The organism is Conexibacter sp. CPCC 206217 (assembly GCF_030646165.1).
Taxonomy (GTDB): Bacteria; Actinomycetota; Thermoleophilia; order Solirubrobacterales; family Solirubrobacteraceae; genus Conexibacter.
Window position 1 is genome coordinate 1 of record NZ_JAUTDO010000005.1, and the last position, 56,469, is coordinate 56,469.

The following is a 56,469-nucleotide window of genomic DNA, read 5'->3' on the forward strand; positions in this document are numbered from 1 at the left end:
CCGCTCGCAGCCGACCGCGCGGGCGCGCGCCGCGCGGCACGCGGCTGCGGCGCCGCCGCGCGCAGCGCCGCCGCCCGCGAGCAGCTCGCGGATCAGCCCGCGATCACCGCCACGCTGACACGCCCGCCGTCGACGTCGACGACGGTGCCGTGCACGAACGCGGCCTCGTCGCTGGCGAGGTAGACGGCGGCGTGCGCGACCGCGTCGGGCGTGCCGCTGCCGTCGGCGGGCGTGCCGCGCATCATCACCTCGGCCGGGTGCACGCCGGGGCCGGCGGGCGTGTCGTACTCGGGCGCGCGGATGACGCCCGGGGAGACCGCGTTGACGCGCACGCCGGACGGTCCGTACTCGGCGGCCCACGCGCGCGTCAGCGTCTCGACGGCGCCCTTGGTGGAGGCGTAGAGCGCACCGACTCCGACCGACAGGCGCGCGACCCACGAGCCGAGGTTGACGATCGCGCCGTCGCCGCGCGCGGCCATCGCGGGCGCGATCGCGGCGGTCAGGAAGAACGGCGCCTTGACGTTGACGGCATAGACCTCGTCGAAGGTCGCCTCGTCGGTCGCGGCGGTGACGTCGCCGGGGAAGATGCCCGCGTTGTTGACGAGCACGTCGATGCGGCCGCCGAGCACCTCGGTCGCCTCGGCGGCGAGCTTGCGCGAGCGCTCGGCGCTGCCGTCGAGGTCGGCGGCGACGAAGTCCGCGCGGCCGCCGGCCGCGCGGATCTGCTCGACGACGGCGCCGCCGCGCTGCGCGTTGCGGCCGCTGACGACGACGTGCGCGCCCTCCTGCGCGAACGCGAGCGCGATCGCGCGGCCGATGTTGCTGGTCGAGCCCGTGATGAGGGCGGTCTTGCCTTCGAGTCGCATGGGGTTCCTGAGGAGAGGATTGGACCGTAAGGTCCAATAGTACTCGTCGGTCGGTCTGCCGCCCGCGGCGGTGGGCCGCGTTAGCATCGCGCCGCATGGTCACGATCGAGCAGCTGACGATCGCCGACGCGCCCGCGACATGGGCCGCGCTCGGCTTCGCGGTCGAGGACGACGCGTGCCGGATCGGTGACGTGCGACTGCGCTTCGCCGGGCGCGACGCCGGTCGGGGATTGGTCGGCTGGACGCTGCGGGGGACCGCTTCGACGGGGCTGGACGGGCTGCCGACGGCGCGGGCGCAGCGCGACGGGAGCGGGAGGGCGGACACGCCGGGGGAGCCGGTCACGGGGACCGCCGCAGGCGTGGCCGCGCCCCACCCCAACGGCGTCACCCGGATCGACCACGTCGTCGCCGTCTCGCCGCAGCTCGACCGCACGGTCGCCGCGCTGCAGGCGGCGGGCCTGGACCTGCGCCGGATCCGCGAGGAGCCGACGCCGGCGGGTGCGCCGCGGCAGGCGTTCTTCCGCCTCGGCGCGGAGCTGCTGGAGGTCATACAGGAGCCGGACGAGGTGGCGGTCAGAGCGGGCGGCCCCGATCGCGACGCGTTCTTCTGGGGCCTCGCGCTGCGCTGCGACGACCTCGACGCGACCGTCGCCGCGCTCGGCGAGCGCGCGAGCGAGGTCCGCGACGCGGTCCAGCCGGGCCGTCGGATCGCGTCCGTGCGTCGCGTTGCAGGGCTTGCGTTGCCGGTGGCCTTGATGACAGGCTGACGTCAACACACCCCTTCCCCAAGGAGTCCCCATGCATCACCGCACCCGCCTGCTGACGGCTGCCGTCGTCACGCTGATGGCGATCGTGCCGGCGTCGGCGAACGCTGCCGCCAGAAGAACCTCGACGTCCGAGTGCCCGATCTTCACCGTCGTGCAGAACGATCCGCAGTCGGGCTTCAGCGCGGGCAAGTACCACCGCCTCAACTTCGCCCCGGCCGGTGTCAGCCTCACCTGCGACGACACCTACCACATCTTCCGCAGCTACCTGTACGAGCCCAGATCGATGGCCGGCTGGACGACGCAGAAGCTCGGCGGCTCGCTCAGAACCGCGACCGGCAAGCGCTTCGTCAAGAGAGGCACCAACGGCAGAGTCGGCTTCGACGTCTGGCGCTTCCCGAAGGGCGTCACGCCGCCGGCAGGCGCGTAGGCACTGCGCTCCGCGGCGGCGAGCGGACCGCGTCCGCTCCCGCCGCGCGCACTCAGCCGCCCCGCGACGCTACGCCGCGGCGGCCGGCCAGCCGGCGATCGTCGGCATTCTCCCCTCGTGTTCAGCAGGACTGAACTCGTCCAACTCTTACGCACGCGGTGGCCGGCGCGCGTCTGCAAGACTGCGTCGCGATGCGCGCAGCGACGATCCGCGACGGCGAGCTGGTGATCGAGCAGCACCCGGACCCCGTGCCGGGTGCCGGCGAGGTGCTCGTGCGGGTGCGCGCGGCCGGCCTCAACGGCGCCGACATGCTGCAGCTGCGCGGCCGCTACCCGGCGCCGCCCGACGCGCCGCAGGACATCCCGGGGATGGAGCTGGCCGGCGAGGTCGCCGCGCTCGGCCCCGGCGCGAGCCGCTTCGCGCTCGGCGACCGCGTGATGGCGATCGTCGGCGGCGGCGCGCAGGCGGAGCTTGCGCTTGTGCACGAGCGCGTCCTGATGCCGGTCCCGGACGTGCTCGACTGGCCCGCGGCCGGCGGCTTTCCAGAGGTCTTCGTCGTCGCGCACGACGCGCTCTTCACGCAGGCCGGGCTGGCTCCCGGCGAGCGCCTGCTGGTGCACGGCGCCGCCGGCGGCGTCGGGACCGCCGCGGTCCAGCTCGGCCGCGCGGCCGGCGCGCGCGTGACCGCGACGGTGCGCAACGAGCAGCTGCGCGAGCAGGTCGCCGCGCTCGGTGCCGAGGTGATCGCGCCGGAGGGCTTCGAGCAGGCGGGGCCGTTCGACGTCGTGCTGGAGCTGGTCGGCGCACCGAACCTGCCGGGCAACCTCGCGGCGCTGGAGATCGGCGGCCGGATCGTCGTGATCGGGATCGGCGCCGGCGCCAACGTCGAGTTCAACTTCGGGCTGATGATGGTCAAGCGCGCGCGGATCGGCGGCACGACGATGCGCGCGCGGTCGCTGGAGCAGAAGGCGCTCGCCGCGCGCGCGACCGAGCGCCACGTGCTGCCGCTCGTCGCCTCCGGCGCGGTCCGCGTCCCGGTCGCGGCGACGTATCCGCTGGAGCAGGCGGCCACCGCCTACGAGCGCTTCGCCGCCGGCGGCAAGCTCGGCAAGATCGTCCTGCTGCCGTAGCCGCGCTCGGGCGCGCGCTCCGCGGCAGGCCGCCCGGCGCCCGGCCCGCAGCCCGCGCCTGAGCGGCCCGAGGTGGGGCCAGCCCCAACACCCATCCGGGAGCAGGTCCCATTCCACCCGCGGGTCCGCCGGCATAGGCTGCTCGGCGTGCCCGCTACGAGCCGCAACGGCCTCTCCCGTCCCTTCCTCGTCTTCGGCGTCGTCGTCGGGCTCCTGGTCGCCCTCTGGGGCGCGCTGTGGCTGACCTCGCTGACCGTCCACCGCAGCGCTGACAGCGTCAAGACGTACGGCGGCGTCGAGCAGCTCAAGATCGCCGGCGGCAGCGGTGACATCGAGGTGGTCGCCGAGGACCGCGACGACGTCCAGGTCACGGCCCACCGCGAGTGGAGCCTGGCCGAGCCGCGCGTCGAGCAGAGCTTCGACGGCGGCACGCTGAAGCTGTCGGGCAGCTGCGGCTTCTGGGGCGCGTTCGGCCCCGACGGCTGCGAGACGGACTTCGTGCTGCACGTGCCGCGCGACCTGCCGCTGGAGGTGCACGGCTCCTCCGGCGACGTGACGGGTCGCGGCCTGGCCGGCGACACCGTCCTCAGCACCAGCTCCGGCGACGTCGAGGCGATCGACGTCTCGGGCCCGCTGCGGATGTCGGCCTCCTCCGGCGACGTCGACGTCGAGGGCTACAGCGGCAGCGACGTCCGCGCGAACGCCAGCAGCGGCGACGTGACGGTCCGCACGCGCGTCGTGCCGGACAACGTCGCGGTCGACGTCTCCTCCGGCGACGTCACGATCGCGGTGCCCGGCAACGTCGCCTACCGCGTCCAGTCCGACACCGACTCCGGCGACTCCGAGGTCGAGGTCGACCAGTCGCTCGACTCGCCTCACACGATCGACGCGCGCGCCTCGTCGGGCGACGTGCGGGTCGCCCGTCTCGCAGACGCCCGCTGAGGCGCAAAGAGCCGCGAGTTCCCGGCGCACGCCGCATTGCGCGGCGATGCCGTGCAACTCGCGATGCGAAGCACTAGTACGGCGGCAGGTCCGCGTACCAGTCGCCGAGCACCTTGAAGGCGTGCCAGAAGGCCCGCTTGGCGCTCTCCTCGTCGAGCGCCTCGTCGATGTTCGGGACGTACAGCGCGTCGATCGACGGGGTCAGCTGCTGGATCGTGCCGGGCAGCTGCTCGACGACGCGCGCGAGCGGCACGTCGAGGTCGTTGAGCACCTCCAGCGCCTCCTCGCCCATCACGACGACGATCTTCGGCTGCACGATCGCCAGCTCCTCGAGGATTCGCTCCACGCAGGCCGGATCGGCGAGCGTCGGATCGGACACCGGGCACTTGACGCAGAGCGTGCCGTAGACGGCCAGCGGATCGATCTGCAGCCGCTTGAGCGACTTCATCAGCGCTCCGCCGGCACGGCCGTAGAACGCCACGCCCTCCTCCACCTCCGACGGGCGCGGCTGGTACTTCAGCATGAACACGTCCGCCTGCGGGTGGCCCGACCCCAGCACTGGCATCAGGTTCCCCCGCGGGCAGTGCGGACAGCTCTGGAGGTCGCGCGTGAGCTGATTCAGCTCACGGATGGCGCGCTCGAGGTACTTCTCGCGGATCTCGTCATCTGTGGTCACGGGCATGCTCTGGGGAAGATTGGACGCGTCCACGCCTTCTCCCTGCCCGTGCATCAGGACTTGCGAACCGCCCGCCGCACGCGCCGCTCCCGAACGCCTCTGCGCGCGGGGGCCGGAGTCGCCTTCGTCTGCAGGAATTTGAGCGCCTGGACGTAGAGCAGACTGGCCGGCGTGCGGATCACGTCGGCCTCTCGCAGCGACTCCATGAACTCCTCCGGACCGTCGAAGTCCGGCATCCGGATGCGGACCGATCCGAGCCCTTGCGCGACGTGCGCGTCGGAGCCGGCGCCGCCCGGCACGCGGTACTTGGCCGCGAACCGCACGGCCTCCTCGTTGAACTCGTGGATCGCGATGCGGGGGTTGAAGACCTCGATCGCGTCGACGTCGTCGAGCACGGCCAGCAGGTGCTCGTAGTCGGGCACGGAGTGCATCCGGTCGAACGGGTGGGGGACGTAGACGAGGCCGCCCTGGCGCTTGATCTCCGCGATCGTCTGCTCGAGGCTCAGCCCGCGCGGGATCAGCTCTCTGATGAAGAGCCCGATCACCTCGCCCTGGTCCTTCGTCTTGACCTCCTCGCCGACGATCACCTTGATCCCGTTGGCCTTCGCGAGCGCGTCGAGCGCGCCGGAGATCTCGTTGTGGTCGGTGACCGCGATCGCGCCGAGGCCTCTCGCCTTCGCGGTCGCCAGCAGCACCTCGACGGGCGTCGCGCAGTCGCCCGAGTGGTCGGTGTGCATGTGCAGGTCGACGTCGATCAGCGGCCGTCTGGCGACCTGAGCGCGCAGCGCGGGGTCGCCGCGCCCGTCGTGGCGGCGTTTCGTCAGCGCGCCGTAGACCTGCTCCAGCTCGTCGACCACGCGCGACCACGTCAGCTGCTCGCGCAGCGGTCTGGCGCCCTCGCGCAGACGGAAGCGCAGGCCCGGGTCGCGCACGAGCCGGTCGAGCTGGGCCGCGAGCGTCTGGATGTCGCCGGGCTCGAACAGCAGCCCGTCGCCGCGCTCGATCAGCTCCTCGTAGACCGGCAGCCGCGAGACGACCGGGACGGCGCCGGCCGCGACCGCGTCGAGCACGCCGCTGGGGATCGGGACGGCGCCGGAGGAGGCGCGCACCGCGACGTCGGCGCGCGCCAGCAGCGTCGCCTCGTCGGCCTCGTCGGGGCCGACGAACGCGACCCGTTCGCGCAGCTCGCCGCGCAGCGCTCCGGGCGGCTGGATCCCGCTCGGCGACCAGATCGTCGCGTGCCACGGCACGTCGAGCGGCAGTCTGCGCAGCGCGCGCAGGAAGGTCCGCACGGCCGGGCGCTCCTCGTCGGAGATCAGCACCAGCTCCGGGACCTCGTAGCCGGCCGCGAGGCCCGCGTCGAGGCCGCCGGCGCGCGCGGCGGCGGCGCGCGCGTTGGCGCCGCCCTCGCGCGGCGGGTCGGCGCCGGGGAGGATCACGCTGTAGTCGGCCGGGAACCAGCGGTGGAGCTGCTCGCGGGTCGCCTCGTAGCTGGCGACGCGCGCGTCGAGGCGGCCGAGGAACAGCTCGACGACGCGGCGCGCGACCTGTGTCGAGAGGACCCGCTCGGTCGTCGAGTGAAACGACCCGACGTTGAGCGCGCGCGAGTGACGCAGCGCCGCGCTGGCGGCGCTCGGCGCGAACGGCTCGTGGATGTGCGCGAGGTCCAATGGCGCGATCGAGAAGAACTGCTCGATCGTGCGCGCGACGTCGATCGGGAGCGAGACGGCGCGCTTGCGCGACGGCTGGAACGGCAGCACCTCGCCGACCCCGAGCAGCCGCGGCATCCCGTCGCCCGTCCCGTCCAGCAGCGCGGCGGGGTTCTCGCGCGCGGCGCGGATCGCTCTGCGCGAATCGCGCACGAGCGCGCCCGACTGCGACGGCGCGACGATCAGCACCCTGTGCCCGCGCGCCGCCAGCTCGTCCGCGACCCGTGCGACCGCACGGTTCACATCATGATCCGCTTCCCAGGCGTACGGCGTGACCTGGGCGATGGCAAAACGCTCCTGCACGGGGGGAGAGCATAGCCCTCAGCCGTGCGCGGCACGGCCCCGTGCAGGAGCGTTTCGCTCGGCGAGTTCCACTCCGGCGCCCCGCGCTGCGGAGCGCCGGTGGGAACTCGCGGTGCTGCTGCGGCTCTTGCTAGGCCTCGGTCGTCGTCGGCGCGGTCGCGCCGGTCGGGGCCGTGCCGACCTTCTTGCCGTACTGCTCGATGAACGAGTCCGTGTCGTTGCGCGCGATGTCGTCGGGCCGCTGGTTGTGCGGCGACTTCATCAGGTACGAGCTGGGGCCGTCCAGCTGGCCGCCGAGGCCGTGGTTCAGCGCCAGCTTGCAGCAGCGCACGGCGTCGGTGACGATGCCGGCGGAGTTCGGCGAGTCCCACACCTCGAGCTTCAGCTCGGCGATCAGCGGCACGTCGCCGAACGCTCTGCCTTCGAGGCGGATGTGCGCCCACTTGCGGTCCGTCAGCCACGGCACGTAGTCCGACGGGCCGACGTGGACGTCTCTGGCGGGCAGCTCGATGCCGGCGACCGAGGTCACGGCGTTCGTCTTGGAGATCTTCTTCGACTCCAGGCGCTCGCGCTCGAGCATGTTGAAGAAGTCCATGTTGCCGCCGACGTTCAGCTGCGAGGTGTGCTCGAGCTCGACGCCGCGCTCGTGGAACAGGCGCGCGAGGTTGCGGTGCGTGATCGTGGCGCCGACCTGCGACTTGATGTCGTCGCCGATGATCGGGAGGTTCGCTCTCTTGAAGCGGTCGTCCCAGTAGTCCTCGCTGGCGATGAAGACCGGGATGCAGTTGACGAAGCCGCAGCCGGCCTCGATGACCTGCTCGACGTACCACTTCGTCGCGTTCTCGGACCCGACCGGCAGGTAGGAGACGACGACGTCGGTCTTCGTGTCCTTGAGGATCTGGACGATGTCGGCCGTCGGGCCGGGCGCCTTTCTGATCTTCTGCGACAGGTACTTGCCGAGGCCGTCGTGCGTCATGCCGCGCTGCACCGTGACGCCGAGCTGCGGCACTTCGGCGAACTTGATCGTGTCGTTCTGACCCGACCAGATCGCCTCGCCGAGGTCCTTGCCGACCTTCTCCACATCGATGTCGAACGCGGCCGTGAACTCGATGTCTCTGACGTGGTAGCCGCCGAGATCGACGTGCATCAGGCCGGGGACACGCTCGTTCGGATCAGCGTCTCTGTAGTACTGGACGCCCTGGATGAACGAGTTGGCGCAGTTGCCGACGCCGATGATCGCGACGCGGACCTTGTCCGCTTGGTACCGGCTCGCGCCGTTGGTGGAAGCGTTGCTCACTTGGTGTGTTTCCTCCTGAAGGATGCTGTCGGGAAAGACCCCGACGGATGCAGCTGGTTACACGGACGGCGCGGATCTGGCTATCGCGATCATCTGTCTGCGCACGTGGAAGATGCGCTGGAAGGTCGTGAAGACGGTCAGCACGGCGAGCACGTAGACGGCCGGTGCGAGCAGTTCGAAGTCGCCGATTCCGGCGCCTTTGGCGAACAGCAGGCCGATCGAGAGGATCACGACGCGGATCGCGCGGCTGGCGATCCCGACCTTGCACTCGATCCCGAGCGCCTCTGCGCGAGCGCGGGTGTAGGAGACCATCAGCGAGAACAGCACCGCTACGACGACCGCCGCGACGGCGACGTCGTCGCCCTGCGTAGAGAAATACCAGGCGACCGCGGTCAGCACGATCCCCTCCTCGACGCGGTCGAGCGTCGAGTCGAGGAAGGCGCCGAACGGCGTGCCCTTGCCCGACATGCGCGAATAGCGCCCGTCGAGCGTGTCCATCACGGAGCCGAGGATGAAGGCGATGCCGGCGAGAAAGAAGTACTCCTGCCAGACCAGGACGGCCGCGATCAGGTTGCCGACGAGGCCGGTCAGCGAGATCGCGTTCGGCGTCAGGCGCGAGTCGATCAGCTTGTTGCGGACCGTCTCCGACAGCTCGCCGCGGGCGCGCGCGTCGCCGCCGCGGCGGCGGCCGTCTCCGGGCGGGGCTGTCGACATCAGGCCGTCGCCTCGGCGCGGGCCTGGCTGAACGACCAGGCCTGCGGGCGCGCACGCGCGAGCAGCTGCCACGACAGCAGCGCGGAGACGCCGGCCGTCGCCGCGCCGAGCGCAGCGTCGAAGACGTAGTGGTTGCCGGTCGCGATGACGACGAACATGACGAGGAAGGGATACAGGAACCAGATGACCTTCAGCGGCTTCGGCTTCACGAGCCGGGCCATCGGCCAGCCGATCATCAACGCGAAGCAGCAGTGCATCGACGGGACCGCGGCGTACATGTTCAGCAGCGCGGAGACGGGCTCGTTCTCGACGCGCACGCCGGTGAAGGCGGCGACGGTGTCGGTGAAGCCCCACTCGGGCATCAGCCGCGGTGGCGCCGTCGGGTATATGGCGTAGCCGATCAGTGCGATGCCCATCGCGATCATGAACATGTTGCGCACGAAGTAGAACGCCTCGTTGCGGAACAGGTAGATGAAGGCGAGCGAGCCGACCGAGACGACGAAGTGGCTGTTGAGATACATCCAGGCGGCGAAATCGGACAGCCAGCCGGTCGAGGCCGCCCACGACTGGACGTTCGGCTCGATGAACACATGCAGGTTGTGCTCGAGGTTGATGATCTTCGTGGCGTTCCAAGCGGCGACGGCGGCCTTGCCGTCGGCCACGCCGCGGACGATCTGGTAGCCGTAGTACGCGACTGCGAAGAGCAGCAGTTGCCGGACCAGATCTCCCACGCCGTGAGGGAGCACCCGCTGCTCGAAGTTGCGAATCGATCGAATCATGCGGAAACGCGCATCCTATCTCGGATCGCCCCCGCACTGACGGATTCGGGGGGAAGACCCGTTCACTCGGTTCGGTTGACCGTACCCGCCGCAGGCGCGAATCAGCCGCTGCAGCGGGGGCTGCGGGCGCCGACGCGGCCGGGCGCGAAGCTCGTCACGAGCGTGACGGTTCCGGCACGGCGGACGCGCAGCTCGGTCTGGTCGTCGCCGCCGGGCGAGCTGGCGGGCGCGACGCAGGCATCGCCCTGGGCGACCTTCCAGTACGGCGTCCAGTGCATCCGCAGCCGTACCGTGCCGGGCCGCGCGACGGCCAACTCGACGCTGTCGGGGCTCGTGTGGAGGACCCGCGCCGGGCCGCTCGCCAGCCCCGTCGCGCCTTCGACCTCGTAGATCCGCCAGTGGGCCGTGCGCTCCACTTCGCGCAGGTACGGCTGGCCGGCCGCGACGATTCTCGCCTCGGTGCGTGCGGAGTAGTCCGGCGTGGCGTCCGGCAGCGCGACCCAGCGCACGCCGCTGCGCAGCAGCCAGCCGCGATAGCGCGCGGGCGTCAGCGTGCCCTCGTAGAAGACGGGGTTGACCTTGTGGTCCAACTGGCGCTCCCAGCCGCGCGCGATCGTGTGGTGCGGCGCGACCCAGCGCGACTCCCAGTGCAGCTTCGTGAAGGGGATCTCGACGCGGCCGCTGGAGCCGTCCGGGTCAGCGCCGTCGAGGAACGCCAGCAGCGGCGCGTAGTAGGCCTGCTGGACGCTCGGGTCGCCGTGCGTTATCCGCACGTCGTGGACGGCCGAGGTCCACTGCCAGTAGAGCAGCGGCAGCACCAGCAGCGCGAGCGCCAGCGGGCGCTTGCGCCACAGCACGAGCGCGAACAGCGGGCCGGCGCAGAGCGCGCCCAGGCGCGCCGCGTTGCCGCCGACCGGCGTGTCGATCAGGTAGGCGGCGGTGCAGCCGAGCGCGTACAGCACGACCGCGATCCGCAGCGTGCGCTGCTCGCGCGGGAACAGCACCAGCGCCGCGGCGGCGACGGCGAGCGTCGGCCAGAAGGCGGACAGCACGAACGGCTCCGTCCCGCCCTCGGGGAAGGCGATCGCGAAGGCGGCGACGGGGAGGAGCGCCGCGGCGGCGAGCGAGCAGCCGGCGAGGCGGCGGGGGGTGGAGAGCGTGCGCAGGCGCGGCCGCGCGGCTGCGCGGCGTTCGGCGTGTGCGTCCGGCGCGGCGGCGGTCGGCCGGTCGCTCACGCGACGTGCGAGCGGCTCCCCAAGCGCGTACGCCGCACCCGCCAGCGCGAGGAAGACCGCGGCGACGGGGCTCGCGAGCGCCGTGATCACGCCGAGCACGAGCGCGAGCGCGACGAGCGGCTTCGTGCGGCGCGCGAGACGGCCCGCGGTCGTGGCGCGTTCGAGTGCGACGAGCGCGCCGAGTGCCGGTACGAGGCCGAGCGCGAACGTGATGCGGCCGCTCATCAGCAGCGTGATGCTGCCGGCGCCGAACCACAGCGCGCCGACCCAGGCACGCTCGCCGAAGCGGTCCCACGCCAGCCGCGTGAACAGCGCGCTCGCCGCGACGATGCAGATCGCCCCGAGCAGACGCGCGCCGAGCAGCCAGCCGAGCGGCGGCAGCAGCACGCTGTAGCCAGGCATGTGATGCCCCGCGTACCACTGCAGGTCCCACAGCGACAGGCCTTCCTGACCGAACAGCCACGTGCGGTACTCGGTCGCGGCGAGGTCGATGCTGGGCGGCGAGACGATCAGGTAGATCGCGGCCAGCAGCGCGGCGACGAGCGCGGGGGCGAACTGCCTGAGCAGGTCCGCGCGGACGCCGGGCGAGGGATCCGTCGTCGCGCCGGCGAGGTTCGCGCCGGCGGGTCGCGTCACGCCGTCTGCTGCTGGACTGAGGCTCGCCATGCGCAGGAGCAGGCTAGAGGACCGCGCGTCCGCGGCCGCGCGGCACGGCCGCTCGCGAGCGCCGTCGCGTCAGCGCGCCGAGGCCCAGTCGACCGTGTAGATCGCCGCGGATATGCCGTTCAGCTGGCCGCCGGCACGGCCGATCCCGACACGGCGGAAGCTCGCGTCGAGCAGCACGGCGCGGTGCGGCGGCGAGTCGAGCCAGCCGCGCACTATCCCGCGCGCCTCGCGCCGCGGACCGGAGCGGCCGAGCCAGCCGAGCACCTCGCCGAGCGCGTGCGCCGAGCCGGAGGCGCGTGCGACGCGGCTGCTCCAGGCGCCGTGCGCGAAGTAGCCGCGGCGCGCCATGTCACGCGAGTGGGCGGCGGCATAGCGGCTCATGCGCCGGTCGGCCGTCACCCGCGGCAGCTTGTGGCGCGTCCGTATGCGGTTCAGCTCGGCCAGTACTGCGGGGCCGAAGCGGGCGGCGGAGGCGGATGCGGTCGGGCCGCCGTCAGCGGTCTGGCCGGCCGACGCAGGCCGCGCGACAGCGAGCGCGACGAGGCAGCTCAGCAGCGCGAGCGCAACGATCAGCGCGGGACGCAGGCGCGTCGGGGCGACGCGGGCACGACGGCGTGGGAGCGCTCGCACGGGCAGTGTGCAGCGGTCATCGGTTGTCACCCAGGAAGGAGGCAATTCGAGCGATCAGCTCCGGCTTGTCGAGCCAGGGCCAATGTCCGGCGTCGTCGACATGCTCGACCTGCGATCCCGGCAGCCGTGCTGCGTACTGGTCCCCGAAGGCCGGCGGGATGAACGGGTCAAGCGCGCCCCAAAGTACCAGTGTCGGTGCGGTCACCTGCTCCAGCCCGCGCCCCGCCTCGGCCAGGCGAGATTCGGGTGCGCTGCGGTACAGCCGCAGGATCGAGCGCTGTGTTCCCTGGTCGAAATGGCGCCACGCCGCGCGCACGAAATCCTGCGGGACCGGACCGGCGAAGGCCGGGCGCATGACGCGCTTCATCGTCGCGCGGAACGTCAGCCCCATCGCCATCTCGCCGATGAACGGCTGGCGCCAGCGGCGCGCGATCCAGTGCCAGCGGTAGCCCTCCAGCAGCGGCACCGCGTTGACGATCACGAGCCGTTCGATCCGCTCCGGGTGGCGGATCGCGAACGCGAGCGCGGCTGAGCCCCAGTCGTGCACGACGAGCTTCACGCGCTCGACGCCGACCATGTCGAGGAAGCGCTCGACGAAGCCGGCGATCCCGTCGATCGAGTAGTCGTTCTGGCCGCCCTTGCCGGAGCGGCCGAAGCCGGGCAGGTCGGGTGCGAGGCCGCCGGTCAGGGCGAGGAACGGAAGCCAGTCGTCGCTGCTGGTCGGCACGCCGTGGAGGTACAGCGTCGGCGCGCCCTGACTCGGCGCCGAGCGCCAGAAGACGGGCTGGCCATCCAGCTCCCCGGTGTGATCCGTCACCTCCACGAGGCCGCGAGACTACTGGTGGCGTGTGCCCGCGCGCCACTGCCGAGGGCCGGGCAGCCGGTAACTTCCGCTCCGTGAACCCGCTCGGACCAGCCACAGCCGGGAAGGCGAGCCCCCAGGCGAGCGTTCCCCAGCGAGGCAAGCCCCCAGGGCGGGGCCTCGCCGTCTTGTGCCTCGGTGAAGCGCTGGTCGACCTGATCTGCGAACGGCCGCTCGCCGACCTCGCCGAGGCCGACGCGTTCGTGCCCGCGTTCGGCGGCGCGACGGCCAACATCGCCGTCACGGCGGCGCGTCACGGCGCGCGGGTCGCGCTCGCGGGCGGCGCCGGCGACGACAGCTGGGGCCGCTGGCTGCAACGAAAGTTGCAGGACGAAGGCGTCGACACGCGCTTCTTCGCGCTCGCCGAGGAGCAGAAGACGCGGCTGGCCTTCGTCGTCGTCGACGACGCTGGCGTGCCGCGCTACGAGCTGTACGGCGAGGACCCGCGCGCGGTCCTCAACGCGCTCGGCGGGCGCGTCGAGGAGGCGGTCGCGGCGGCGAGCGGGCTGTTCCTGACGACCAACGCGCTCGTCGACCCCGACGAGCGCGAGGTCGTGCTGGCGGCGCGCGAGCAGGCGTTGGCGGCCGGGCTTCCCGTCGTCTTCGACCCGAACATCCGCCTGCCGCGCTGGAGACTGCGCTCGCAGGCGCAGTCGTTCGCGAACGCCTGCGTGCGCGACGCGCTGCTGGTGCGCGCGACCGCGGCGGAGGCGGAGCTGATGACCGGCGAGGCGGACCTGGAGCAGGCGGCGCGGGCGCTGCTGAAGGGCGGCGCCCAGATGGTCGTGCTGACGCGCGGCGAGCACGGCGCGATCCTGCGCGGCGAGCTGAGAGTCGACGTCCCCGGCGTCCCGGCGCAGGTGCGCTCGACCGTCGGCGCGGGCGACACGCTGACGGGCGTGCTGCTGGCGCGCCTGGCGCTCAGCGGCTGGTATCCGGCCGCGGCCGCCGCCGCGCTGTCGGACGCGGTCGCAGAGGCGGCGCGCGCGACCGAGCGCTGGAGCGCGCTCGCCTGAGCCCGCGATGCCCGCGACGAGCAGAAGAGCGGCCGCGAGGGGCACCGGCAGAGACCTCGCGACGATCCCGAAGGGCGACTGGGTGCGCCCGACGCGGCGCAGGGTCGACGCGATCCGCGACAAGCTGCGCGAGGTCTACGGGATCCCGATCATGCCGCCGCACGAGCAGCCGCTCGACGAGCTGGTGCTGACGGTCCTGTCGCAGTCGACCAACGACCGCAACCGCGACGTCGCCTACGAGCGCCTGCGCGAGCGCTTCGAGGGCTGGCAGGCGGTGATGGAGGCGCCCAACGCGGAGGTCGAGGAGGCGATCCGCCCCGGCGGTATCTCGAAGGTCAAGTCGAAACGGATCCAGCAGATCCTGCGGGCGATCGACGACTCGCCCGAGGGCCGCGGCCTCGACCTCTCGTTCCTGCGTGAGGCGCCGGTGCCGGAGGGGCAGCGCTACCTCTGCAGCCTGCCGGGCGTCGGGCGCAAGACGGCCGCGTGCGTGCTGCTGTTCGCCTATGGCCTGCGCGACGTGCCGGTCGACACGCACGTCTCGCGCGTCGGCATGCGGCTGCACCTGCTGCGGCCGGGCGCGCCGTTCGAGGAGCTGCACGACGAGATGCTCGACCTCTCGCCGCGCGGGCAGGAGCTGGAGTTCCACGTGAACCTGCTGCGCCACGGGCGCCGCACGTGCCACGCGCGCAGACCGGACTGCCCGTCGTGCGTGCTCAGGCGGGTCTGTCCCAGCCGTCGCAGCTACGCCTGAGGCGCGAGCGCGCCGATCCCGCGAATGCGCGCGCCCGATTCTCGGATGCTCGCGGATTCGGTCGCGAAAGCGCTCGAACATCTTCTATACTCGCGCTTAGATTTTTTCCTCGCGAACCCCGCAGCACCACGAAGGAGTTCCATTCATGGGCAAGACGATCGGCATCGACCTCGGCACGACCAACTCCTGTATGGCCGTCCTCGAGGGTGGCGAGCCGACCGTGATCGAGAATGCCGAGGGCGGCCGCACAACGCCGTCCGTCGTCGCCTTCACGCAGGGCGGCGAGCGGCTGGTCGGCACGGTTGCGAAGCGCCAGGCAGTCACGAACCCCACCAACACGATCTTCTCGATCAAGCGCTTCATGGGCCGCAAGGAGGCCGAGGTGCGCGAGGAGGAGTCGATCGTGCCGTACAAGGTCGTCGCCGGCCCCGGCGGCGACGCGCGCGTCGAGGCGGACGGCAAGCAGTACAGCCCGCCCGAGGTCAGCGCGATGATCCTGCAGAAGCTGAAGGCCGACGCCGAGGCGTACCTCGGCGAGACGGTCGACGGCGCGGTCATCACCGTTCCCGCGTACTTCAACGACGACCAGCGTCAGGCGACGCAGGACGCCGGCAAGATCGCGGGCCTCGACGTCAAGCGCATCATCAACGAGCCGACCGCCGCGTCGCTCGCCTACGGCCTCGACAAGGAGACGGATCAGACGATCCTCGTCTTCGACCTCGGCGGCGGCACGTTCGACGTGTCCGTGCTGGAGATCGGCGACGGCGTCTTCGAGGTCAAGTCGACCGCCGGTGACAACCACCTCGGCGGCGACAACTTCGACAAGGCGATCGTCGACTGGCTCGTGAGCGAGTTCAAGAAGAGCCAGGCGATCGACCTCGCGGCCGACCCGATGGCGCTTCAGCGCCTCTACGAGGCCGCCGAGAAGGCGAAGATCGAGCTCTCCACGACGCAGGAGTCGCAGATCAACCTGCCGTTCATCACGGCGGACGCGAGCGGCCCCAAGCACCTCGACACGCGCCTCTCGCGCGCGAAGCTGACCGAGCTGACGGCCGACCTGCTCGACCGCACCGTCGTTCCGGTGCGCCAGGCGCTCGACGACGCCAAGGACAAGGGCGCCAAGACGATCGACCACGTCGTGATGGTCGGCGGCATGACGCGCATGCCGGCGGTCCAGGAGAAGGTCAAGGAGCTGACCGGCAAGGACCCGCACCGCGGCGTCAACCCGGACGAGGTCGTCGCGCTCGGCGCCGCGATCCAGGCCGGCGTGCTGGCCGGCGACGTCAAGGACGTCCTGCTGCTCGACGTCACCCCGCTGACCCTCGGCATCGAGACCAAGGGCGGCGTGATGACGAAGCTGATCGAGCGCAACACGACGATCCCGACGCGCAAGTCGGAGGTCTTCTCGACCGCCGAGGACAACCAGCCGTCCGTCGAGATCCACGTGCTGCAGGGCGAGCGCGAGATGGCGCAGTACAACAAGTCGCTCGGCAAGTTCCAGCTGACCGGCATCCCGCCGGCGCCGCGCGGCGTGCCGCAGATCGAGGTCGCGTTCGACATCGACGCCAACGGCATCCTGTCCGTGTCCGCGAAGGACCTCGGCACCGGCAAGGAGCAGAAGATCGAGATCAAGGCCGGCTCGGGCCTGTCGGACGACGAGATCAAGCAGATGGTCAACGACGCCGAGTCGCACGCCGACGACGACAAGAGAGCGCGTGAGCTGGCCGAGGCGCGCAACAACGGCGAGAACGCGGCCTACCAGGCCGAGCGTCAGCTGAGAGACCTCGGCGACGGCGTCGACGCCGCCTCCAAGGAGGAGATCGAGGCCGCGATCAAGGCCGTGCGCGAGGCGCTCGAGTCCGAGGACGCGGCCGAGATCACGGCCAAGACCGAGGCGCTGCAGTCCGCCTTCCACAAGGTCTCTGAGGCGATGTACCAGCGCGCGCAGGAGCAGCAGGCTGCGGGCGCCGACGGTGCCAACGGCGCCGGGCCGGAGTCCAACCGCCCGGTCGGCGAGGACGACGCCTCCGACGAGGAGGACGTCGTCGACGCCGAGGTCGTGGACGAGGGCAGATGACGATGGACGCCGAGCAGCAGCCGAATGGGGTGACCGCCGAGGAGGCGGTCACCACCGAGGCCACCGATGGCGTGCACGGAACGCCGGCCGAGGACGCCGCCGATCTGAGCGCCAGCTCCGTCGAGCAGGATCTCGACGAGCTGGTCGCGAAGGCGGCGAAGGCCGACGAGTACCTCGAGCTCGCGCAGCGCACGCAGGCCGACTTCGAGAACTTCCGCAAGCGGGCGACGCGTGACGTCAGCCTCGCGCAGGAGCGGGGGATCGGCAAGCTCGCGAAGGAGCTGCTGCCGGCGCTCGACAACCTCGACCGCGCGCTCGCCGCGGCCGAGGCGCCGGCCGACGCCGGTCACGGCCAGCCCGAGCACCACCTGACGGCCGGCATCAAGCTCGTCCACGACGAGCTGCTGGCCGCCTTGACGCGCGTTGGGATCGAGCGCTTCTCGCCGAAGGGCGCGCGCTTCGACCCCAACGAGCACGAGGCAGTGGTGCAGCAGCCCGTCGAGGGCGCCGAGTCCGGCACGGTCGTCGAGGTCTACCAGTCGGGCTACCGCCTCGGCGGCCTCGTCCTGCGCCCGGCACGCGTCGTCGTGGCGGCGTAGGCGGAGGCGGAGATGGCCGCACCACCCGACCTCTACAAGATCCTCGGCGTCGGCAAGAACGCCAGCGACGAGGAGATCAAGAAGGCGTACCGCAAGCTTGCGCGCAGATACCACCCGGACACGAACCCGGGTGACACGCAGGCCGAGGAGCGCTTCAAGGAGGTCTCCGCCGCGCACGACGTGCTGTCGGACGCGGACAAGCGCAGAGCGTACGACCGCGGCACCGGGCCGTTCGCGCCCGGTGGGCCGAACGGCGGCGGGTTCGACCCCAACCAGTTCGGCGGCAGCTTCAGCGACATCCTCTCCAACCTCTTCGGAGGGGGTGCCGGCGCGGGGCGCGGCGGCAACGGCCCGACCGGCGGGGGCGCGAGCCCGCGCCGGCCGAGGGCGCAGCGCGGCCGCGACCTCGAGACGGAGGTCTCGCTGTCGTTCGAGGAGGCGATCGACGGCGCGCAGACGTCGCTGGCGGTGCCGACCTCGACGCGTTGCGAGACGTGCCACGGCAGCGGCGCGAGACCCGGCACGGCGCCGGTCGTCTGTCCGCTCTGCCACGGTCGCGGCGTCGAGCAGCAGGGTCAGGGCGTCTTCTCGATCTCGAAGCCCTGCTCGCGCTGCGGCGGCAGCGGCACGATCATCGAGGACCCGTGCCCGACCTGCGGCGGCAGCGGCGCGCGCCGCACGATCAAGCGGCTGAAGGTCAACATCCCCGCCGGCGTGCGCGACGGCAGTCGCGTGCGGATCGCCGGCAAGGGCGAGCCGGGCCTCAACGGCGGCGAGGCGGGCGACCTGTTCGTCGTCACGCGCGTCGCCGACTCGCCGATATTCAGACACCTGGGCGACCGCGTCGAGGTCGAGGTCCCGCTGACGGTGGCGGAGGCGCTGCGCGGTGCGACCGTCGAGGTGCCGACGCTGAACGGCTCCAAGAAGCTGCGCGTGCCGCCCGGCACCAGACACGGGACGCTGCAGCGGCTGAGAGGCGAGGGCGCGCCGAGGCTCGGCGGCAGAGGCAGAGGCGACATCCACTACCGCTTCGTGATCGAGCTGCCGAGAGAGCTGACGCGCGAGCAGGAGCGGGCCGTCGACGAGCTCGCCAAGACGCTGGACGGCAATCCGCGCGACCGCCTCTTCCGCGGTCGCACAGAGGCGCGGGCGTGAAAAGCTGCGTCCAGAGGACTTGCTTTCCACTGGGAACGCTCGCCCAGCGGCTCGCGTTCCCGGGCCGGAGGCTGAGCCATGGCTAGCAGCGGCGGCCGGCGGATCCGCACGACGACGCGCATCGAGGTCAGCGATGACCGCGGCGTCTTCATGATCTCCGTCGCCGCCGAGCTCGCCGAGATGCATCCGCAGACTCTGCGGATGTATGAGCAGCGCGGCCTGATCGAGCCGAAGCGCTCGCCGAAGGGCACGCGCCTGTACTCGCACAAGGACGTCGAGCGGCTGCGCAGGATCCAGGAGATGACGGCCGAGCTGGGCATGAACCTGGCCGGTGTCGAGCGCGTCTTCGAACTGGAGGAGCAGCTCGAGGCGGCGGCCGCGAAGGTGCGGCGGATGGAGCGCCGCGCGCGCGAGCTGCAGGAGGAGGTGCAGCGGCTGGAGGAGCTGCGCCGCTCGCTGCGCGCCGAGATCGTGCCGTACGTCCGCGGCGGCGCGCTGGTGCCTGTCAGAAGACCGCTGCCGCGCTTCAGAATTCCCGTCGAGCGCCCTTCAGAAGACGGCGACGACGCGGTATGATCTAAGTCTATCTGACTTAGATCTCGATTCCCGGAGGAACCGCCGCATGCAGCTCGACCGCTTCACGATCAAGTCCCAGGAGGCGATTCAGGCCGCACTGCGGCTTGGCGAGGAGCGGAGAAATCCGCAGGCCACGCCCGAGCACCTGCTCGCGATCCTGCTGACCCAGCCCGAGTCGATCGTCCCCGCGGTCCTGCGCAAGGTCGGCGCCGACCCGATCTCCGTCCGCAACGAGGTCAACGCCGCGCTCGACGGGCTGCCGACGATGTCCGGCCCCAGCGGCGGCAGCGGCCCCTCGACCGAGCTGGTCCAGGTGCTGCGCGCGGCCGAGCACGAGATGCGCCAGCTCGACGACGAATACGTCTCGACCGAGCACTTGCTGCTGTCGCTCTCCGGCCACAACTCGAAGGCCGGCGAGATCCTGCGCGCGGCCGGCGCCACGCACGAGCACCTCGACACGGCGATCAGGGAGGTGCGCGGCCCGCACAAGGTCACCGACGCCGCGCCCGAGGACAAGTACCAGGCGCTGGAGAAGTACGGTCGCGAGCTGACGGAGGCGGCGGCGCTCGGCCAGCTCGACCCCGTGATCGGCCGCGATCAGGAGATCCGCCGCGTCATACAGGTGCTGTCGCGCCGCACGAAGAACAACCCCGTGCTGATCGGCGAGCCCGGCGTCGGCAAGACCGCGATCGCCGAGGGGCTCGCGCAGCGGATCGTCTCCGGCGACGTGCCCGAGTCGCTGCGCGATCGCAAGGTCGTCTCGCTCGACATCGGCGCGCTGATCGCCGGCGCGAAGTACCGCGGCGAGTTCGAGGACCGCCTCAAGGCCGTCCTGAAGGAGGTCCAGGAGGCCGCCGGCCAGGTGATCCTGTTCATCGACGAGTTGCACACGATCGTCGGCGCCGGCGCCGGCGAGGGGGCGGTCGACGCCGCCAACCTGCTGAAGCCGATGCTGGCGCGCGGCGAGCTGCGCGCGGTCGGCGCCACGACGCTCGACGAATACCGCAAGCACATCGAGAGAGACGCGGCGCTGGAGCGCCGCTTCCAGCCCGTCTTCGTCGGCGAGCCGTCGGTCGAGGACACGATCGCGATCCTGCGCGGGCTGAAGGAGCGCTACGAGGTCCACCACGGCGTCGACATCCAGGACTCCGCGATCATCGCCGCCGCGACGCTGTCGCACCGCTACATCGCGGACCGCTTCCTGCCCGACAAGGCGATCGACCTGATCGACGAGGCGGCCTCGCGGCTGCGGATCGAGATCGACTCCAAGCCGACCGAGATCGACGAGATCGACCGCCGCATCCTGCAGCTGCAGATCGAGCTGCGCGCGCTCGAGAAGGAGACCGACGAGGCCTCTGCGACACGCCGAGCCGCGATCGAGCGCGAGATCGTCGAGCTGCAGGAGCGTTCGACCGCGATGACCGCTCAGTGGCAGGCCGAGAAGGACGCGATCGCCTCCGTCACGGTCGTGCGCGAGCGGCTGGAGCAGGCGAAGCTGGAGGTCGAGCAGGCGACGCGCGCCTCCGACCTGCAGCGCGCCGCCGAGCTGCGCTACGGCGAGATCCCGGAGCTGGAGAGACAGCTCGCCGAGGCCGAGGCGCGCGAGCGCTCCGAGGAGCAGTCCGGCGAGGGCGGCGAGGCGCAGTTCCTGAAGGAGCGCGTCGATGCCGAGGACGTCGCCGAGGTCGTCGGCACGTGGACGGGGATCCCCGTCAGCCGCCTGTTGGAGGGTGAGGTCGACAAGCTGATCCACATGGAGGATCGCCTGCACCAGCGGGTGATCGGCCAGGACGAGGCGGTCGAGGCGGTCGCCAACGCGCTGCGGCGCTCGCGCGCCGGGCTGCAGGACCCCGATCGCCCGATCGGCACGTTCCTGTTCCTCGGCCCGACCGGCGTCGGCAAGACCGAGCTGGCGCGCGCGCTCGCCGAGTTCATGTTCGACTCGCAGGACGCGATGATCCGGCTCGACATGTCGGAGTACATGGAGAGACACTCCGTCTCGCGGCTGGTCGGCGCGCCTCCCGGCTACGTCGGCTACGAGGAGGGCGGTCAGCTGACCGAGGCGGTCCGCCGCCGGCCGTACTCCGTCGTGCTGCTCGACGAGGTCGAGAAGGCGCACCCGGACGTCTTCAACGCGCTGCTGCAGGTGATGGACGACGGTCGCCTGACCGACGGCCAGGGCCGCACGGTCGACTTCAAGAACGTCGTGCTGATCATGACCTCGAACATCCCCGGCGGGCGGATCGGCGCCGAGGGCCACTTCAAGCCCGAGTTCATCAACCGCCTCGACGACATCGTCGAGTTCGCCCCGCTGTCGCGCGAGCAGCTCGCGGAGGTCGTCGACATCCAGGTCGCGCGGCTCGTCAAGCGCGTGCGCGAGCGCGAGATCGACGTGCAGCTGACCGACGAGGCGCGCCTGCTGCTGGGCAACCTCGGCTACGACCCGACCTACGGCGCGCGGCCGCTGAAGCGCGTGATCCAGAAGCGGCTCGTCGACAGACTCGCGCTGGCGATCCTGCAGAACGAGTTCGCGGCCGGCGACATCGTCGAGGTCGACGCGGTCGACGGCGAGCTGACCTTCACGCGGGCCGCGCGGGTCGTCGCGGCCTAGCGTTCCGAGGTGAGACGCTGTGCGGCGCGTCCGAGCGGACGCGCCGCTTCGGCGCGTGCGCGCCGCACAGCGCCGCCGTCGCTCAGCCTCTGCTCGACGCTCTTCTTCTGGTCGCTCTTCTTCTCGCGGCCGGTCGTCTGACCTCGAAGCCGATCGACACGCGCGGCTTCGTCGTCGGCGCGTATCTGAAGCTCGTGTCGACCTGGAAGGTCCAGCGGCCGAACTCGTATCTGAACGGGAACAGCGCGATCTTGCCGGTCTTCAACGCGCCGCAGACGGAGTCGGTCGTGCCGATCCGCAGCGTCCGCCGCAGCTTGCCGTTGGGGCGGACGTAGTGGACGTAGACGCCGCGCTTTGCGCCCATCCCGAGCACCCGCCAGCTGACGCGCAACGTCGCCGGGTTGCCGGACTGGGGTGCGAAGCTCGCGGACAGGGGGGTCATCAGGAAGGTCGTGCTGGCGACGTTGGGGCCGTCGGTGACCGACAACGTCATCTCGCGCGTGCCCCGCGTGCCTCTGTACGCCGGCGCGGTGAACCTCGCGCGGATGCGGCCTCTGGCGTCGGTTCTGCCGCTGCCGATGTCGCGCGTGCCGGACAGCTTCGCCGTCCACGTCGCGTCCGGCTTGAAGCCGGTTCCGAGCAGTTGGCCCGGCTGACTGCTGAGGTAGCAGCCGGGATTGAGCGCGATCGTCGCCTTCGCGACGGCGCTGGATGCGGTGGCGGCGGCGCCGCCAGCAGCGAGCGCCGCGGCCGCGCACGCGAGCGCGCCGAGGCGGACGGGATGCAGGCGGCTGACGGACATGGCAGGCATCATCATCGCGTAAACGCGCCACGGGCTCCGTCGATGCGGTGGACGGCGCAGTGGCGTCGAGGCGCTTGGTTGGATAGAACCCAGGGACGAGACGGTAGCCGGACCTGGACTCGACACCCGACGGGAGGAAGCCATGCCGACGTACGTCATGCTCTCGAAGCTCACGCCTGAGGGCACGCAGACGATCAAGAACAACCCCCAGCGGATCCGCGAGATCAACAGGGAGGTCGAGCAGCTCGGCGCCAGAGTGCTGGCGCAGTGGGCGACGCTCGGCCGCTTCGACTTCATCAACGTCGTCGAGGCGCCGGACGAGAAGACGATCGCGCGCGTCTCGCTCGAGCTCGGCTCGCGCGGCACCGTCCAATACGAGACGTTGAGCGCGATACCGATCGACGACTTCATCTCCGCGCTCTAGACCGCAGAACCGCAGAAACGAAAGCAGTCCTTTGCCCAAGAAGGTCCTCGTCATCGGCGCCGGTGGGCGCGAGCACGCGATCGTGCGTGCGCTGAAGCGCTCGCCGCAGGCGCCTGAAGTGCTGTGCGCCCCCGGCAACGCCGGCATCGCCGCCGACGCGCGGCTGCTCGGCGTCGGCGTCGGCGACGTGCCCGGCCTCGTCGCCGCCGCGCAGGCGGAGCAGGTCGACCTCGTCGTCGTCGGCCCGGAGGCGCCGCTGGTCGACGGCGTCGTCGACGCGCTCGCCGAGGCCGGCATCGCCGCCTTCGGCCCGCGCGCAGCGGGGGCGAGACTGGAGGGCTCGAAGGCTTTCTCGAAGGAGGTCATGGAGGCGGCCGGCGTGCCGACGGCCGCGCACACGGTCGTCAGAACCGTCGACGACGGGCTCGCGGCGATCACGCGCTATCCGGTCGTCGTGAAGGCCGACGGCCTGGCGGCCGGCAAGGGCGTGATCATCGCCGAGAGCGAGCAGGAGGCGCGCGACGCGCTGCACGCCTTCCTCGTCGAGCACCGTCACGGCACCGAGCAGGTCGTCGTCGAGGAGCACCTCGTCGGCGAAGAGCTGTCGCTGCTGGCGCTGTGCGACGGCGAGCGCGCGATCCCGATGGCGCCGGCGCAGGACTACAAGCGGATCTTCGACGGCGACGAGGGCCCCAACACCGGCGGGATGGGCTCCTACTCGCCCGTCCCCGGCTTCGACGACGCCTACGTGCGCGAGCTGACGGCCCAGGTCCACCAGCCGATCGTCGACGAGCTGGCGCGCCGCGGCACGCCGTTCCACGGCGTCCTCTACGCGGGTCTGATGATGACGCCCGACGGCGTCAGAGTGCTCGAGTACAACACCCGCTTCGGCGATCCCGAGACGCAGGCGGTGCTGCCGCGGCTGCGCAGCGACCTGCTGGAGCTGCTGACGCGCGCCAGCGAGCCGGGCGGCCTCGACGGCGCCGCGCTGGAGTTCGCGCCCGACTGGGCCGTCACGCTCGTGCTCGCGAGCGCCGGCTATCCCGAGTCGCCGCGCACCGGCGACGCGATCGGCGGGCTCGACACGGTCGCCGACGGGGTCGAGGTGACCCACGCCGGCACGCGCCGACGCGACGACGACGGCGCGATCGTGACGGCCGGCGGCCGGGTATTGAACGTGACTGCGCTGGGCGCCGACGCGGCGCAGGCGCGAGCGGCGGCCTATGCTGCCGCTGACCTGATCGAATTCGACGGCAGCCAGTTGCGACGGGACATCGCGCTGCGTGCCGTCAGACAGACTGAGAGCCCCGCATGACCGACGAGCTGTCGCCCATCCGTGAGACCGAGACGGTCGAGACCGCCGATACCGTCGCCGCGCTCGAACAGGAGCTGAAGGTCGACGGGATCCTCGTCGGCATCGTGATGGGCTCCGAGAGCGACCTGCCGATGATGGAAAAGGCCGCGGCCGAGCTGAACAGACGCGGGATCCCGAACGAGATCCAGGTGATGTCGGCGCACCGCAACCCGGACACCGTCGCGGAGTACTCCAAGACGGCGCAGTCGCGCGGGATCAAGGTCCTGATCGCCGGCGCCGGCCTCGCCGCGGCGCTGCCCGGCGCGGTCGCGGCGCACACCGAGCTGCCCGTGATCGGCGTGCCGCTGACGAGCAAGACGTCGGTCGGCGGCGGCCTCGACGCGCTGCTCGCGATCGCCCAGATGCCGCCCGGCGTCCCGGTCGCCTGCGTCGGCGTCGACAACCCCCGCAACGCGGCCGTCCTGGCTGCGCGCATCCTCGCGGCGTAGCGCCCCGACGTGAGGACCGAAGGATCGGCGCCCTCTGCGGGCGTCAATCCTTCGGTGCTCTCACAGCGTCGCTATCTCGTCACGACGATCGCGACGCTGAGGCGTCTGCCGATCGCTCTTCTGCCCTGGTAGACGCGCACGACGACGCGGTAGGTGCCGGTTCTCGTGTCCGCGCGCAGCGGGACCTTGACGAGCTTTCTGCCGTTTCTGCCGAGTCTCGCCTTCGCCATCGCGATCCGCGTGCGCGGTCTTCTGCTTCTGCGGATCTCGATCACGAAGCGGCGCGGCGTTCTCGCGGAGATCCGCACCGGCACGTAGCGCCCTCTGCTGAGCGCGATTCTCTTCCACAGCGTCAGTCTCGCGCCGCCGGTCGTCTGTGTCGTCGAGCCGCCGGAGACGTTCGGCGGGGGCGTCGCGTCGCCGCCTCTCGGCGTGACGACCGCTCTTCTGACGGGCGGCGCGATCGGGATCACGGGCGGCGTCACGACCGGCGGCACCACCACCGGCGGATCGACTCTCGGCGGCACGAGGCTGCTCGGCAGCACGTTCGCGCTCGTCGTCAGCATCAGCTTGCCGCTCGCGCCGCCGATCGCCGCCTGCGTGCCGCTGGCCAGCCCGACCGCGCGCCAGTCGTTGGCGGCGAGCGCGCCGTCGGCGCCGTTCCACTCGAAGTCACGGCCGTTGGTCGACTGGATCACGAAGCCGCTGTTGCCGACCGCGAGCACGGTGCCGCCGTTGTAGGCGACGTCGAACGGCCCGACGCCCGGCCAGCCGTGGACGCCGTCGTCGGCCAGGTGGAACCACTGCGAGGAGGCCCAGGCGTCCTCGGTGTACTGGGCGGTCGAGTTGCCGTACGGCGACGGTGTCACCGACCACATCCGGTTCGGGCTGGCCGGGTCGCCGGCCAGCACGCCCGCGAGCGTCATGCCGTTGGCGCCGCCGACGGCGGTCCCGGTCGGCTCGCTTCTGAGGTCGTCGGTCGAGAAGACCATCGTGTCCCAGAACGGGACCTGCAGGTAGAAGACGTCGGGGCTCGCCGCGAACATGTCGGCGAAGCCGGTCTTCTGCTCGATCCAGCAGTTGTCTCTGGCGACCGGCGGCACCTTGCGGTTGGCGTCGATCCACGTGCCGGTCGCGCCGACGGTCGCCGGGTCACCCGTCTGCGAGGTGGCGATCTGCCGCTCCGGGCCGCCGATCCAGACGCGCGTCGGGCCGGCGAAGCGGACGAAGTTCACGTCACCGAGTCTCTCGCTGATCGTGCACTGGTTGGCAGAGCCGTCGCCGACGTTGGAGACCGGGATGCCGGTCACTCTCGCCCACGTCCCGCCGCCGTCGGTCGAGCGCACGACCGTCCCGCCGACGCCGACCGCGAGGCCGACGCTGCCGCCCTGCTGAAACTCGACGTCGTTCAGCGGGACCCCGCCCGCGTAGACTCTCTCGAACCCGCTCAGGTCCGCTCTGCGGCGCCAGATCTCGCCGCTGGCGGTCGTGAACCAGAGGCGCGCGTCGCTCTGGTATTCGATCGCGGTGATGGCGCTGGAGGTGCCGGTCGGCACCTCGCTCCAGATGCCGGCCGCGGCCGGTGCCGCGCCGATCAGAATCGCGCACGCGGCTGTCGCAGCGAGCGCCCCAAACTTCCGCATCCCGGGCTCCTTGCCTTCCTCATCGGCCGTGGGGGTCGAACTCGAATCGCAGCGTAGGCGCGGCGTTCTCCGTGCGCAGTGTCGGATCGGTCGCGCGTCGGTCTCACCGGGGAGTGGTGCAGTGCGCGCCTACGCGCCAAGCCGCTGCCGATCGCGGGGGCTTGCGATCATCGAGGCCATGATCGCTCGCTACACCCGCCCCGAGCTGGGCGCCCTCTGGACCGACGAAGCCCGCATGACCGCCTGGCGCGACGTCGAGGTGGCGGCGTGCGAGGCGATGGAGGGGCCGACGGCGCAGGAGCTGGAGGCGATCCGCGCGGCGACGTTCACCGTCGCGGCGGTCGACGAGCGCGAGCGCACGACCGACCACGACGTCGCCGCGTTCGTCGACGTGCTGTCGGAGTCGGCCGGTCAGGCCGGGCGCTGGATCCACTACGGGCTGACCTCCTCCGACGTGCTCGACACCGCGCTGGCGTTGCAGCTGAAGCGCGCCGGCGAGGTGATCGTGCCGGGAGCGCACCGGCTCGTCGAGGTCTTGGCGCGGCGCGCGCGCGAGCATCGCGCGACGATGACGGTCGGCCGCACGCACGGCGTCCACGCCGAGCCGACGACGTTCGGGATCAAGCTCGCCGGCTTCGCGTTCGAGGCGCACCGCAACGCGCAGCGGCTGGAGCGCGCGTTCGAGCAGGTCGCCGTCGGCGCGCTGTCGGGCGCGGTCGGCACGTATGCCGCGACCTCGCCGCAGTTCGAGGAGCGCGTGCTGGGGTCGCTCGGGCTCGGCCGCGAGCCGATCTCGACGCAGGTCGTCGCGCGCGACCGCCACGCCGAGCTGCTGCAGGCGATCGCGCTCGCGGGCGCCGGCATGGAGCGGCTGGCGACCGAGATCCGCCATCTGCAGCGGACCGAGGTGCGCGAGGCGGAGGAGCCGTTTCGCAAGGGCCAGAAGGGCTCCTCGGCGATGCCGCACAAGAGAAACCCGATCAAGACGGAGCAGATCACGGGCCTCGCGCGGGTGCTGCGCGGCAACGCCCAGGCGGCCGTCGAGGACGTCGCGCTGTGGCACGAGCGCGACATCTCGCACTCGTCCGTGGAGCGCGTGATCCTGCCCGACTCGACGATCCTGCTCGACTACCTGCAGGCGCGCCTGACCGCCGTGATCGACGGCCTCGTCGTGCACGAGCAGCGGATGCTCGACAACCTCGAGATCACCTCCGGCGCGCTCTTCTCCCAGCGCCTGCTGCTGGCGCTGATCGAGCAGGCCGGGATGGTCCGCGACGACGCCTACCGGATCGTCCAGCGCACGGCCCAGCAGGCCTGGGACACGCGCACACCGCTGCGCCAGCTGATCGCCGAGGAGTCGGAGGCGGCAGGTCTCGACCTCGACGTGATCTTCGACTACGGCCACTACGCCCGCTACGCCGACGAGCTGATCGCGCGGCTGGACGAGATCGCCTGAGGACGCGTCACCACTGGGTGCCCGCCGCGGACGACGATGCGTCCACGGCGGGCAGATGGGGGTCGCGAAGCCGTCGGTGGCGGGTCGGTCAGAGGATCGAGGCGCCGGCCATCGCGCGGCCGGAAGGTTGTGACGGGAGCCGCAGTCTTCGACACCGACGGGGGTGCCCTCCATGGCCGGGCGGCCCGCCTGGCGAGCTTCAACTGTGGCCGCGTGGCCAGCTCGAAAGCGCCCTCGGCTGGGGAGTCGGCGGGGCGGCGGATGCCGCGCCCGGCCCGCCGTGCGTCGGATCTCGCTGCTAGCATCGGGCCACGTGACCGCCCTCTCTGAGTTGCCCCTCATCGCAAGAGGCAAGGTCCGTGAGATCTACGATCTCGGCGACACCCTGCTGCTCGTCGCCTCGGACCGAATCTCGACGTACGACGTCGTCCACCCGAACACGATCCCGGACAAGGGCAAGGTCTTGACCGCCCTCTCCGTGTTCTGGTTCGAGCGCCTCGGCTCGATCGTCCCGAACCACTACATCTCCGCCACCGACGGCGTTCCGGACGAGGTCCGGGGCCGGGCGCTGGTCGTGCAGAAGCTCAGCATGCTGCCGATCGAGTGCGTCGTGCGCGGCTACATCACCGGCTCGGGCTGGAAGGACTACAAGTCCACCGGCAAGGTCTCCGGTCTGGAGCTGCCCGCCGGCCTGGCGGAGTCCGAGCAGCTGCCGCAGCCGCTCTACACGCCGAGCACGAAGGCCGAGGTCGGCCACGACGAGGCGATCGACTTCGAGCAGACCGTCGCGCTGCTGGGCGACGACCGCGCGCTCGCCGAGCGCGTCCGCGACGTCTCGATCGAGCTGTACGCGAAGGCGGCCGAGCACGCGCGCGAGCGCGGGATCATCCTCGCCGACACGAAGTTCGAGCTCGGCAACGCCGCCGACGGCACGCTGACGCTCGGCGACGAGGTGCTGACGCCCGACTCCTCGCGCTTCTGGCCCGTCGAGGGCTACGCGACCGGTCACGGCCAACCGAGCTTCGACAAGCAGATCGTGCGCGACTGGGCCGCCGGCAGCGGCTGGGACAAGACGCCGCCCGCGCCGGAGATCCCGGCCGAGGTCGTCGACAAGACGCGCGTGAGATACCTCGAGGCGTACGAGCTGATCACCGGCGAGTCGTTCGACGCCTGGCTGGAGAGGACCAACCCGTGAAGATGCGCGTGCTCGTGCGGCCGAAGGCCGGAATCCTGGACCCGCAGGGTCAGGCGGTCGAGCGGGCGCTGCCCGCGCTCGGCTTCGCCGGCGTCTCGCAGGTCCACGTCGGCCGCCTGATCGAGCTGGAGGTCGACGATCCCGCGCAGCTGCCCGCGATGTGCGACAAGCTGCTCGTGAACCCGCTGATCGAGGACTACGAAGTCGTCTCGATCGACGGCGCGGCCGCGGGCGCTGCCGCGCCCGCCGCCGGGTGACGCCGTGAAGTTCGGCATCCTGCGCTTCCCCGGCACCTGCGACGAGGTCGACGCGCAGCTCGCCTGCGAGCGCGTCGCCAACGCCGAGATCCTCTGGCACGGCGACCGCGACCTGAAGGGCGTCGACGCGATCGTCGTGCCCGGCGGCTTCTCCTACGGCGACTACCTGCGCGTCGGCGCGATCGCCCGCTTCTCCCCGCTGATGGAGTCGGTGATCGACTTCGCCAAGCAGGGCGGCCCGGTGCTCGGCATCTGCAACGGCTTCCAGATCCTCTGCGAGGCCGGCCTGCTGCCCGGCGCGCTGCTGCCGAACAAGACGCTGCGGTTCGTCTGCCGCCAGGTCGACCTCGTCGTCGAGCGCGACGACACGCCGTTCACCAACGCCGCCGCCACGGGCGAGCTGCTGTCGATCCCCGCCAAGCACACGACCGGCTGCTGGTACGCGCCGCCGGCGCTGCACGAGCAGGTCGAGGCCAACGGCCAGGTGCTGCTGCGCTACGCGCCCGGCCAGAACTTCAACGGCTCGCTCGCCGACGTCGCCGGCGTCTGCAACGAGGCCGGCAACGTCTTCGGCCTGATGCCGCACCCCGAGCACGCGGTCGACCCGCTGACCGGCTCGACCGACGGCCTCAAGCTGTTCGCCTCCATCCGCGACTCCCTCGCCGCCGCCCATGTCTGAGCTGAGACAAGCGACCCCCGTGAGTTCCCCGCAGGAGCGGGACGAAGAGCGCGGCCGTGGAACTCGCGACGCGCAGCACCATCGCGCGCTCGGGCTGACCGACACCGAGTACGACCTGATCGTCGCCAAGCTCGGCCGCGAGCCGAACGCCGTCGAGCTGTCGATGTTCTCGCTGATGTGGTCCGAGCACTGCGCCTACAAGCACTCCAAGAGACTGCTCGGCCAGCTGCCGACCGAGGGCCCGTACCTGCTGATGGGCCCGGGCGAGAACGCCGGTGCCGTCGACGTCGGCGACGGCCTCGCGATCGCCTTCAAGGTCGAGTCGCACAACCACCCCAGCGCCGTCGAGCCGTTCCAGGGCGCCGCGACCGGCGTCGGCGGGATCCTGCGCGACATCTTCGCCGTCGGCGCGCGGCCGATCGCCGTGCTCGACTCGCTGCGCTTCGGCGAGCTGGGCGGGGAAGGGGACAGGAATCAGCGCTCGCGCTACCTGCTGGAGCACGCCGTCGGCGGCATCGGCCACTACGGCAACTCGATCGGCGTGCCGACCGTCGGCGGCGAGATCTACTTCGAGCCGGCCTACGAGCAGAACTGCCTCGTCAACGCGATGGCGCTCGGGATCGCCCCGCACGACCGCCTCACGCGCGCCGCGGCGACCGGCCCCGGCAACACGCTGATCCTGTTCGGCGCGCTGACCGGCCGCGACGGCATCGGCGGCGCCTCCGTGCTCGCCTCCGCCGAGCTGGGCGAGGACGACGCGTCCAAGCGCCCGACCGTCCAGATCGGCGACCCGTTCGCCGAGAAGAAGCTGCTGGAGTGCTCGCTGGAGCTGCTGGACCTGGAGCTGCTCGTCTCGCTGCAGGACCTCGGCGCCGCCGGCCTCACCTCGTCCTCCTCGGAGATGGCGTCCAAGGGCGGCCTCGGGCTCGACATCCACGTCGACCGCGTGCCGCTGCGCGAGCCCGGCATGGAGCCGTTCGAGATCATGGTCTCGGAGTCGCAGGAGCGGATGCTGTGCGTCGTCGAGCCGCATCGCGTCGACGAGGTGCTGGCCGTCTGCGCGAAGTGGGAGACGACCGCGACCGCGATCGGCGAGGTGACCGACTCCGGCCATCTGCGCGTGCTGCAGAACGGCCTCGTCGTCGGCGACATGCCGGTGCCGGCGCTGGTCGACGACTGCCCGCTCTACGACCTCGAGCCGGCGAAGCCGAGCGAGCCGATCTATCCCGCGCCGCCGCGTGTGCTCGACGGCGACGCCGCGACGGACCCGGCGAAGATCCTGCCGGCGCTGCTGGGCAGCGCCAACATCGCCTCGCGCCTGCCCGTCTTCGAGCAGTACGACTGGATCGTGCAGTCGCGCACCGTGCGGCGGCCCGAGGAGGCCGACGCGGCCGTCCTGCTGCTGCCCGACGGCGCCGCGATCGCGGTCTCGATCGACGGCTCCGGCCGGCGCGTCGCGGCCGACCCGTACCGCGGCACGGTCGAGGCCGTCTTCGAGTGCGCGTCGAACCTCGCCTGCGTCGGCGCCGAGCCGCTCGGCCTGACCAACTGCCTCAACTTCGGCAACCCCGAGAAGCCGCACGTCGCGTGGCAGCTGACGGAGTCCGTGCGCGGGATGGCGGACGCCTGCCGCGCGCTCGACACGCCCGTCGTCGGCGGCAACGTCTCGCTCTACAACGAGAGCGGCGGCGGCCCGATCTACCCGACGCCCGTCGTCGGCATGGTCGGCAGACTGCCCGAGGCCGCGCGCGCCGGCCGGCTCGGCTTCGCACAGCCCGGCGACGCGATCGCCGTCGTGCGCGCCGCGTCGCCGTCGCTGCCCGCGTCGGAGCTGGCGAAGCTGCGCGGTGACGCGCTGCCCGACGGCCTGCCCGAGCAGGATCCCGCGGCGCTGCGCGCCGCGATCGAGCTGGTCCGGGACGCGGTCCGCCGCGGCGACGTGCGCAGCGCCCACGACGTTGCCGAGGGCGGCCTCGCGGTCGCGCTCAGCGAGGCGGCGCTGGCCGGCGGGCTCGGCGCGACGATCGACCTGCGCGAGGTCGGCGGCACGACCTGCCAGGGCAAGCCGCTCGACGAGCAGCTGTTCGGCGAGGGCCCCGGCACGTTCGTGATCTCCGGCCCGCGTGAGCTGCTGGAGGACCTGAGCGCGCCGCAGGGCGCCGCGATCGCGGTCAGAGTCGTCGGCGAGGTCGGCGGCGACGCGCTCGCGATCGAGCACGCCGACGGCACGCTGCGCTGGCCGCTGGACGAGCTGCGCGCACCCCGCACGCGCGGGCTCGCCGACCTGCTGGACGACGCGACGCGACTGGACGACTGATGCGGCTGATGCGTCAGGCGACGGCCGTGCGCGTTGCTACCCTCAGACCTCTCAGCGGCTGCCGTACGTCTGTCGCCACCCCGATGCCGGAGGACGGCCCACCCTCCTCATGACCGATGACCTGACGGACACGGACGACCGCGACGGACCGCGCGACGAATGCGGTGTGTTCGGGATCTACGCTCCCGGACACGACGTCGCACGGCTCTCGTACTTCGCGCTCTACGCACTGCAGCACCGCGGTCAGGAGTCGGCTGGCATAGCGACGACCGACGTCGGCGGCAACATCATGACGCTGCGCGACCTCGGCTTGGTCTCGCAGGTGTTCGACGAGCAGAAGCTGCGCTCGCTGCCCGGCGACCTCGCGCTCGGCCACGTGCGCTACTCGACGACGGGATCGTCGGCATGGGAGAACGCGCAGCCGGTCTACCGCTCCGACCACCGCGAGCTGGCGCTGGCGCACAACGGCAACCTGATCAACGCCGTCGAGCTGCACAACGAGTTGCGCGAGCAGGGCGTCGGCTTCCGCTCGACGTCTGACTCTGAGATCATCGCGGCGCTGCTCTCGACGCATCCCGCGGAGAAGCTCGAGGACGCCGTCGCGGACGTGCTGCCGCGGCTCAGAGGCGCCTTCTCGACGGTCGTGATGACGAGCGAGAAGCTCGTCGCGTTCCGCGACCCGCATGCGCTGCGCCCGCTCGTGCTCGGCATGATCGGCGAGCGCTACTGCGTCGCGAGCGAGTCGTGCGCGCTGGACATCATCGGCGCGAGACTGCTGCGCGAGGTCCAGCCCGGCGAGGTCGTGACGATCGACGGCGGCGGCATCTCGACGCAGATGGCGGTCGAGGGCGAGCGGCTCGCGTCGTGCGTCTTCGAGTACATCTACTTCGCCCGCCCCGACTCGCGCATGGCCGGCACGACGCTGCAGGCGGCGCGCGGCCGGATGGGCGAGCTGCTCGCGCGGGAGTCGCCGGTCGAGGCCGACCTCGTGATCGCGGTGCCGGATTCCGGCACGCCCGCCGCGCGCGGCTTCTCGCGCGCCAGCGGCATCCCGCAGGACGACGGCTTCGTCAAGAACCGCTACGTCGCGCGCACGTTCATCCAGCCGGGGCAGGAGCTGCGCAAGCACGGCCTCAGACTGAAGTTCAACCCGATGCCGGAGATCGTCGCCGGCCAGCGACTCGTCGTCGTCGACGACTCGATCGTGCGCGGCAACACGACGCGGCAGATCGTGCAGATGCTGCGCGACGCCGGCGCCAAGGAGGTCCACCTCCGCATCACCGCGCCCGCGATCCGCAACCCCTGTTACTACGGCATCGACATGTCGACGCGCGAGGAGATGATCGCGCACGGGCGCGACACCGAGGAGGAGATCGCCGAGGAGCTGGGCGCCGACTCGCTGCACTACCTCTCGCTCGACGGCGTCTACGAGGCCGTCGGCGCCACGCGCGAGACGCACTGCGACGCCTGCTTCAGCGGCGAGTACCCGCTCGACCACACGCCCAACGAGCAGGACAAGCACGCCTTCGAGCACGGCCTGCCGCTCGTCCGCGCTTAGGCGCGGGCACGGCGGCGGCGGCGCGGCGGCACGGCGATGGACCCGCGCGGAGCGCTGCGCCGCCACTTCGGCTTCGACGCGTTCCGCCCCGGTCAGGAGGAGGCGGTGCGCGCCGCCCTGGAGGGGCGCGACGCGCTCGTCGTGATGCCGACCGGCGCCGGCAAGTCGCTCTGCTACCAGCTGCCGGCGCTGGAGCGCGAGGATCTGACGATCGTCGTCTCGCCGCTCGTCTCGCTGATGCAGGACCAGGTCGAGAGCCTGCGCCGGATCGCGCCCGACGCGGTCGCGCTGCTGAACTCGCAGCAGAGCATGGCCGAGAACCGCGACGTGCTGCAGCGCGCCGCCGCCGGTCGCCTGAAGCTGCTCTACGTCGCGCCCGAGCGGTTCGCCTCGCGCTGGTTCCTCGACCACGTCCAGCGCGCGCAGCTGGGTCTCTTCGTCGTCGACGAGGCGCACTGCGTGTCGCAGTGGGGCCACGACTTCCGGCCCGACTACTTCCGCCTCGCCGACGCCGCCCGCTACCTCAGAGCGAGAGCGATCATGGCGCTGACGGCGACCGCCACGCCGCGTGTCGCCGACGACGTCGTCGCGCGGCTCGGCCTCGCCGAGCCGGTCAGGGTGACGACCGGGTTCGACCGCCCGAACCTCTCCTTCGCGGTCGTCGGCTGTCGCTCCAGAGAGGACAAGCAGCGCCGCATCGCGACCGTCCTGCACGACCTCGAGTCGCGGCCCGCGATCGTCTACGCCGGCACGCGCAACGGCTGCGAGGAGCTGGCGAAGTCGCTCGGCCGCGAGCTGGGCCTCGACGTCGCCGTCTACCACGCGGGCCTGGAGCGCGAGCGCCGCGCGGCCGTCCAGCGCGCCTTCATGGCGGGCGACACGCCGATCGTCGTCGCGACCAACGCGTTCGGGATGGGCGTCGACAAGGCCGACGTGCGAACGGTCGTGCACGCAACGGTGCCGCAGTCGATCGAGCAGTTCTACCAGGAGGCCGGGCGCGCCGGGCGCGACGGCAGGCCGGCTCGCTGCCTGCTGTTCAGCGAACAGCGCGACAAGGGCCTGCACACCTTCTTCATCGAACGCGCGGCCGTCGAGGACGCGGCCTTCGGCGCGGTCGCGCGCAGACTCGTGCGCCAGGCGGCGGAGAACGGCCGCTACGACGTCGAGCTGGGGCTGCTCGCCGACGCCGCCATCTGCGACAGGGACGCCGCCCGCGCGATCGTCGGCCACCTCTCGCGCGCGGGCGTGGTGCAGCCGGCGCCGTCGCCGCCGGACCGCGCGATCGGGAGACTCGTCGGCGCGTGGGACCGCAGAGCGCTGCTGACCTGCCGCACCTCCGCGGGCGAGGGGCAGAGAATCCGCTGGCGCCAGTACAGAGCGATCTGGGGCTTCGTCGAGCAGCGCAGATGCCGTCGCGCGGCGCTGCTGCGCCACTTCGGCGACCGCTCGCAGCCGCACACCGACGTCGACGTGCCGTGCTGCGACGTCTGCGACCCGGCGATCGCGCCGGGGCCGGCACCGAAACGGCACGATGACGACATCGACGAGGCGATCCTCGCCCTGATCGCCATCGCAGACCCTGCTCTGCAACGTCCTCAGATCGCAGAGATCCTGCGCGGAAGCCGTTCCCAGACAGTCATGCGCCATGCGTATGACGGACTTCCGCAATACGGCGCCTTCTCACAAATGCGCAGCGATCAGGTTCTCCAGCGGGTCGACATGCTCGTGGCAAGAGGCGTGCTGCGCTCGCGGCGCGGTACCTTGGGCCGCGCATGAGCAACTTCCCGATCGCGGTGCTCGCCTCCGGCACCGGCTCCAACCTGCAGGCGATCCTCGACACGGTCCACTGCCACGACGGGATCGAGGTCGTCGCGGTCGGCTCCGACATCGCCGCCGCGCCCGCGCTGGAGCGTGCCCGCCGCGCCGGCGTCGCGACCGCCGCGTTCCCGCTCGCCGACCACGACGGCGACCGCGTCGCGCGCGACACGGCGCTGGCGGACTGGCTGCAGGAGCGCGGCGCGCGCCTGGTCGCGCTGGCCGGCTACATGCGGCTGCTGACCCCGCAGTTCCTCGCGCGCTTCCCGCTCGGCGTCGTCAACGTCCACCCGGCGCTGCTGCCGGCGTTCCCGGGGTTGAGAGCGGTCGAGCAGGCGCTCGCGCACGGCGTGCGCGTCTTCGGGGTGACGGTCCACTTCGTCGACGAGGGCGTCGACACGGGGCCGATCATCCTGCAGCGCGCGGTCGAGCTGCCGCGCGCGCGGGATGCCGACGAGGTCTTCGAGCAGATCCACGCGATCGAGCACGAGCTGCTGCCCGAGGCGATCCGCCTGATCGCCCGCGGGGCCGTGACGCTGGACCCGGACAACCCGCGCCGCGTGCTGCTCGGCTGAGCGGCGCACGGGCGCGGGGCGACATAACCGGGCCCGCGTCGCGCGGCCGGTTGCCTTATCCTGGGCCGCGATGTCGCAAGGATCAGAGACTCCCAACGCGCCCCTGCCGACGACCGCCCCCGGCAAGGTCGAGATCCGGCGCGCCCTGCTGTCGGTCTCCGACAAGACGGGGATCGTCGACTTCGCGCGCGGCCTCGCCGACCTCGGCGTCGAGCTGGTCTCGACGGGCGGAACGGCCGGCGCGCTCGCCGACGCCGGCATCCCGCACCGCTCGATCACCGACTTCACGGGTTTCCCCGAGATCATGGACGGGCGCGTCAAGACGCTGCACCCGAAGCTGTACGCGGGCCTGCTGGCCGTGCGCGACGACACCTCGCACCTGGAGGCGGCGCAGGAGGCCGAGGTCGAGATGGTCGACCTCGTCTGCGTCAACCTCTACCCGTTCGAGCAGACCGTCGCGCGCCGCGGCGTCGCCGACTCCGAGGTGATCGAGAACATCGACATCGGCGGCCCGACGATGATCCGCGCGGCGGCGAAGAACTTCTCCTTCGCGGCGCCCGTGGTGTCGCCGGAGTCCTACGACGCGATCCTCGACGAGCTGCGCGCGAGCGAGCGGATGCTGTCGCTGACGACGCGCGAGTCGCTCGCGGCGGAGGCGTTCGCCTACACCGCCCGCTACGACACGGCGATCACGCGCTGGTTCTCCGAGAAGCGCAACGACGACTTCCCGCAGCTGTTCGTGCGCGCCTTCGAGAAGGTCACCGACCTCTCCTACGGCGAGAACCCGCACCAGCGCGCCGCCTACTACGCGCAGGTCGGCTCGCCGACGCACCTGCTCTCCAACGTGCGCCAGCTCGGCGGCAAGCCGCTGTCGTTCAACAACCTGCTCGACCTCAACGGCGCGCGCATGCTCGTGCGCGAGTTCGGCGCGCCGTCGTGCGTGATCGTCAAGCACAACAACCCGTGCGGCGTCGCGACCGGCGACACGCCGCTGGAGGCATACGCGCGCGCGTACGAGTGCGACCCGACGTCCGCGTTCGGCGGCGTCGTCTGTCTCAACCGTCCCGTCGACGGCGAGCTGGCCGAGTCGCTCGTGAGACAGTTCATCGAGGTCCTGTTCGCGCCCGGCTACTCCGACGAGGCGCTCGAGATCCTCTCCGTCAGAAGAAACCTGCGCGTGCTGCAGGACGACGAGAACCTGCCGCTGCACCTCGCCGAGCCGGACCTCAAGCAGGTCGTCGGCGGGCTGCTGGTGCAGGATCGCGACCTCGACACGCAGGAGCGCGCTGAGATGACCGTCGCGACCAGACGTCAGCCGACGGACGCCGAGTGGAGCGAGCTGCTGTTCGCCTGGCGCGTCTGCAAGCACGTCCGCTCCAACGCGATCGTGCTCGTCAGAGACAGCGCCTCGGTCGGCATCGGCGCGGGCCAGATGAGCCGCGTCGACTCCGTCCGGATCGCCGTCGAGAAGGCCCGCGAGGGCTCGATCGCCGGCGCCGTGCTCGCCTCCGACGCGTTCTTCCCGTTTGCGGACGGACCCCAGCTCGCCGTCGAGGCGGGCGTCACCGCGATCATCCAGCCCGGCGGCTCGGTGCGCGACGCGGACGTGATCGCGGCCGCGGACGCAGCCGGCGTGGCGATGGTCTTCACCAGCCGGCGCCACTTCAAGCACTGAGCACTTCCGTCGCGGCGTCGTTTTCCACTCCCGACGCGGGGGTAGGAAGCAGCCGCCGGAGGCGCGCGGGCAGGCTTCGGTTTCACCAGTGCGCCACCCGTCATCCGGTATGACTCGATCCAGCCACAGCCACGTGCAGCCGACGCCGTTCGGCCTCGACGACGACCTGCTCGACGACGGCCAGACCGCCGTCCTCGCGGTGCGCGGCGAGCTGGACCTGTTCACCGCGCCGGAGCTGAAGACGCGGCTGCGCGACCACACCGACGGCGCGGGGCCGACACAAGACCTCGTCGTCGACCTGTCGGGGTGCGCGTTCGTCGACGCGAGCGGCTGCCAGGTGCTGCTGCGCGCCGCGCGCCGCCTGTCGGCGCAGAGCCGGCGCCTGGTGGTCGTCAACACGAGCGGGTCCAACGCCCGCATCCTCAACGTGATGGGGCTCGACGAGCTGTTCCCCGTCGTCGAGTCGCGCGCGGCCGCGGTCGCGGTGCTGCAGGCCCCGCGCGGCTGAGCTACAGCGATCGCGCCGCCCTGCCGATAGGGACGGGGTGATGTCGGTCAGACCGTCTTCTCGGCGCGCGCGCAGCTCCTTCCGGAGCGCCGCGTGATGCCGCCCGCGCGGCGCATACCGATCGCCCTGCTGGGCGTGATCGTGCTCGCCTGCGCCACGCTGGCGGGCGCCTGGACGGCGTCGCGCCACGAGCGTGCCGCGGCGGTCGATCGGCAGCACGAGCTGAGCGAGCGCGTGACGATGGTGCTGGGCGCGGTATCGCGCGCGAACATGCAGCGGTTGACCGATCTCGCTGCGCTGATGTCGATGCGGCGGACGTCGCGGGCGCAGTTCGACGCGGTCGCGCAGAGACTCCTGTCGGCAGGACAGGTCGACGCGATCTGGTACGCCGCACGGGCGCCGGGCGGCGGCGACCGCTACCCGCTCAGATACCTCGCCGACCCCGCTCCACGGCCACCGCGCGGCTACGACCTCGGGCGCGACCTCGCACACGCGGCGACGCTGCGTGCCGCGATGGAGAGCGGCACGACGCAGTCGACCGACCTCGTCAGAGCGCCGGGCGTCAGCTCCGACGCGATCGTGACGGCCTCGCCGGTCTACCGCGGCGGCGTCGCCCTGGACTCGGTCGCCGCTCGCCGGGCCGCGACGATCGGCTTCTCGATCGGCGTCTACCCGGTCGCGAGACTGCGACGCGCGATCGCGACGCTGATACCGAGTGGGATCGGCTACGAGATCACCTCCGCCGACGGTGACCTGATCGCCGGCACGCGCCTGCCGACCGCCGACGCCGACGAGCACGGCGTCGAGATCGCGGGGCGGCGCTGGGTCGTCGCCGTCGCGCGGCCCGCGCCGGACTTCGGCGGCGCCTGGACGATCCTGATCTCCGGCACGATCCTGACGATCGCGCTCGGGCTGCTGATCTGGCAGGCGGCGCGGCGCGAGCGCTACGCGCTCGACCTCGTCGAGGAGCGGATGCGCGAGCGCGACAGCGCGGAGTCGGAGATGCGCGTCGCCGAGCAGCGCCACCGGCTGCTGGCCGACAACGCGACCGACACGATCATCGTCTTCGACCAGGACGGTGTCGTCTCGTATGCATCGCCGGCGTGCAGAGAGCTGATCGGCTACGACCCGGAGGAGATCGTCGGGCATCAGCCGCGCGAGTTCACCCACCCCGACGACCGTATCGAGTTGATCGGCGCGCGCGAGCAGGTGCTCGGCAGAGGCGGGACGATAACCGTCGTCAGCCGCCTGCGGCATCGCGACGGTCATTACGTCTGGGCGGAGGCGCGTGTGCGGCGGATCGTCGATCCGGAGACCGGCGCGCTGCGCGAAGGGCAGGCGACCGTGCGCGACGTCAGCGAGCGCGTCGCCGCGGAGGAGGCGCTGCGTCAGAGCGTCGAGCAGATCGCGCAGGCCGAGCAGCGCTTCCGCACCGCCTTCGAGGCGGCCCCGATCGGGATGGCGCTGTCGGACCTGGAGGGCGGCTTCATCCAGGTCAACGACGCACTCTGCGCGATCACGGGCTACACGCGCGAGGAACTGGAGGAGATGAGCTTTCCGGAGTTGAGTCACCCTGCTGACACAGCGAAGGATGCGGATATGATGAACAGTCTCATTTCCGGTGAACAAAGCACGTACTGGATGGAGAAGCGCTACGTCGACGTCGTCGGCCAAGTCGTGTGGGTGGCAGTCCACGCGACGCTGGTGCGCGCCGCCGACGGCAGCCCGTTGCACTTCCTCGGCCAGATTCAGGACGTCAGCGAGCGCGTTCGCTACGAGGCGCAACTGCAGCACATGGCAGATCACGATCCGCTCACCGGGCTGCTCAATCGCCGCTCGTTCGAGCGTGAGCTGAATCGTCACCTGGTCAACGTGCAGCGCTACGGGCCCGAGGGTGCGGCGCTGGTGCTGGACATCGACCGCTTCAAGCACATCAACGACACGCTCGGGCACAACGTCGGTGACGAGCTGATCGTCAAGGTCGCGCAGACGCTGCGCACGCGGCTGCGCGACAGCGACGTGCTGGCGCGCCTGGGCGGCGACGAGTTCGCCGTGCTGCTGCCCAAGGGCGGGCAGGAGGAGGCGGAGGCGGTCGCCGAATCGATCCTCGCGTCCGTGCGGGCCCAGTCGGTGCTGACGACCGCGGGACGCCGGCGCCCGATCACGACCAGCGTCGGGATCGCCCTGTTCGGCGGCAGCGACGGACTCAGCGCGGAGGACGTCCTGGTCAACGCCGACCTCGCGATGTACGACGCGAAGGAGGCCGGTCGCGACCGCTCCGCGACCTTCTCCACGCAGGAGCGTCACACGTCGCGGATGAAGACGCGGATCACGTGGGCGGAGCGGATCCGCGAGGCGCTGGAGGAGGATCGCTTCACCCTCTACGCGCAGCCGATCGTCGAATTGTCCAGCGGCGTCGTGCGTCAGCACGAGCTGCTGCTGCGGATGCTCGACGAGCAGGGCGAGGTGATCCCGCCCGCTTCGTTCATCGCGATCGCCGAGCGCTTCGACCTGATGCAGGAGATCGATCGCTGGGTCGTCGCGAGGGCGATCCGTCAGATGGGGGAGCAGCACAGGGCGGGGCGCGACCTCGTCTTCGAGGTGAACATCTCCGGCAGCTCGACCGGCGATCCGGACCTGCTGACGATCATCGAGCGTGAGCTGCAGGCCAATCTCGTCAATCCCGCCAACCTCGTGCTCGAGGTGACCGAGACGACCGCGGTCGCCAACATCCCGCGCGCGCAGGAGTTCGCGGCACGCCTGGCAGAGCTCGGCTGCCGCTTCGCGCTGGACGACTTCGGTGCCGGCTTCGGCTCGTTCTACTACTTGAAGCACCTCCCGTTCGACATCCTCAAGATCGACGGTGAGTTCGTCCGCTCGTGCACCACGAGCCCCACCGATCAACTGCTGATCCGTGCGGCAGTGGAGATCGCGCGCGGGATGGGCAAGGAGACGATCGCCGAGTACGTCGGCGATGACGAGACAGTTGAACTGCTGCGCAGACTCGGCGTCGACTACGCACAGGGCTTCCACATCGGGCGCCCCGCTCCCCTGGAGCAGCGGCTCGCGCGCGATTGCGTCGGTTCTTGAGCGTTCTCTGTCCGCCGGATTCTCCTGGCGCGCAGCCTTCCCTCACCAATCAAATTCGTAACGGACCGACGCCACGTTTCATGGCGAAGGGCTGCGAAGGGGTTCAATACATCCCCGTCTATTGGTAGCCTACGGCTCCCCCTCGTCACATCAGGAGTTATGTACATGGCAGATCTCGTTGGGCAAATTCAGCGTGACATCGAAAAGCGGCTCAAGGAACTGCGCCCGCTGATCGAAGAGAAGGATCAGCTCGAAGCCGTGCTCGCCGCGCTCTCCGGCGACTACGCCGCTCCGGTTGCGGTCGCCGCGCCCGCGCGTCCGCGTGCTCGCGCTGCCGCACCCGCGAGTCGTGCGCCGTACGCCGGCGGCAAGTCGCGTCGCGCCCCCCGCGGCGCCAACCGCGAGGCGATCCTCAAGCTCGTCGGCGAGCGCCCGGGCATCTCGGCGGCCGAAGTCGCGGAGATCACGAACATCGCGAAGCCGACGGTGCACACCACGATCTCGCAGCTGAAGCGCAAGGGCATACTCGAGCCGGAGGGCGCCAACGGGGTCAAGCTGGCGTCCTGAGCTTCCAGGGCGCGCCGCCGACGGGGCAGGCGTCAGAGCGGATGCGCGCCCTGGGACTCGAACCCAGCCCGCCGGATTAAAAGTCCGGTGCTCTAACCCGATGAGCTAGACGCGCCCACCAATGGTGCCAGGCTCGGCCGATCGGCGCGGCCAACTACAATGTCTCGCGCCCCGTCACGCCCCCATGGTGTAGCGGTTAGCACGCCAGCCTTTCACGCTGGTAGCGGGGGTTCGATTCCCCCTGGGGGTACTGATCCTCCCGGTGGTGCAACCCGCACCGCCGGGAGGCGGGTAGGTCCGAGCCGCCCGGCATGCGGAGCTCGCGGCCAGCATCTCACCTGACGCAGTCGGCCGCGCGCGCGAGCAGCAGCTCGCGCTCGCGGTCGTTGTCGCACAGCTCGGCGGCGCGCAGCAGTTCGGCGCGCGCCTCGGGCAGGCGGTTCAGGCGGACGAGGAAGTCGGCGCGCACGCTCGGCAGCAGGTGGTAGCCGCGCAGCGCGGGGTCGTCCGCCAGCTCGTCGAGCAGCTTCAGCCCCGCCTCGGGCCCGAACGCCATCGTCACGGCGACTGCGCGGTTCAGCTCCACGACCGGCGAGCCCGTCAGCGCCGCGAGGCCGTCGTAGAGCGCGACGATCCGCGGCCAGTCGGTCGCGTCCATGCTGGCGGCGCGCGCGTGGCAGGCGGCGATCGCAGCCTGCAGCGTGTACGGGCCGAGCGCCTGGCTGAGCTGCTCGGCGCGCTCCAGCGCGGCGAGGCCGCGCTGCACCAGCAGGCGGTCCCAGCGCGCGCGGTCCTGGTCGGCGAGCAGCACGGGCTGGCCGTCGGCCCCGACGCGCGCCCGCAGGCGCGACGCCTGCAGTTCGATCAGCGCCAGCAGGCCCTGGACCTCGGCCTCGCGCGGCAGCAGCCCGGCGAGGATGCGGCCCAGGCGCAGCGCGTCCTCGCACAGCGCCGGCCGCGTCCAGCGCTCGCCCGCGGTCGCGGCGTAGCCCTCGTTGAAGACGAGGTAGATCACCTCCAGCACCGCGGACAGGCGCTCGGCGAGTTCGTCGCGCGCGGGCACCTCGAACGGCACGCGCGTCTCGGTCAGCGTGCGCTTGGCGCGCACGATCCGCTGCGCGATCGTTCCCTCGGAGACGAGGAACGCGCGCGCGATCTCGGGCGTCGAGAGTCCGCCGACGAGGCGCAGCGTCAGCGCGACGCGCGCCTCCCGCGACAGCACCGGATGGCAGGTCATGAAGACCAGGCGCAGCACGTCGTCCTCGACCTCGCCGATCTGCGCGGCGAGGTCGGCCGCGTCGAGCTGCTGCAGCGTCTGCAGCTCGCGCCCGACCAGCTCCTGCTTGCGCTCGAGCGTGACGCGGCGCCGCAGCGCGTCGATCCCGCGGCGCTTGGCGGTGGCCATCAGCCACGCGGCCGGGTTGTCCGGGATGCCCGCCTGCGGCCACTGCTCGAGCGCCGCGACGAGCGCGTCCTGCGCGAGGTCCTCGGCCACCGACACGTCGCGCACGATGCGCGTCAGCCCGGCGATCAGCCGGGCCGACTCGATCCTCCAGACGGCGTCGATCGCGCGGTTGGTGGCCGCGGCGCCCACGCTACTGCTGCGCGTTGATCTGCTGGTCGAGGCGCTCGTTGGCGGCGCGCAGCTCCGGCGTCATCGCCGCCTCGAAGTCGTCCATCTCGAAGATCTGGCGCAGCTCGATCTGCGTGCCGCCGTCGAACGGTGCGCGCTTGATCCACTCGATCGCCTCCTCGAGCGAACCGACCTGCCAGATCCAGTAGCCGGCGATGATCTCCTTCGACTCCGTGAAGGGGCCGTCGATGACGGTCCGCTCTCTGCCGTTGAAGCGGACGCGCGCGCCCTTGGAGGTCGGGTGCAGGCCGTCGCCGGCGAGCATCACCCCGGCCTTGACGAGCTCCTCGTTGTACTTCGTCATCTCTGCCAGCAGATCGGTGCTCGGCATCACGCCGGCCTCTGTATCGGCGTCACCGGGGACCATGACCATGAAACGCATTGCTGCCTCCTCGTGGGGTTGGGGTGGTTCTACTGGCACGTCGAACGAACCCACACGAAATAGACACGTGCCGGGAAAGTTCTTCGCTCATGGCGCGTTGGCGCTATCGAGGCGACGTACGGCATCGCGAAAGCGCCGCGGGGCGAGCCCGTTCGTGCGCTTGAAGGCGTTGCTGAAGGCGCTCTCGGAGCTGTAGCCGAGCGCATGCGCCAGCGCTGCGATCGACGTGTCGTCGTCGTGGAGCGTGCGTTCGGCGATGCGCATGCGCCAGTGATGCAGGTAGGTCAGCGGCGGCATGCCGGCGACGGCTCTGAAGCGCGTCGCAAAGGTCGTGCGCGACATCGCGGACGACCTGGCCAGCTCGTCGAGGTGCCATCGCCGGCCCGGGTCACCGTGCATCAGCCGCAGGGCGGGCGCGAGCCGGTCGTCGGCGAGCGCTCGCAGCCAGCTCGCCGGGAGCGCGTCGGCGCCGTCCACGCACGCGCGCAGGATCTCGACGAACAGCAGTTGGGCGAGCTGCTGCGTGGCGAAGGCCGCGCCGGGCCGGTCGGTCGACATCTCGTGCACGAGCCGGTCGAGCAGCGCGCGCAGCACCGGCGCCTCGGCCGTGCTCGCGCGGATGTGGCCGATGGGCGCAAGCGCGGTCAGCAGCAGCTCCTCGCCGCCGCGGTCCAGCTCCACGTGGCCGCCGATCACGACGACCTCCTGGCCGTCGCCGATGTGGGCGACGGCGCCGGGACTGTCGGCGAACAGCTCGGCGCTCTCGGTCGGCTCGACGGACAGATCACCGGCGAGCACGACCGAGCTGCGGTCGTTGACCACGACGACGTCGCCCTCCTCCAGCAGCAGCGGCTGGGCGACACCGTCGGCAGTGAGCCAGCACGACCCGCGCACGACGGCGCTCAGCTTCAGCCGCGCCTGCGGCCTGAACCGCAGCGCCCAGGCACCACCGACCGAGAAACCGCCGGAGATGACGCAGCGAGCATCGACGAGCGCGAGCGCGTCGGACAGGGGATCGGCGGACATCGCCGTACTATCGCGCAAGAAATACGCACGTTCAAGCATTCAAAGTCCGCAATGGCGGCTCTAGGCTCGGTGGCGCAGCATGAACTTCTGAACGAAGGAAACGACATGCCCACGCCTCAACAGCCGATCGGCTCCCGTTTCGGGGCCGCTGACACCGCCGCCGACGTCGTCAGCGGCATCGACCTGTCCGGCAAGGTCGCGATCGTCACGGGCGGTCACTCCGGCATCGGTGCCGAGACGACGCGAGCGCTGCGCGCCGCCGGCGCGACGGTCGTCGTCCCGGTCCGCGACCCGGACCGCGCTCGCGCGATGCTGGCAGGGATCGACGGCGTCGAGGTCGAGCAGCTGGACCTGATCGACCCCGCCTCCGTCGACGCGTTCGCCGAGCGCTTCCTCGCCTCCGGGCGCCCGCTGCACATGCTCGTCAACAGCGCCGGGATCATGAACGTGCCGCTGCACCGCGACGCACGCGGCTACGAGTCCCACTTCGCGACCAACCACCTGGGGCACTTCCAGCTCGCGGCGCGGCTGTGGCCCGCGCTGCGCCGCGCCGAGGGCGCGCGCGTCGTGGCGGTGTCCGCGTGGGCGCATCGGCTCTCGCCGGTCGTCTTCGACGATCCGCAGTTCGAGCGGCGCGACTACGACCCGTGGCTCGGCTACGGCCAGTCGAAGACGGCCAACATCCTCTTCGCGCTCGCGCTCGACCAGCGCGGCGAGGCCGACGGGATCCGCGGCTTCTCGCTGCATCCCGGCTCGATCGTCGGCACGAACCTCAGCCGCTGGAGCACGCCCGAGCAGCTGAAGGCGTTGGGCGTGATCGACGACGACGGCGTGCCGGTGATCGATCCCGACAGCGGTCGCAAGACGGCGGCGCAGGGCGCCTCCACCAGCGTCTGGTGCGCGACCAGCCCGCAGTTGGACGGACTCGGCGGTGTCTACTGCGAGAGCAACGAGGTCTCTCCGCTCGTCCCCCTGCAGGACGTCGCGGATCTGCTGACCCGCGGCGAGACGCCGATCGGCGTCGTCTCGCACGCGGTCGACCCTGCGGCCGCCGAACGCCTCTGGGCGCTGAGCGAGCGGCTGATGGGGAGCGCGATCTAGCCGTCGGCCCGCCCCACGCTCGGTCGCCGCAACCGCGTCGGTCGCTCAGTCGCGCAGCACGTCGTCGAGCCGCTGCGCGCACAGCAGCAGCGCCTGCTCCTGCGCGGCGAAGACGGTCGCGAGGGCGGCGGTGCGCTCGTCGGCGGGCAGCTCGGGGGAGAGATCGGGCACGCCGGGCAGCAACTCCTGCACGTCGCGCCGCAGGCCGGCGCCGTCGACCGTCTCGGCGAGCTGCAGCAGCAGGCCGTCGCGCACGCGCGCGCCGTCGGCGAAGGCGGCGAGCGCGGTGTCCTGCGTCAGGGGAGCCTCGCGCCCGAAGACGCGGCCGTGCAGGACCGCGGCGTTGGCGTGGCTCTGCTCGCGCTGCGCGGACGCGACGCGCTCGCCGATCCCGACCGCGTCGGCGAGCAGCGCCATCCCCTGCGTGATCGGCGTCGCGTCGAGCGGCAGCAGCGCGCGCAAGGCCGCCGGCAGCTGTTGCATCCACTCCTCGCGCTGACGCCTGGCGTCGGCGAACAGCTGCTCGATGCGGTCACGGTAGGCGGGCGCGGAGGACTCCATGCGCTCCAGGGTAGGACGCGGCACGCGCGGCGCGCGGGCGGGTGACCGTCACACCCCCAGCACGCGAGCGCGCTGCTCGGGCATGATGGAGGGCATGGACGAGATCTTCCCTGGCCTGCTCAGCTGGACCGCCTACCGCGAGACGATAGGTCAGCCGGTGCATTCCGCCTACGTGGTGGAGGCGCGCACGCTGATCGATCCGATGGTCCCGCAGGAGGGACTCAGCGCCTTCGGCACGAGCGAGCTGCCGGCGCCCGAGCGGATCCTGCTGACCAACCGCCACCATCGCCGCCACAGCGCGCGCTTCGCGGAGCGCTTCAACTGCACCGTCGCGGCGAACGAGCGCGGGCTCTACGAACTGCTCGACGCGCCGCTGCGCGTGCGCGGCTTCAGACCGGGCGACGAGGTCGCGCCCGGGATCGTCGCGCAGGAGGTCGGCGTGCTGTGCCCGGACGAGAGCGCGCTGCACGTGAACTACGACCGCGGCGCGCTGGCGATCGCCGACGGCGCGATCCGCGTCGACGACGACGGCGCGCTCGGCTTCTTCCCCGACCACCTGCTCGGCGACGACCCGGGCGCGGTCCAGCACGGGCTCGCCGCGGCCTACCTGAGACTGTGCGACGAGCTCGACTTCGACGTGCTGCTGATGGCGCACGGCGCGCCTGTCGTCAGCGACGGCAAGGGCGCCCTGCGCGCGTTCGCGGAGGCGGTGCTGCGCGGCTAGGTGAGGGCGCGCGGCGCGCGGCGCTAAGCGTCGGCTGGGGCGTCGGCGCTGGCGCTCTCCAGCTCCGGCACCAGCTGCGCGACCGACTCGACGATCCGCGTCGGGCGGAAGGGGAAGCGCTCGGCCGCCTCGCGCGTGGCGACGCCGGTCAGCACGAGGATCGTCTCCAGGCCCGCCTCGAGGCCGGCGACGACGTCGGTGTCCATCCGGTCGCCGATCATCGCCGTCGTCTCGGAGTGGGCGTCGATCGCGTTCAGCGCGGAGCGCATCATCAGCGGGTTCGGCTTGCCGACGAAGTACGGCTCGACGCCCGTCGCGCGCTGGATCAGCGCCGCCACCGCGCCGGTCGCCGGCAGCGGGCCCTGCAGCGACGGGCCGGTCGCGTCCGGGTTGGTCGCGATGAAGCGCGCCCCGTCGGTGATCAGCCGGATCGCCGCCGTGATCCGCTCGAAGCTGTACGTGCGCGTCTCGCCGAGCACGACGTAGTCCGGCTCGCGCTCGGTCAGCGTGTAGCCGTTCTGGTGCAGCGCGGTCGTCAGGCCGGCCTCGCCGATCACGAACGCGGAGCCGTGCGGACGCTGGTCCTGCAGGAACTGCGCCATCGCGTTGGCGGAGGTCCAGATCCGCTCCTCCGGCACCTCCAGCCCGCTCAGTCGCAGTCGCGCCGACAGATCGCGGCGCGTGTAGATCGAGTTGTTGGTCAGCACGAGGAAGGGGATCTCGCGCGCTTTCAGCACTTCGAGGAACCTGTCGGCGCCTGCGATTGCGCTCTCCTCGTGGACGAGCACGCCGTCCATGTCCATCAGCCAGGATCTGATCTCACGCCGTCTGCTCACGCTGCGCATCGTAGTCGAGCCCGGGTCGATGGCGGCGCGCGGATACCATGCCGGTGCACGCGGGCGGTTAGCTCAGTTGGTAGAGCACTCGCCTTACAAGCGAGAGGTCGCCGGTTCGAGCCCGGCACCGCCCATCCGCACCGCGTGCCGTGCCCGCCGCTACGGCTTGCGCGGCAGCCCGAACAGCGGTGTGCGGACGGGCGTCGCGGCGCCGACGAGCTGGACCAGGCCGTTGCCGCCGACGAACTCGCTCAGCGGCGAGCCGTTCGTCCAGTTGTTCGCCAGCCAGACGTTGCCGGACGGATCGACCTGGACCGCGGTGATGTGCTCGAAGCTCGCGCTGTCGTAGCCCGCCCGCTTCGGCGAGATCGGCGCGCCGGTTCTGACGCCGGGCGGGCAGCTGCCGCGTCTGACGCCGCACAGCTCGGTCAGGTTGCCGCCGAGGAAGCCGGCGACCCAGACGTGGTCGGCGCCGTCGACGGCGACGCCCCAGCCGCCTTTCACGCTGCTGCGCCCCAGCGGCGAGTCGGACGAGATTCTGCCGTCGGGCAGCACGCGCGTGACGCTGCGCGAGAAAAGGTTGCTGACCCAGACGTTGTTGGCGCTGTCGACCGCGACGCCCTGCGGCGAGCGCAGGCCGCCGCCCGTGATCGGCGACGCCTTCGTCGGCGTGCCGTCGGGCAGCAGCTCCGTGACGGAGCCCGTTCTCGACTCGGCGCCGTTGGAGACCCACACGTGGCCGCGGCCGTCGAGCTGGATCCCGAACGGCTTGGAGATCCCGCCGCCGCTGATCACCTGCGCCCGCTTCGGATCGCCGCCGCGGTAGCGCACGACCGTGTCGTTGCCGAAGCTGGCGATCCAGACGTCGCCGTTGTGACCGATCGCGACGCCCTGCGGTCTGGCCAGGTCGCCGGCCGTGAAGCCGCCCGAGGGCGACAGCGGTCTGCCGTCGGGGGCGTTGAGGCTGATGCTGTCGCCGGCGAAGTTGGCGTTCCAGATCCGCCCTCTCTGGTCGACGGCCGTGCCCCAGCCCGGTCCTCTGATGCCGCCGCCGAAGATCGGGCTGTCGAGGATCGGCTGGCCGACCGGGCTGAGCGCCGTCAGGCCGAGGCCGGCGGTCGTGCCGGGCGTCTGGAAGTTGTTGCCGGTCCAGGCGTTGCCGGCGGCGTCGAACGCCATCCGGCCGGGGGCGTTCATCCCGCCGCCGGTGTAGACGAGCGCGAGGATCCAGGCGCCGGGGGCGCGCGTGAGCGCCGGGCCGTAGGCGGCTCTGGCTCTGGCTCTGCCTCTCCGGCCCGCGCCGCGCGCGAGCGCGAACAGCGCGTCCTGGTGCTGCGACGGGTGGTGCGCGATCGCGACGACCGCCGCGAGCGTGTCGGCCGGGCGCGCGCCGCCCTGCGGCCGCGCCGCGTCGAGCAGCCGGCGGCAGTCCTTCGACGTGCCGGTCGTGCAGGAGGCGAGCGCGTTGGAGAGCGTGTTGAACGTCGGCAGCGCCTCGGTCGCGAGCCCGTTCGGCGAGGTCGAGAGGACGAAGCTGACCTTGCCGGCGCTGCTCTCGAACAGGTTCGCCGCGGTTGCGGCGGCGTTGCGCAGGCCCGGGTCGGGGCCGGAGATGCGCGTGCCGTCGATGAAGCGCGCGAGCGCGTAGCCGCCCGCGACGGTGCTGCGCTCCTCGATGAACAGCTCGTCGGGCGCCGCCGCCAGCGGGTTGACGATCGCCAGCAGCCGCACCTGCGCGCTGAGCGTGCGCCCGTCGCGGTTGCCGCCGGTCGCGATCGCGTACAGCGGCGCGCCGCCCTTCGGCGCGTCGTAGCGGATTCTGAAGCTGCCGTCAGCCGCGCTGCGATCGCTGCCGAGCGCCGTCGCGCCATGCGCACCGGCCGCGAACAGCCGCACGGTCGACTGCGCGACCGGGCTGCCCGCCGCCTCGACGGTACCGTCCAGCGTGGCGGCGCTGGCCGCCGCAGTCGTGAGCGTCGTGGCGGTGAGAGCGATCGCGAACGCGATCAGCGGCTGGCAGCGGCGAGACATCCGTGTCGGTCCTCCAGGGGGAAAGGTGCGTGGACCGTATCAACGCGGCTGCCCGCTTCCAGTCGTTTCGCTGCTCCGTCTGAGAACCTTTCGCACGATGGCCGAGTCGCAACCGCTCCCGTTCGACCCGATCGCAGAGGCCCGCCGGCACTGGCGCGAGCGCTGGGGCGAGGGACCGGCGCGACCGATGGCGGCCGTCACGTCGATCATGCGCGCGCAGCAGATCCTGCTCGCGCGCCTCAACGAGCTGCTGCGCCCGCACGGGCTCACGTTTCCCCGCTACGAGACGCTGATGCTGCTCGTCTTCAGCTCCAGAGGCTCGCTGCCGGTCGGCAAGATGGGCGAGCGGCTGCAGGTCCACCGCACCTCGATGACGCACATGGCCGATCGCCTGGAGGAGGCGGGCCTCGTCACGCGCGTCTCGCACGCGCAGGACCGCCGCTCGACGCTGATCGCGATCACGGAGGCCGGCCGCGAGCTGGCCGAGCGCGCGACGCAGGCGCTCAACGCCGCCGGGATGGCGATGGACCCGCTCGCGCCCGAGGAGCAGGAGTCGATCACGCGCCTGCTGAGCGCGATCCGGCGCGACGAGGGGGACTTCGCGGCGGATGCCGTGACGGCGGCGGATGTGGGTTCGACGGCCGAGCCCCGCGGCGAGCGTGCGGCGGCCGGCGGCGAGCGTGCGGTGGCGGCCGAGCCTGTCCGCGGTTCGGCCTAGGCGACGGCGGAGCGGCCTGTGATCGCGTCGCCCTGGCGCCAGCGAATCGTCGTGGTGCTCGCCGTCGTGACGGCGGTGCTGCTGGCCGCGGCGGGGGTCGCGGGCTACGTGCGCGACGAGCTGGTCGACCGCGACAACTTCAGCGCGCGCGCCGCGGCCGCGCTCGACGACGCCGACGTGCGCGCGGTCGTCGCCGACAAGGTCGTCGACGGGGTCGCGGCCGGCGTCACGCCGGACGTGCTGGCGATCCGCCCGCTCGTCACGACCGCGATCGCGTCACTCGCGAACACGGCCCAGTTCAAGCGCATCTTCCGGCGCGCGATCGCCGACCAGCACCGCGCGCTCTTCTACGGCAGATCGAGAGCGGTGCTCGACCTCGAGTACGCCGGCGGCCTGCTGCAGGAGTCGCTGCGCAGCGTCTCGCCGCTGGTCGCGCGACGGATCCCGCCCGGGACCGAGCCGCAGCTCGCCGCGCTCGACGCCGACGACCTGCGCGTGACGATCGCGCGCAAGCTGACGAACGTCTCCGGCTGGTGGCTGCCGCTGCTGATCGCGGCGGCGCTCGCCTCGATCGCGTGCGGGGTGCTGGCGGGCGGCGTGCGCGACGGGATCGCCTACCTCGGCGCCGCAATCGCGGCCGCGGGCCTGACGGTCGCGTTGCTGACGATGGTCGCGGCGGCGTGGGTCGTCGGGCGCGTCTCGGCCGGCGAGGAAGAGAGACGGGCCGCGGTGCGCGCGATCTGGGACGCGCTGTTCGCGGACCTGCGCACGAGCGCGCTCGTCGCCGCGCTCGGCGGCCTCGTGATCGCGGGTGTCGCCTCGCGGCGCCCGGTCGTGCTGTTCGCGCATCTGCGGCGGTTGAGCGGGGCCCCGGCGCGCGCGCCGCGAGCGCTGCGCGGCGCCGGCCTGCTGGCGCTCGGCGCCGCGGTCGTGCTGGAGCCGTCGCTGGCCGTGCGCGCGGTCAGCGTGCTCGCGGGGTTGCTGCTGATCCTGCTGGGGATCGGGGAGCTGCGGGGGCGGGCCAACAAGAAACAGGAGAGAGAACGGGAAGCGACCCCCGTCAGACCGCTCATCCTCGTCGGCATCGTCGCGGGCGTCGTCACCGCGATGGTGCTCGCCGTCGCGCTCGTGCTGCCGGCGCCGAAGGTCGAGGCGCCGCCGGCGCTGGCGGCGCTGGCCGGGCCGGCCGGCTCCTGCAACGGGTCGCTGGCGAACTGCGGCAAGCGCCTCAACGAGGTCGTCTTCCCCTCGACGCACAACTCCTACGCGGCGGCCGACGAGCCCGGCTGGCTGTTCCCCAACCAGCGCTACGGGATCGAGCGGCAGCTGCGCGACGGCATCCGCGGGCTGCTGATCGACGTCCACTGGGGCGAGCTGGACCCGGCGACCGGTCTGGTGCGGACGGACCTCGACGCCGAGGGATCGGATCGCAACAAGGTCGCCAAGCAGCTCAGCCCGCAGGCGCTGCGCGCGGCCGAGAGACTGGTCGGGCGGATCGGCGTCGGCACCGGCAGCGGCAACCCGAGACCGTACCTCTGCCACACGCTCTGCGAGCTCGGCTCAGAGCCGCTCGACGAGCAGTTCGAGATCGTCCGCCGCTTCCTCGACGCCAACCGCGGCGAGGTCGTGATCCTGTTCGTCGAGCCGTACGTGCCGGTCCAGGTGATCGAGGACTCGCTGCAGCGCACCGGCCTGTTGTCCGAGGCCGCCGAGCTGCAGCGCGACGAGCCGCTGCCGACGCTCGGCGAGCTGGTCGACGCGAACACGCGGCTGGTGGTCCTGAGCGAGCTGGACGGCGGCTCGCGCCCGTGGTACCTCGACGGCTTCTCGTTCGTCCAGGACACGCCGCTGACCGCGACGAACCCGGACAACCTCAGCTGCGAGCGCTGGCGCGGCACGGCCGACAGCCCGCTGCTGATGCTGAACCACTGGACCGTCAACTTCCCACCGTCACCCTCGCGCAACCGCGCCATAGGCGGGCCCGTGCTGCGGGATCAGATGAACCGCTGCGAGCGCGAGCGCGGGCAGTTGCCGAACCTCGTCGCGGTCGACTTCTACGAGCTGACGGGCGTGCTGCGGCTCGCCCACCAGCGCAACGAGCGTGCGACGACGCCATGATCGCCGGCCACCGACCGAGGAGCATCACCGCCATGCGCCGCACCGCACTCGCCATCGCACTGCTCGGGACGCTGCTGCTCGCGGCCGGCTGCGGCAGCAGCGACGACGACCAGTCCGCCGCGACGACGGGCGGCGCGACGACGACGACCGGCAGCGGTAGCGACACCGGCGCCTCGCCGAGCGGCGCCGCTCCCAACGCCGACGACCTGAACGGGCGCACGTTCGTCTCGACCGCCGTCACCGGCCACGAGCTGGTGCCCGGAACGGAGATCACGCTCGGCTTCGAGCAGAGCGGCCTCGGCGTCAAGGCCGGCTGCAACTCGATGGGCGGCGCGTACGCGTTGGAGGACGGCACGCTCAGATGGGCCGCCGCGCCCGCGACGACGATGATCGGCTGCGAAGCGCCGTTGCAGAGACAGGACGAGTGGCTGACCGACTTCCTCGCCGGCGGGGCGAAGATCGCAGCTGACGGTGAGCGCCTGACGTTGGAGCGCGACGGCGTCACGATCGAGTTGAGAGAGGGCACCGCAGGTCACACGCCGCCGCCGATCGCCGGCACGAACTGGACGTTGGAGACGATCGCCGGGCGCGACGGCACCGCCGCGAGCGTGCCCGCCGGCGTCGAGCCGCCGACGCTGCGCTTCGCCGACGGCAGAGCCGAGGTCTTCGCCGGCTGCAACCGCGGCGGCGGCAGCGCGCAGCTGCGCGACGACGGGTTCGCGATCTTCGGACCGCTCGCGTTGACGGAGATGGCGTGTGACGCGCCCGCGATGAGACTGGAGCAGCTCGTCACCGCGATCCTGCGCGGCAGAGCCGCGCTCGGCTTCGACGGCGGCGGCAATCTGACGGTCGCCAAGAACGGCCAGCACCTCGTCTTCCGCGCGGGCTGAACGCCGACCGCGCGGTCGGTACGCTGCCCGACGGGTCGCGCGGCACGGCGCGGCCCAGCGAACGAGAGGACGTCCAGCATGACCGCAGCAGGGATCGGGAGCGTCGCCGTCGTCGGCGCCGGCTTCATGGGTTCGGGCATCGCAGAGTCAGCCGCGCGCGCGGGCGCGACGGTGATTCTGCACGAGATGGACCAGAGCGCGCTGGAGCGCTCCGAGCAGCGCATCTCGGCGTCGGTGGCGAAGGCGGTCGAGGGCGGCAAGCTGACGCGCGAGGACGGCGACGCGCTGATCGGCCGGATCTCCTGGACGAGAGAGTTCCACAGCCTCGCCGGCGCGCAGCTGGCGATCGAGGCGGTCGTCGAGGACGAGCACGTCAAGGCCGACGTCTTCAACCGCCTCGACGCGATCCTCGCGCCCGACGCGATCATCGCCTCCAACACCTCGTCGATCCCGATCGCCCAGCTGGCGGCCGCGACCGGCCGTGCGGATCGAGTGGTCGGCCTGCACTTCTTCTCGCCGGTACCGGTGATGAAGCTGGTCGAGATCGTGATCGCGCTCGATACGTCCGCGGCGACCGTGGCGCGCGCGTCGAGCTTCGTCGAGGCGCTCGGCAAGACGGCGGTGCGCACGAAGGACCGCTCGGGCTTCGTCGTCAACATGCTGCTGGTGCCGTACCTGATGGCGGCGGTGAGAATGTACGAGGAGGGGTTCGCCTCGGCCGAGGACATCGACGCGGCGATGAAGCTCGGCGCCGGCCACCCGATGGGGCCGCTGACGTTGGCCGACTTCATCGGCCTCGACGTGCTATACGCCGTCTGCGACTCGCTCTACGAGGAGTTCAAGCGCGACGAGTACGCGCCGCCGCCGCTGATGAAGCGGATGGTCGCGGCGGGGCGCCTGGGGCGCAAGACCGGCCGCGGGTTCTACGACTACGGCTAGGGCGCGCCGCGTGCGCGGCCGCGCGGGGGCTCGGCGCGGCCAGGCATGCGACTTCGGGTCCGGGCCGGCCGGTGGCGATTCGCCGGCGCCACCGGCCGTCCCGTTCCCGCTCGATTCGGCGTCGGGGTTTCGAGGGACCGCTTCCGTCAGCCGATCAAGACTCGCGACGGATCCGCTGGATCGACGCGCACCGGGATCGACGCTCCCGGCTGAAAGTTGGCGAGCACGAGCCTCGAGACGACCTGGCGGTGGGTCACCTCGTACGGCTCGCGGTTGTCGACGGAGACGAGCAGGTCGAACTCGACCTGCGGGTTCTGATTGATCGTCAGGCCGGTGTCGCGGACCGCCTGCACGGTTGCCTGAGCGATCAGCCCGGTCGCCATCAACCGCTGGGCGTCCGCCTGCTGGCGGCCCAGCGCCGACAGCTGCTCGTTGCGGTCGCGCTCCATCGATCCGATCTCTCCGATGCCCATGCTGCCTCCGTCTCTCGTGCCATCCAGAACGTACGCTTGGGCGCGCGTCGCGTCAGTGCCGCGCTGGTCTCGGATTGGTCTCAGAGTCGGGTCCCGTACCCACATCTGAGCGTGTGCGCGAGCGCCGATCGGGCGTAGCGTGCGGCCGATGAAGACTTCGTTTCGCGCGTGCGCGCTCGCGCTCTCCTCGCTCGCGGTCGCCGCCGCGGCCACTATGACGTTGTCGTCGCCGGCGCTCGCGGCCGCGAGATCCAGACCGAGACAGCAGGTGCGCATCCTCGGCTTCACGACGTTCACGCGCATAGGGATCCCGCAGGTGCAGGCGAAGCCCGGCAGAACGATCACCGACTGCTACACGCGCGGCGACGGCGAGCGCGAGGTCAACGTCGTCTACTCCGGCAGAGGGATCGCGAAGGGCACGAAGGTCGGCGTCGCGCTGTGGGGCGGCGAGCCGCGCGGCGGCTACGACGTCGAGCCGGCGGTCGCGGAGATCATGAGAAGCGCGTTCAAGTGGCCGGTCAGAGCGGAGCAGTCGAGAACGCTCGCGTACGGCTACCTGTTCGCGACCGGGCCGTTCGGGCCGGTGCGGATCGACGGCAGATGGACCGCGTCGATCGTCGTCGCCGGCAGAGTGGTCGTGCGCAAGAGCGTGACGATCGCCTGCGCGTAGGCGAGTGATCCGGGCGCCGCGGCGTCGCCGCTGCGGCGACGCCCGTCAGCCCGCGGTCAGCCCCGCCGGCACGCCGCGCTCGCGCACGATCATCTCGAGCGGATCGCGCGGGCTCAGCGTCGGCATCTGACGGACCGTCATCGTGCGGCCGGGGAACAGCTCGAGGCGGTGGCGCTGCAGCAGCAGCGTGACGATCGTCTTGATCTCCAGCT

General features: G+C 71.7%; 52 protein-coding genes and 3 tRNA genes (1 of these 55 only partly in view). 35 read left to right on the forward strand and 20 right to left on the reverse strand.

What is annotated here, in order from left to right; genetic code table 11:
* Positions 1-92 precede the first annotated feature (92 nt).
* Positions 93-866: an SDR family NAD(P)-dependent oxidoreductase gene (locus Q7L65_RS14175; protein ID WP_304722103.1), complete on the reverse strand. Its 774-nt coding sequence runs from the start codon at positions 864-866 to the stop codon at positions 93-95.
* Positions 867-961: 95 nt separating this feature from the next.
* Between Q7L65_RS14175 and Q7L65_RS14180 the strand changes: the two genes are divergently transcribed.
* The 4 genes from Q7L65_RS14180 (at position 962) to Q7L65_RS14195 (ending at position 4,132) form a co-directional block, all read left to right on the forward strand.
* The gene (locus Q7L65_RS14180; protein WP_304722104.1) at positions 962-1,633 is read left to right on the forward strand and encodes a VOC family protein; all 672 of its coding nucleotides are present in this window, start codon (positions 962-964) and stop codon (positions 1,631-1,633) included.
* A gap of 31 nt (positions 1,634-1,664) precedes the next feature.
* Positions 1,665-2,060 carry a hypothetical protein gene (locus Q7L65_RS14185; protein WP_304722106.1) on the forward strand — a complete coding sequence of 132 codons (396 nt, stop codon included), beginning with the start codon at positions 1,665-1,667 and terminating at the stop codon, positions 2,058-2,060.
* Between the two features lie 191 nt (positions 2,061-2,251).
* Entirely contained in the window at positions 2,252-3,190 is a 939-nt protein-coding gene (locus tag Q7L65_RS14190) for a zinc-binding dehydrogenase (protein ID WP_304722107.1), read from the forward strand.
* Positions 3,191-3,337: 147 nt separating this feature from the next.
* Positions 3,338-4,132 (forward strand): DUF4097 family beta strand repeat-containing protein, encoded by a 795-nt coding sequence (locus Q7L65_RS14195; protein WP_304722108.1) that lies wholly within the window; start codon positions 3,338-3,340, stop codon positions 4,130-4,132.
* Between the two features lie 73 nt (positions 4,133-4,205).
* On the opposite strand, the gene Q7L65_RS14200 is transcribed toward Q7L65_RS14195, so the two are convergent.
* The 8 genes from Q7L65_RS14200 to Q7L65_RS14235 form a co-directional block, all read right to left on the reverse strand.
* Entirely contained in the window at positions 4,206-4,814 is a 609-nt protein-coding gene (locus Q7L65_RS14200) for a uracil-DNA glycosylase family protein (RefSeq protein WP_304722111.1), read from the reverse strand.
* Positions 4,815-4,861: 47 nt separating this feature from the next.
* Entirely contained in the window at positions 4,862-6,760 is a 1,899-nt protein-coding gene (locus Q7L65_RS14205) for a glycosyltransferase (protein WP_304722113.1), read from the reverse strand.
* A gap of 190 nt (positions 6,761-6,950) precedes the next feature.
* A complete protein-coding gene (locus tag Q7L65_RS14210; RefSeq protein WP_304722114.1) occupies positions 6,951-8,117 on the reverse strand; it encodes an inositol-3-phosphate synthase in 1,167 nt (388 codons plus the stop codon).
* Between the two features lie 57 nt (positions 8,118-8,174).
* Complete coding sequence (locus Q7L65_RS14215) at positions 8,175-8,831, reverse strand: CDP-alcohol phosphatidyltransferase family protein (protein ID WP_304722115.1); 657 nt, start codon at positions 8,829-8,831, stop codon at positions 8,175-8,177.
* Positions 8,831-9,610, reverse strand: a complete 780-nt coding sequence (locus Q7L65_RS14220; RefSeq protein ID WP_304722116.1) for a phosphatase PAP2 family protein — start codon at positions 9,608-9,610, stop codon at positions 8,831-8,833. Before Q7L65_RS14220 ends, Q7L65_RS14215 begins: the two co-directional genes overlap by 1 nt.
* 101 nt (positions 9,611-9,711) lie before the next feature.
* The gene (locus tag Q7L65_RS14225) at positions 9,712-11,511 is read right to left on the reverse strand and encodes a hypothetical protein (protein WP_304722117.1); all 1,800 of its coding nucleotides are present in this window, start codon (positions 11,509-11,511) and stop codon (positions 9,712-9,714) included.
* Between the two features lie 69 nt (positions 11,512-11,580).
* Positions 11,581-12,141 (reverse strand): CAP domain-containing protein, encoded by a 561-nt coding sequence (locus Q7L65_RS14230; protein ID WP_304722118.1) that lies wholly within the window; start codon positions 12,139-12,141, stop codon positions 11,581-11,583.
* A 16-nt stretch (positions 12,142-12,157) separates the two neighbouring features.
* The gene (locus tag Q7L65_RS14235; protein WP_304722120.1) at positions 12,158-12,964 is read right to left on the reverse strand and encodes an alpha/beta fold hydrolase; all 807 of its coding nucleotides are present in this window, start codon (positions 12,962-12,964) and stop codon (positions 12,158-12,160) included.
* Between the two features lie 167 nt (positions 12,965-13,131).
* Here Q7L65_RS14235 and Q7L65_RS14240 point away from each other — a divergent pair, with 167 nt between their 5' ends.
* The 7 genes from Q7L65_RS14240 (at position 13,132) to clpB (ending at position 21,791) form a co-directional block, all read left to right on the forward strand.
* Complete coding sequence (locus Q7L65_RS14240; RefSeq protein ID WP_304722121.1) at positions 13,132-14,019, forward strand: carbohydrate kinase family protein; 888 nt, start codon at positions 13,132-13,134, stop codon at positions 14,017-14,019.
* Positions 14,020-14,026: 7 nt separating this feature from the next.
* On the forward strand, positions 14,027-14,773 hold the full coding sequence (gene nth, locus Q7L65_RS14245; RefSeq protein ID WP_304722122.1) for an endonuclease III: 747 nt from the start codon (positions 14,027-14,029) through the stop codon (positions 14,771-14,773).
* A gap of 145 nt (positions 14,774-14,918) precedes the next feature.
* The gene (gene dnaK / locus Q7L65_RS14250; RefSeq protein WP_304722123.1) at positions 14,919-16,850 is read left to right on the forward strand and encodes a molecular chaperone DnaK; all 1,932 of its coding nucleotides are present in this window, start codon (positions 14,919-14,921) and stop codon (positions 16,848-16,850) included.
* A complete protein-coding gene (locus Q7L65_RS14255; protein ID WP_304722124.1) occupies positions 16,847-17,449 on the forward strand; it encodes a nucleotide exchange factor GrpE in 603 nt (200 codons plus the stop codon). The genes dnaK and Q7L65_RS14255 overlap by 4 nt, the downstream gene beginning before the upstream one ends.
* A 12-nt stretch (positions 17,450-17,461) precedes the next feature.
* A complete protein-coding gene (locus Q7L65_RS14260) occupies positions 17,462-18,604 on the forward strand; it encodes a J domain-containing protein (protein ID WP_304722125.1) in 1,143 nt (380 codons plus the stop codon).
* A gap of 78 nt (positions 18,605-18,682) precedes the next feature.
* Positions 18,683-19,180, forward strand: coding sequence for a heat shock protein transcriptional repressor HspR (locus tag Q7L65_RS14265; RefSeq protein WP_304722126.1), 498 nt, complete (start codon positions 18,683-18,685; stop codon positions 19,178-19,180).
* Between the two features lie 46 nt (positions 19,181-19,226).
* On the forward strand, positions 19,227-21,791 hold the full coding sequence (gene clpB / locus Q7L65_RS14270) for an ATP-dependent chaperone ClpB (RefSeq protein WP_304722128.1): 2,565 nt from the start codon (positions 19,227-19,229) through the stop codon (positions 21,789-21,791).
* A gap of 82 nt (positions 21,792-21,873) precedes the next feature.
* Here the strand turns inward: clpB and Q7L65_RS14275 are convergent, their stop codons facing one another.
* On the reverse strand, positions 21,874-22,593 hold the full coding sequence (locus tag Q7L65_RS14275; RefSeq protein ID WP_304722129.1) for a hypothetical protein: 720 nt from the start codon (positions 22,591-22,593) through the stop codon (positions 21,874-21,876).
* A 142-nt stretch (positions 22,594-22,735) separates the two neighbouring features.
* Between Q7L65_RS14275 and Q7L65_RS14280 the strand changes: the two genes are divergently transcribed.
* Genes Q7L65_RS14280 through purE form a run of 3 tightly spaced genes read left to right on the forward strand, consistent with a single transcriptional unit; the run spans position 22,736 to position 24,820 of the window.
* Entirely contained in the window at positions 22,736-23,017 is a 282-nt protein-coding gene (locus Q7L65_RS14280; RefSeq protein ID WP_304722130.1) for a GYD domain-containing protein, read from the forward strand.
* A 31-nt stretch (positions 23,018-23,048) separates the two neighbouring features.
* Positions 23,049-24,332: a phosphoribosylamine--glycine ligase gene (gene purD, locus Q7L65_RS14285; protein WP_304722131.1), complete on the forward strand. Its 1,284-nt coding sequence runs from the start codon at positions 23,049-23,051 to the stop codon at positions 24,330-24,332.
* The gene (gene purE / locus Q7L65_RS14290) at positions 24,329-24,820 is read left to right on the forward strand and encodes a 5-(carboxyamino)imidazole ribonucleotide mutase (RefSeq protein WP_304722132.1); all 492 of its coding nucleotides are present in this window, start codon (positions 24,329-24,331) and stop codon (positions 24,818-24,820) included. Before purD ends, purE begins: the two co-directional genes overlap by 4 nt.
* A 71-nt stretch (positions 24,821-24,891) precedes the next feature.
* On the opposite strand, the gene Q7L65_RS14295 is transcribed toward purE, so the two are convergent.
* Entirely contained in the window at positions 24,892-26,463 is a 1,572-nt protein-coding gene (locus tag Q7L65_RS14295; RefSeq protein WP_304722133.1) for a hypothetical protein, read from the reverse strand.
* A gap of 178 nt (positions 26,464-26,641) precedes the next feature.
* On the opposite strand from Q7L65_RS14295, the gene purB reads away from it, so the two are divergent.
* From purB to Q7L65_RS14355, 12 genes are all read left to right on the forward strand, one after another.
* Entirely contained in the window at positions 26,642-27,919 is a 1,278-nt protein-coding gene (gene purB, locus Q7L65_RS14300) for an adenylosuccinate lyase (protein ID WP_304722134.1), read from the forward strand.
* Positions 27,920-28,232: 313 nt separating this feature from the next.
* The gene (locus Q7L65_RS14305) at positions 28,233-29,114 is read left to right on the forward strand and encodes a phosphoribosylaminoimidazolesuccinocarboxamide synthase (protein ID WP_304722135.1); all 882 of its coding nucleotides are present in this window, start codon (positions 28,233-28,235) and stop codon (positions 29,112-29,114) included.
* Positions 29,115-29,116: 2 nt separating this feature from the next.
* On the forward strand, positions 29,117-29,371 hold the full coding sequence (gene purS, locus Q7L65_RS14310; RefSeq protein ID WP_304722833.1) for a phosphoribosylformylglycinamidine synthase subunit PurS: 255 nt from the start codon (positions 29,117-29,119) through the stop codon (positions 29,369-29,371).
* Positions 29,372-29,375: 4 nt separating this feature from the next.
* Positions 29,376-30,050, forward strand: a complete 675-nt coding sequence (gene purQ / locus Q7L65_RS14315; RefSeq protein WP_304722136.1) for a phosphoribosylformylglycinamidine synthase subunit PurQ — start codon at positions 29,376-29,378, stop codon at positions 30,048-30,050.
* Between the two features lie 19 nt (positions 30,051-30,069).
* The gene (gene purL, locus Q7L65_RS14320; protein ID WP_304722137.1) at positions 30,070-32,367 is read left to right on the forward strand and encodes a phosphoribosylformylglycinamidine synthase subunit PurL; all 2,298 of its coding nucleotides are present in this window, start codon (positions 30,070-30,072) and stop codon (positions 32,365-32,367) included.
* Between the two features lie 109 nt (positions 32,368-32,476).
* Positions 32,477-33,925, forward strand: coding sequence for an amidophosphoribosyltransferase (gene purF, locus Q7L65_RS14325; protein WP_304722138.1), 1,449 nt, complete (start codon positions 32,477-32,479; stop codon positions 33,923-33,925).
* 36 nt (positions 33,926-33,961) lie between these two features.
* Positions 33,962-35,701, forward strand: coding sequence for an ATP-dependent DNA helicase RecQ (locus tag Q7L65_RS14330; protein ID WP_304722139.1), 1,740 nt, complete (start codon positions 33,962-33,964; stop codon positions 35,699-35,701).
* On the forward strand, positions 35,698-36,315 hold the full coding sequence (gene purN / locus Q7L65_RS14335; protein ID WP_304722141.1) for a phosphoribosylglycinamide formyltransferase: 618 nt from the start codon (positions 35,698-35,700) through the stop codon (positions 36,313-36,315). Before Q7L65_RS14330 ends, purN begins: the two co-directional genes overlap by 4 nt.
* Before the next feature lie 70 nt (positions 36,316-36,385).
* Complete coding sequence (gene purH / locus Q7L65_RS14340; RefSeq protein ID WP_304722142.1) at positions 36,386-37,990, forward strand: bifunctional phosphoribosylaminoimidazolecarboxamide formyltransferase/IMP cyclohydrolase; 1,605 nt, start codon at positions 36,386-36,388, stop codon at positions 37,988-37,990.
* Between the two features lie 109 nt (positions 37,991-38,099).
* Positions 38,100-38,498 carry an STAS domain-containing protein gene (locus Q7L65_RS14345; RefSeq protein WP_304722143.1) on the forward strand — a complete coding sequence of 133 codons (399 nt, stop codon included), beginning with the start codon at positions 38,100-38,102 and terminating at the stop codon, positions 38,496-38,498.
* Between the two features lie 96 nt (positions 38,499-38,594).
* The gene (locus Q7L65_RS14350) at positions 38,595-41,588 is read left to right on the forward strand and encodes an EAL domain-containing protein (RefSeq protein ID WP_304722144.1); all 2,994 of its coding nucleotides are present in this window, start codon (positions 38,595-38,597) and stop codon (positions 41,586-41,588) included.
* A 165-nt stretch (positions 41,589-41,753) separates the two neighbouring features.
* A complete protein-coding gene (locus Q7L65_RS14355) occupies positions 41,754-42,155 on the forward strand; it encodes a winged helix-turn-helix domain-containing protein (protein WP_304722145.1) in 402 nt (133 codons plus the stop codon).
* A 42-nt stretch (positions 42,156-42,197) separates the two neighbouring features.
* Here the strand turns inward: Q7L65_RS14355 and Q7L65_RS14360 are convergent.
* Positions 42,198-42,270, reverse strand: a tRNA-Lys gene (locus tag Q7L65_RS14360).
* Positions 42,271-42,333: 63 nt separating this feature from the next.
* Here Q7L65_RS14360 and Q7L65_RS14365 point away from each other — a divergent pair.
* Positions 42,334-42,405, forward strand: a tRNA-Glu gene (locus Q7L65_RS14365).
* Positions 42,406-42,489: 84 nt separating this feature from the next.
* Here Q7L65_RS14365 and Q7L65_RS14370 read toward each other — a convergent pair.
* The 3 genes from Q7L65_RS14370 to Q7L65_RS14380 form a co-directional block, all read right to left on the reverse strand.
* Positions 42,490-43,749, reverse strand: coding sequence for an RNA polymerase sigma factor (locus tag Q7L65_RS14370; RefSeq protein ID WP_304722146.1), 1,260 nt, complete (start codon positions 43,747-43,749; stop codon positions 42,490-42,492).
* Position 43,750: 1 nt separating this feature from the next.
* Positions 43,751-44,170, reverse strand: coding sequence for a YciI family protein (locus Q7L65_RS14375; RefSeq protein WP_304722147.1), 420 nt, complete (start codon positions 44,168-44,170; stop codon positions 43,751-43,753).
* A gap of 87 nt (positions 44,171-44,257) precedes the next feature.
* Positions 44,258-45,196: an AraC family transcriptional regulator gene (locus Q7L65_RS14380; protein WP_304722148.1), complete on the reverse strand. Its 939-nt coding sequence runs from the start codon at positions 45,194-45,196 to the stop codon at positions 44,258-44,260.
* Between the two features lie 105 nt (positions 45,197-45,301).
* Between Q7L65_RS14380 and Q7L65_RS14385 the strand changes: the two genes are divergently transcribed.
* A complete protein-coding gene (locus Q7L65_RS14385; RefSeq protein WP_304722149.1) occupies positions 45,302-46,297 on the forward strand; it encodes an SDR family NAD(P)-dependent oxidoreductase in 996 nt (331 codons plus the stop codon).
* Between the two features lie 45 nt (positions 46,298-46,342).
* Here the strand turns inward: Q7L65_RS14385 and Q7L65_RS14390 are convergent, their stop codons facing one another.
* On the reverse strand, positions 46,343-46,858 hold the full coding sequence (locus tag Q7L65_RS14390) for a hypothetical protein (RefSeq protein ID WP_304722150.1): 516 nt from the start codon (positions 46,856-46,858) through the stop codon (positions 46,343-46,345).
* Between the two features lie 94 nt (positions 46,859-46,952).
* On the opposite strand from Q7L65_RS14390, the gene Q7L65_RS14395 reads away from it, so the two are divergent.
* The gene (locus Q7L65_RS14395; RefSeq protein ID WP_304722151.1) at positions 46,953-47,582 is read left to right on the forward strand and encodes a hypothetical protein; all 630 of its coding nucleotides are present in this window, start codon (positions 46,953-46,955) and stop codon (positions 47,580-47,582) included.
* A gap of 23 nt (positions 47,583-47,605) precedes the next feature.
* Here Q7L65_RS14395 and Q7L65_RS14400 read toward each other — a convergent pair whose 3' ends face one another.
* Positions 47,606-48,427, reverse strand: coding sequence for an HAD-IIA family hydrolase (locus Q7L65_RS14400; protein WP_304722152.1), 822 nt, complete (start codon positions 48,425-48,427; stop codon positions 47,606-47,608).
* A 52-nt stretch (positions 48,428-48,479) separates the two neighbouring features.
* Here Q7L65_RS14400 and Q7L65_RS14405 point away from each other — a divergent pair.
* A tRNA-Val gene (locus tag Q7L65_RS14405) sits at positions 48,480-48,552 on the forward strand.
* 25 nt (positions 48,553-48,577) lie between these two features.
* Here Q7L65_RS14405 and Q7L65_RS14410 read toward each other — a convergent pair.
* A complete protein-coding gene (locus Q7L65_RS14410) occupies positions 48,578-50,449 on the reverse strand; it encodes a hypothetical protein (protein WP_304722153.1) in 1,872 nt (623 codons plus the stop codon).
* 97 nt (positions 50,450-50,546) lie between these two features.
* Between Q7L65_RS14410 and Q7L65_RS14415 the strand changes: the two genes are divergently transcribed.
* From Q7L65_RS14415 to Q7L65_RS14430, 4 genes are all read left to right on the forward strand, one after another.
* Positions 50,547-51,167, forward strand: coding sequence for a MarR family winged helix-turn-helix transcriptional regulator (locus tag Q7L65_RS14415; RefSeq protein WP_304722154.1), 621 nt, complete (start codon positions 50,547-50,549; stop codon positions 51,165-51,167).
* 18 nt (positions 51,168-51,185) lie between these two features.
* Positions 51,186-53,285 (forward strand): hypothetical protein, encoded by a 2,100-nt coding sequence (locus Q7L65_RS14420; protein ID WP_304722155.1) that lies wholly within the window; start codon positions 51,186-51,188, stop codon positions 53,283-53,285.
* A 32-nt stretch (positions 53,286-53,317) separates the two neighbouring features.
* Positions 53,318-54,175, forward strand: a complete 858-nt coding sequence (locus Q7L65_RS14425; protein ID WP_304722157.1) for an META domain-containing protein — start codon at positions 53,318-53,320, stop codon at positions 54,173-54,175.
* A 78-nt stretch (positions 54,176-54,253) separates the two neighbouring features.
* Entirely contained in the window at positions 54,254-55,114 is an 861-nt protein-coding gene (locus Q7L65_RS14430) for a 3-hydroxybutyryl-CoA dehydrogenase (RefSeq protein WP_304722158.1), read from the forward strand.
* Positions 55,115-55,260: 146 nt separating this feature from the next.
* Here Q7L65_RS14430 and Q7L65_RS14435 read toward each other — a convergent pair whose 3' ends face one another.
* Positions 55,261-55,587, reverse strand: coding sequence for a DUF3592 domain-containing protein (locus tag Q7L65_RS14435; RefSeq protein WP_304722159.1), 327 nt, complete (start codon positions 55,585-55,587; stop codon positions 55,261-55,263).
* A 148-nt stretch (positions 55,588-55,735) separates the two neighbouring features.
* Between Q7L65_RS14435 and Q7L65_RS14440 the strand changes: the two genes are divergently transcribed.
* Entirely contained in the window at positions 55,736-56,257 is a 522-nt protein-coding gene (locus tag Q7L65_RS14440; RefSeq protein ID WP_304722160.1) for a hypothetical protein, read from the forward strand.
* Between the two features lie 45 nt (positions 56,258-56,302).
* Here Q7L65_RS14440 and Q7L65_RS14445 read toward each other — a convergent pair whose 3' ends face one another.
* Positions 56,303-56,469 carry the final stretch of a cytochrome P450 gene (locus Q7L65_RS14445; RefSeq protein WP_304722162.1) on the reverse strand. The gene runs 1,279 nt beyond the window's last position, so the window shows 167 of its 1,446 coding nt (coding positions 1,280-1,446); the start codon falls outside the window, past its right edge; the stop codon is at positions 56,303-56,305.

Coding starts and splice junctions, on each gene's coding strand:
- Q7L65_RS14395 (WP_304722151.1), top strand. CDS start 46,953: ATGGACGAGATCTTCCCTGGCCTGCTCAGCTGGACCGCCTACCGCGAG.
- Q7L65_RS14330 (WP_304722139.1), top strand. CDS start 33,962: ATGGACCCGCGCGGAGCGCTGCGCCGCCACTTCGGCTTCGACGCGTTC.
- Q7L65_RS14295 (WP_304722133.1), bottom strand. CDS start 26,463: ATGCGGAAGTTTGGGGCGCTCGCTGCGACAGCCGCGTGCGCGATTCTG.
- Q7L65_RS14425 (WP_304722157.1), top strand. CDS start 53,318: ATGCGCCGCACCGCACTCGCCATCGCACTGCTCGGGACGCTGCTGCTC.
- clpB (WP_304722128.1), top strand. CDS start 19,227: ATGCAGCTCGACCGCTTCACGATCAAGTCCCAGGAGGCGATTCAGGCC.
- purN (WP_304722141.1), top strand. CDS start 35,698: ATGAGCAACTTCCCGATCGCGGTGCTCGCCTCCGGCACCGGCTCCAAC.
- Q7L65_RS14190 (WP_304722107.1), top strand. CDS start 2,252: ATGCGCGCAGCGACGATCCGCGACGGCGAGCTGGTGATCGAGCAGCAC.
- Q7L65_RS14260 (WP_304722125.1), top strand. CDS start 17,462: ATGGCCGCACCACCCGACCTCTACAAGATCCTCGGCGTCGGCAAGAAC.
- Q7L65_RS14220 (WP_304722116.1), bottom strand. CDS start 9,610: ATGATTCGATCGATTCGCAACTTCGAGCAGCGGGTGCTCCCTCACGGC.
- Q7L65_RS14410 (WP_304722153.1), bottom strand. CDS start 50,449: ATGTCTCGCCGCTGCCAGCCGCTGATCGCGTTCGCGATCGCTCTCACC.
- Q7L65_RS14355 (WP_304722145.1), top strand. CDS start 41,754: ATGGCAGATCTCGTTGGGCAAATTCAGCGTGACATCGAAAAGCGGCTC.
- Q7L65_RS14440 (WP_304722160.1), top strand. CDS start 55,736: ATGAAGACTTCGTTTCGCGCGTGCGCGCTCGCGCTCTCCTCGCTCGCG.
- purB (WP_304722134.1), top strand. CDS start 26,642: ATGATCGCTCGCTACACCCGCCCCGAGCTGGGCGCCCTCTGGACCGAC.
- Q7L65_RS14435 (WP_304722159.1), bottom strand. CDS start 55,587: ATGGGCATCGGAGAGATCGGATCGATGGAGCGCGACCGCAACGAGCAG.
- Q7L65_RS14175 (WP_304722103.1), bottom strand. CDS start 866: ATGCGACTCGAAGGCAAGACCGCCCTCATCACGGGCTCGACCAGCAAC.
- Q7L65_RS14185 (WP_304722106.1), top strand. CDS start 1,665: ATGCATCACCGCACCCGCCTGCTGACGGCTGCCGTCGTCACGCTGATG.
- dnaK (WP_304722123.1), top strand. CDS start 14,919: ATGGGCAAGACGATCGGCATCGACCTCGGCACGACCAACTCCTGTATG.
- Q7L65_RS14430 (WP_304722158.1), top strand. CDS start 54,254: ATGACCGCAGCAGGGATCGGGAGCGTCGCCGTCGTCGGCGCCGGCTTC.
- Q7L65_RS14280 (WP_304722130.1), top strand. CDS start 22,736: ATGCCGACGTACGTCATGCTCTCGAAGCTCACGCCTGAGGGCACGCAG.
- nth (WP_304722122.1), top strand. CDS start 14,027: ATGCCCGCGACGAGCAGAAGAGCGGCCGCGAGGGGCACCGGCAGAGAC.
- Q7L65_RS14200 (WP_304722111.1), bottom strand. CDS start 4,814: ATGCCCGTGACCACAGATGACGAGATCCGCGAGAAGTACCTCGAGCGC.
- purH (WP_304722142.1), top strand. CDS start 36,386: ATGTCGCAAGGATCAGAGACTCCCAACGCGCCCCTGCCGACGACCGCC.
- Q7L65_RS14255 (WP_304722124.1), top strand. CDS start 16,847: ATGACGATGGACGCCGAGCAGCAGCCGAATGGGGTGACCGCCGAGGAG.
- Q7L65_RS14390 (WP_304722150.1), bottom strand. CDS start 46,858: ATGGAGTCCTCCGCGCCCGCCTACCGTGACCGCATCGAGCAGCTGTTC.
- Q7L65_RS14225 (WP_304722117.1), bottom strand. CDS start 11,511: ATGGCGAGCCTCAGTCCAGCAGCAGACGGCGTGACGCGACCCGCCGGC.
- Q7L65_RS14345 (WP_304722143.1), top strand. CDS start 38,100: ATGACTCGATCCAGCCACAGCCACGTGCAGCCGACGCCGTTCGGCCTC.
- Q7L65_RS14375 (WP_304722147.1), bottom strand. CDS start 44,170: ATGCGTTTCATGGTCATGGTCCCCGGTGACGCCGATACAGAGGCCGGC.
- purF (WP_304722138.1), top strand. CDS start 32,477: ATGACCGATGACCTGACGGACACGGACGACCGCGACGGACCGCGCGAC.
- Q7L65_RS14265 (WP_304722126.1), top strand. CDS start 18,683: ATGGCTAGCAGCGGCGGCCGGCGGATCCGCACGACGACGCGCATCGAG.
- purS (WP_304722833.1), top strand. CDS start 29,117: ATGCGCGTGCTCGTGCGGCCGAAGGCCGGAATCCTGGACCCGCAGGGT.
- Q7L65_RS14400 (WP_304722152.1), bottom strand. CDS start 48,427: ATGCGCAGCGTGAGCAGACGGCGTGAGATCAGATCCTGGCTGATGGAC.
- Q7L65_RS14380 (WP_304722148.1), bottom strand. CDS start 45,196: ATGTCCGCCGATCCCCTGTCCGACGCGCTCGCGCTCGTCGATGCTCGC.
- Q7L65_RS14385 (WP_304722149.1), top strand. CDS start 45,302: ATGCCCACGCCTCAACAGCCGATCGGCTCCCGTTTCGGGGCCGCTGAC.
- Q7L65_RS14180 (WP_304722104.1), top strand. CDS start 962: ATGGTCACGATCGAGCAGCTGACGATCGCCGACGCGCCCGCGACATGG.
- purE (WP_304722132.1), top strand. CDS start 24,329: ATGACCGACGAGCTGTCGCCCATCCGTGAGACCGAGACGGTCGAGACC.
- Q7L65_RS14415 (WP_304722154.1), top strand. CDS start 50,547: ATGGCCGAGTCGCAACCGCTCCCGTTCGACCCGATCGCAGAGGCCCGC.
- Q7L65_RS14350 (WP_304722144.1), top strand. CDS start 38,595: ATGCCGCCCGCGCGGCGCATACCGATCGCCCTGCTGGGCGTGATCGTG.
- Q7L65_RS14275 (WP_304722129.1), bottom strand. CDS start 22,593: ATGTCCGTCAGCCGCCTGCATCCCGTCCGCCTCGGCGCGCTCGCGTGC.
- Q7L65_RS14215 (WP_304722115.1), bottom strand. CDS start 8,831: ATGTCGACAGCCCCGCCCGGAGACGGCCGCCGCCGCGGCGGCGACGCG.